This is a genomic window from Candidatus Villigracilis proximus (genome assembly GCF_016717045.1).
In the GTDB taxonomy this organism is placed as follows: Bacteria; Chloroflexota; Anaerolineae; order Anaerolineales; family Villigracilaceae; genus Villigracilis; species Villigracilis proximus.
In genome coordinates this window covers 57,672-103,878 of record NZ_JADJUO010000019.1, presented here as the reverse complement: position 1 = coordinate 103,878, position 46,207 = coordinate 57,672, and the positions used below count along the sequence as shown (strand labels likewise).

The 46,207-nt window shown below is 47.8% G+C and carries 56 protein-coding genes, 2 pseudogenes and 1 riboswitch (1 of these 59 running past the window's edge); of the genes and pseudogenes, 24 read left to right on the top strand and 34 right to left on the bottom strand.

Annotated features, from left to right (window positions below):
- The 10 genes and pseudogenes from IPL71_RS19185 to IPL71_RS19145 all read left to right on the top strand — a co-directional run.
- On the top strand, positions 1-325 hold a 325-nt coding region (locus IPL71_RS19185), incomplete at its 5' end, for a hypothetical protein (RefSeq protein ID WP_514130816.1).
- Between the two features lie 129 nt (positions 326-454).
- Positions 455-580, top strand: a pseudogene (locus IPL71_RS26145) (hypothetical protein); the annotation flags it as partial.
- Entirely contained in the window at positions 538-645 is a 108-nt protein-coding gene (locus IPL71_RS19180; RefSeq protein ID WP_514130818.1) for a hypothetical protein, read from the top strand. The pseudogene IPL71_RS26145 and the gene IPL71_RS19180, both read left to right, overlap by 43 nt.
- 66 nt (positions 646-711) lie before the next feature.
- Positions 712-1,311, top strand: a complete 600-nt coding sequence (locus IPL71_RS19175) for a hypothetical protein (RefSeq protein ID WP_345324402.1) — start codon at positions 712-714, stop codon at positions 1,309-1,311.
- Positions 1,308-1,877 (top strand): S-layer homology domain-containing protein, encoded by a 570-nt coding sequence (locus tag IPL71_RS19170; RefSeq protein WP_345324400.1) that lies wholly within the window; start codon positions 1,308-1,310, stop codon positions 1,875-1,877. Before IPL71_RS19175 ends, IPL71_RS19170 begins: the two co-directional genes overlap by 4 nt.
- Before the next feature lie 826 nt (positions 1,878-2,703).
- Positions 2,704-3,027, top strand: a complete 324-nt coding sequence (locus IPL71_RS19165) for a hypothetical protein (RefSeq protein ID WP_345324398.1) — start codon at positions 2,704-2,706, stop codon at positions 3,025-3,027.
- Positions 2,997-3,578, top strand: coding sequence for an HAD hydrolase-like protein (locus tag IPL71_RS19160; RefSeq protein WP_345324396.1), 582 nt, complete (start codon positions 2,997-2,999; stop codon positions 3,576-3,578). The genes IPL71_RS19165 and IPL71_RS19160 overlap by 31 nt, the downstream gene beginning before the upstream one ends.
- Complete coding sequence (locus IPL71_RS19155) at positions 3,521-3,883, top strand: FAD-binding oxidoreductase/lyase (protein ID WP_345324394.1); 363 nt, start codon at positions 3,521-3,523, stop codon at positions 3,881-3,883. Before IPL71_RS19160 ends, IPL71_RS19155 begins: the two co-directional genes overlap by 58 nt.
- Positions 3,884-4,099: 216 nt before the next feature.
- The gene (locus IPL71_RS19150) at positions 4,100-4,264 is read left to right on the top strand and encodes a hypothetical protein (protein ID WP_345324393.1); all 165 of its coding nucleotides are present in this window, start codon (positions 4,100-4,102) and stop codon (positions 4,262-4,264) included.
- 134 nt (positions 4,265-4,398) lie between these two features.
- Positions 4,399-4,671, top strand: a complete 273-nt coding sequence (locus IPL71_RS19145) for a hypothetical protein (RefSeq protein WP_345324391.1) — start codon at positions 4,399-4,401, stop codon at positions 4,669-4,671.
- 226 nt (positions 4,672-4,897) lie between these two features.
- On the opposite strand, the gene IPL71_RS19140 is transcribed toward IPL71_RS19145, so the two are convergent.
- Complete coding sequence (locus IPL71_RS19140; protein WP_345324416.1) at positions 4,898-5,251, bottom strand: FmdE family protein; 354 nt, start codon at positions 5,249-5,251, stop codon at positions 4,898-4,900.
- A gap of 195 nt (positions 5,252-5,446) precedes the next feature.
- Positions 5,447-5,581, bottom strand: a riboswitch (molybdenum cofactor riboswitch).
- Between the two features lie 129 nt (positions 5,582-5,710).
- On the opposite strand from IPL71_RS19140, the gene IPL71_RS19135 reads away from it, so the two are divergent.
- The 8 genes from IPL71_RS19135 to typA all read left to right on the top strand — a co-directional run bounded on the left by IPL71_RS19135 (position 5,711) and on the right by typA (position 12,500).
- Positions 5,711-6,085 carry an ArsR/SmtB family transcription factor gene (locus tag IPL71_RS19135; RefSeq protein WP_345324390.1) on the top strand — a complete coding sequence of 125 codons (375 nt, stop codon included), beginning with the start codon at positions 5,711-5,713 and terminating at the stop codon, positions 6,083-6,085.
- A 22-nt stretch (positions 6,086-6,107) separates the two neighbouring features.
- Positions 6,108-6,359: a thioredoxin family protein gene (locus IPL71_RS19130; RefSeq protein WP_345324388.1), complete on the top strand. Its 252-nt coding sequence runs from the start codon at positions 6,108-6,110 to the stop codon at positions 6,357-6,359.
- A 176-nt stretch (positions 6,360-6,535) separates the two neighbouring features.
- Positions 6,536-6,934: an arsenate reductase ArsC gene (locus IPL71_RS19125; protein WP_345324386.1), complete on the top strand. Its 399-nt coding sequence runs from the start codon at positions 6,536-6,538 to the stop codon at positions 6,932-6,934.
- Between the two features lie 23 nt (positions 6,935-6,957).
- On the top strand, positions 6,958-8,094 hold the full coding sequence (gene arsB / locus IPL71_RS19120; RefSeq protein WP_345324384.1) for an ACR3 family arsenite efflux transporter: 1,137 nt from the start codon (positions 6,958-6,960) through the stop codon (positions 8,092-8,094).
- Positions 8,095-8,234: 140 nt separating this feature from the next.
- Positions 8,235-8,597: an ArsR/SmtB family transcription factor gene (locus IPL71_RS19115; protein ID WP_345324382.1), complete on the top strand. Its 363-nt coding sequence runs from the start codon at positions 8,235-8,237 to the stop codon at positions 8,595-8,597.
- A gap of 58 nt (positions 8,598-8,655) precedes the next feature.
- Positions 8,656-9,672: a permease gene (locus IPL71_RS19110; RefSeq protein WP_345324381.1), complete on the top strand. Its 1,017-nt coding sequence runs from the start codon at positions 8,656-8,658 to the stop codon at positions 9,670-9,672.
- A 59-nt stretch (positions 9,673-9,731) separates the two neighbouring features.
- Entirely contained in the window at positions 9,732-9,977 is a 246-nt protein-coding gene (locus IPL71_RS19105; RefSeq protein WP_345324379.1) for a thioredoxin family protein, read from the top strand.
- A 663-nt stretch (positions 9,978-10,640) separates the two neighbouring features.
- On the top strand, positions 10,641-12,500 hold the full coding sequence (gene typA / locus IPL71_RS19100; protein ID WP_345324378.1) for a translational GTPase TypA: 1,860 nt from the start codon (positions 10,641-10,643) through the stop codon (positions 12,498-12,500).
- Between the two features lie 141 nt (positions 12,501-12,641).
- On the opposite strand, the gene IPL71_RS19095 is transcribed toward typA, so the two are convergent.
- From IPL71_RS19095 to IPL71_RS19040, 12 genes and pseudogenes are all read right to left on the bottom strand, one after another.
- Positions 12,642-13,376, bottom strand: coding sequence for an SH3 domain-containing protein (locus IPL71_RS19095; protein ID WP_345324376.1), 735 nt, complete (start codon positions 13,374-13,376; stop codon positions 12,642-12,644).
- A 2-nt stretch (positions 13,377-13,378) separates the two neighbouring features.
- Positions 13,379-14,005: a flavin reductase family protein gene (locus IPL71_RS19090; protein WP_345324374.1), complete on the bottom strand. Its 627-nt coding sequence runs from the start codon at positions 14,003-14,005 to the stop codon at positions 13,379-13,381.
- Position 14,006: 1 nt separating this feature from the next.
- Complete coding sequence (locus IPL71_RS19085; protein WP_345324372.1) at positions 14,007-15,374, bottom strand: serine hydrolase domain-containing protein; 1,368 nt, start codon at positions 15,372-15,374, stop codon at positions 14,007-14,009.
- Positions 15,375-15,381: 7 nt separating this feature from the next.
- A pseudogene (locus tag IPL71_RS19080) lies at positions 15,382-16,544 on the bottom strand (homogentisate 1,2-dioxygenase).
- A 24-nt stretch (positions 16,545-16,568) separates the two neighbouring features.
- Positions 16,569-17,051 carry a GGDEF domain-containing protein gene (locus IPL71_RS19075; protein ID WP_345324370.1) on the bottom strand — a complete coding sequence of 161 codons (483 nt, stop codon included), beginning with the start codon at positions 17,049-17,051 and terminating at the stop codon, positions 16,569-16,571.
- Positions 17,052-17,125: 74 nt separating this feature from the next.
- On the bottom strand, positions 17,126-17,971 hold the full coding sequence (locus tag IPL71_RS19070; RefSeq protein WP_345324369.1) for a hypothetical protein: 846 nt from the start codon (positions 17,969-17,971) through the stop codon (positions 17,126-17,128).
- Positions 17,968-18,852 carry a fumarylacetoacetate hydrolase family protein gene (locus IPL71_RS19065; protein WP_345324367.1) on the bottom strand — a complete coding sequence of 295 codons (885 nt, stop codon included), beginning with the start codon at positions 18,850-18,852 and terminating at the stop codon, positions 17,968-17,970. Before IPL71_RS19065 ends, IPL71_RS19070 begins: the two co-directional genes overlap by 4 nt.
- Before the next feature lie 70 nt (positions 18,853-18,922).
- The gene (gene hppD / locus IPL71_RS19060) at positions 18,923-20,053 is read right to left on the bottom strand and encodes a 4-hydroxyphenylpyruvate dioxygenase (protein ID WP_345324365.1); all 1,131 of its coding nucleotides are present in this window, start codon (positions 20,051-20,053) and stop codon (positions 18,923-18,925) included.
- Between the two features lie 78 nt (positions 20,054-20,131).
- Positions 20,132-20,902, bottom strand: coding sequence for a hypothetical protein (locus IPL71_RS19055; RefSeq protein WP_345324363.1), 771 nt, complete (start codon positions 20,900-20,902; stop codon positions 20,132-20,134).
- A 43-nt stretch (positions 20,903-20,945) separates the two neighbouring features.
- A complete protein-coding gene (locus IPL71_RS19050) occupies positions 20,946-21,701 on the bottom strand; it encodes a YwaF family protein (protein ID WP_345324362.1) in 756 nt (251 codons plus the stop codon).
- Positions 21,702-21,968: 267 nt separating this feature from the next.
- Entirely contained in the window at positions 21,969-22,418 is a 450-nt protein-coding gene (locus tag IPL71_RS19045) for a protein tyrosine phosphatase family protein (protein ID WP_345324360.1), read from the bottom strand.
- Positions 22,418-22,894 carry a YbaK/EbsC family protein gene (locus IPL71_RS19040; protein ID WP_345324359.1) on the bottom strand — a complete coding sequence of 159 codons (477 nt, stop codon included), beginning with the start codon at positions 22,892-22,894 and terminating at the stop codon, positions 22,418-22,420. Before IPL71_RS19040 ends, IPL71_RS19045 begins: the two co-directional genes overlap by 1 nt.
- Before the next feature lie 21 nt (positions 22,895-22,915).
- Between IPL71_RS19040 and IPL71_RS19035 the strand changes: the two genes are divergently transcribed.
- Positions 22,916-23,608: a class I SAM-dependent methyltransferase gene (locus IPL71_RS19035; protein ID WP_345324358.1), complete on the top strand. Its 693-nt coding sequence runs from the start codon at positions 22,916-22,918 to the stop codon at positions 23,606-23,608.
- Positions 23,609-23,666: 58 nt separating this feature from the next.
- On the opposite strand, the gene IPL71_RS19030 is transcribed toward IPL71_RS19035, so the two are convergent.
- The 3 genes from IPL71_RS19030 to IPL71_RS19020 form a co-directional block, all read right to left on the bottom strand.
- Positions 23,667-24,227, bottom strand: coding sequence for a hypothetical protein (locus tag IPL71_RS19030; RefSeq protein ID WP_345324356.1), 561 nt, complete (start codon positions 24,225-24,227; stop codon positions 23,667-23,669).
- Between the two features lie 84 nt (positions 24,228-24,311).
- Complete coding sequence (locus IPL71_RS19025) at positions 24,312-24,515, bottom strand: NUDIX hydrolase (RefSeq protein ID WP_345324354.1); 204 nt, start codon at positions 24,513-24,515, stop codon at positions 24,312-24,314.
- On the bottom strand, positions 24,512-24,775 hold the full coding sequence (locus IPL71_RS19020) for an NUDIX domain-containing protein (protein WP_345324352.1): 264 nt from the start codon (positions 24,773-24,775) through the stop codon (positions 24,512-24,514). Before IPL71_RS19020 ends, IPL71_RS19025 begins: the two co-directional genes overlap by 4 nt.
- Positions 24,776-24,893: 118 nt before the next feature.
- Here IPL71_RS19020 and IPL71_RS19015 point away from each other — a divergent pair, with 118 nt between their 5' ends.
- A complete protein-coding gene (locus tag IPL71_RS19015) occupies positions 24,894-25,595 on the top strand; it encodes a 3-keto-alpha-glucoside-1,2-lyase-like domain-containing protein (protein ID WP_345324350.1) in 702 nt (233 codons plus the stop codon).
- Positions 25,596-25,697: 102 nt separating this feature from the next.
- Here IPL71_RS19015 and IPL71_RS19010 read toward each other — a convergent pair whose 3' ends face one another.
- The 7 genes from IPL71_RS19010 to IPL71_RS18980 all read right to left on the bottom strand — a co-directional run bounded on the left by IPL71_RS19010 (position 25,698) and on the right by IPL71_RS18980 (position 32,112).
- Positions 25,698-26,036: a pirin-like C-terminal cupin domain-containing protein gene (locus IPL71_RS19010; protein ID WP_345324348.1), complete on the bottom strand. Its 339-nt coding sequence runs from the start codon at positions 26,034-26,036 to the stop codon at positions 25,698-25,700.
- A gap of 82 nt (positions 26,037-26,118) precedes the next feature.
- Entirely contained in the window at positions 26,119-26,538 is a 420-nt protein-coding gene (locus tag IPL71_RS19005) for a pirin family protein (RefSeq protein WP_345324347.1), read from the bottom strand.
- A gap of 48 nt (positions 26,539-26,586) precedes the next feature.
- A complete protein-coding gene (locus IPL71_RS19000) occupies positions 26,587-27,789 on the bottom strand; it encodes an ABC transporter permease (protein ID WP_345324346.1) in 1,203 nt (400 codons plus the stop codon).
- A gap of 19 nt (positions 27,790-27,808) precedes the next feature.
- Positions 27,809-29,113, bottom strand: coding sequence for an ABC transporter permease (locus IPL71_RS18995; RefSeq protein WP_345324345.1), 1,305 nt, complete (start codon positions 29,111-29,113; stop codon positions 27,809-27,811).
- Positions 29,114-29,124: 11 nt separating this feature from the next.
- On the bottom strand, positions 29,125-30,069 hold the full coding sequence (locus tag IPL71_RS18990) for an ABC transporter ATP-binding protein (protein ID WP_345324343.1): 945 nt from the start codon (positions 30,067-30,069) through the stop codon (positions 29,125-29,127).
- 76 nt (positions 30,070-30,145) lie between these two features.
- The gene (locus tag IPL71_RS18985) at positions 30,146-30,736 is read right to left on the bottom strand and encodes a deoxynucleoside kinase (RefSeq protein WP_345324342.1); all 591 of its coding nucleotides are present in this window, start codon (positions 30,734-30,736) and stop codon (positions 30,146-30,148) included.
- 26 nt (positions 30,737-30,762) lie between these two features.
- The gene (locus IPL71_RS18980) at positions 30,763-32,112 is read right to left on the bottom strand and encodes a matrixin family metalloprotease (protein WP_345324341.1); all 1,350 of its coding nucleotides are present in this window, start codon (positions 32,110-32,112) and stop codon (positions 30,763-30,765) included.
- A gap of 110 nt (positions 32,113-32,222) precedes the next feature.
- On the opposite strand from IPL71_RS18980, the gene IPL71_RS18975 reads away from it, so the two are divergent.
- A complete protein-coding gene (locus IPL71_RS18975; RefSeq protein ID WP_345324339.1) occupies positions 32,223-32,693 on the top strand; it encodes a hypothetical protein in 471 nt (156 codons plus the stop codon).
- Between the two features lie 30 nt (positions 32,694-32,723).
- Here the strand turns inward: IPL71_RS18975 and IPL71_RS18970 are convergent, their stop codons facing one another.
- The 9 genes from IPL71_RS18970 to IPL71_RS18930 all read right to left on the bottom strand — a co-directional run bounded on the left by IPL71_RS18970 (position 32,724) and on the right by IPL71_RS18930 (position 41,921).
- Positions 32,724-33,116 (bottom strand): hypothetical protein, encoded by a 393-nt coding sequence (locus IPL71_RS18970; RefSeq protein WP_345324337.1) that lies wholly within the window; start codon positions 33,114-33,116, stop codon positions 32,724-32,726.
- Between the two features lie 74 nt (positions 33,117-33,190).
- Positions 33,191-35,110 carry a TRAFs-binding domain-containing protein gene (locus tag IPL71_RS18965; protein WP_345324335.1) on the bottom strand — a complete coding sequence of 640 codons (1,920 nt, stop codon included), beginning with the start codon at positions 35,108-35,110 and terminating at the stop codon, positions 33,191-33,193.
- Positions 35,111-35,130: 20 nt separating this feature from the next.
- Positions 35,131-35,475: a hypothetical protein gene (locus tag IPL71_RS18960; protein ID WP_345324333.1), complete on the bottom strand. Its 345-nt coding sequence runs from the start codon at positions 35,473-35,475 to the stop codon at positions 35,131-35,133.
- A gap of 48 nt (positions 35,476-35,523) precedes the next feature.
- Complete coding sequence (locus IPL71_RS18955) at positions 35,524-35,835, bottom strand: hypothetical protein (RefSeq protein WP_345324414.1); 312 nt, start codon at positions 35,833-35,835, stop codon at positions 35,524-35,526.
- A gap of 59 nt (positions 35,836-35,894) precedes the next feature.
- On the bottom strand, positions 35,895-36,257 hold the full coding sequence (locus IPL71_RS18950) for a hypothetical protein (protein ID WP_345324331.1): 363 nt from the start codon (positions 36,255-36,257) through the stop codon (positions 35,895-35,897).
- 220 nt (positions 36,258-36,477) lie between these two features.
- The gene (locus tag IPL71_RS18945) at positions 36,478-39,498 is read right to left on the bottom strand and encodes a TIR domain-containing protein (protein ID WP_345324330.1); all 3,021 of its coding nucleotides are present in this window, start codon (positions 39,496-39,498) and stop codon (positions 36,478-36,480) included.
- A 3-nt stretch (positions 39,499-39,501) separates the two neighbouring features.
- Positions 39,502-40,851: a C39 family peptidase gene (locus IPL71_RS18940; RefSeq protein ID WP_345324328.1), complete on the bottom strand. Its 1,350-nt coding sequence runs from the start codon at positions 40,849-40,851 to the stop codon at positions 39,502-39,504.
- 337 nt (positions 40,852-41,188) lie between these two features.
- Positions 41,189-41,764, bottom strand: a complete 576-nt coding sequence (locus IPL71_RS18935) for a metallophosphoesterase family protein (RefSeq protein WP_345324326.1) — start codon at positions 41,762-41,764, stop codon at positions 41,189-41,191.
- Positions 41,733-41,921 carry a metallophosphoesterase family protein gene (locus tag IPL71_RS18930; protein WP_345324324.1) on the bottom strand — a complete coding sequence of 63 codons (189 nt, stop codon included), beginning with the start codon at positions 41,919-41,921 and terminating at the stop codon, positions 41,733-41,735. The genes IPL71_RS18935 and IPL71_RS18930 overlap by 32 nt, the downstream gene beginning before the upstream one ends.
- A 232-nt stretch (positions 41,922-42,153) precedes the next feature.
- On the opposite strand from IPL71_RS18930, the gene IPL71_RS18925 reads away from it, so the two are divergent.
- Genes IPL71_RS18925 through IPL71_RS18915 form a run of 3 tightly spaced genes read left to right on the top strand, consistent with a single transcriptional unit; the run spans position 42,154 to position 43,692 of the window.
- A complete protein-coding gene (locus IPL71_RS18925; RefSeq protein WP_345324322.1) occupies positions 42,154-42,711 on the top strand; it encodes a hypothetical protein in 558 nt (185 codons plus the stop codon).
- Positions 42,666-42,998 carry a hypothetical protein gene (locus tag IPL71_RS18920; protein ID WP_345324321.1) on the top strand — a complete coding sequence of 111 codons (333 nt, stop codon included), beginning with the start codon at positions 42,666-42,668 and terminating at the stop codon, positions 42,996-42,998. Before IPL71_RS18925 ends, IPL71_RS18920 begins: the two co-directional genes overlap by 46 nt.
- Positions 42,999-43,005: 7 nt before the next feature.
- On the top strand, positions 43,006-43,692 hold the full coding sequence (locus IPL71_RS18915) for a hypothetical protein (RefSeq protein ID WP_345324320.1): 687 nt from the start codon (positions 43,006-43,008) through the stop codon (positions 43,690-43,692).
- Positions 43,693-44,006: 314 nt separating this feature from the next.
- Here IPL71_RS18915 and IPL71_RS18910 read toward each other — a convergent pair whose 3' ends face one another.
- Together IPL71_RS18910 and IPL71_RS18905 are read right to left on the bottom strand one after the other, a co-directional pair.
- Positions 44,007-45,377, bottom strand: coding sequence for a glycosyltransferase family 87 protein (locus IPL71_RS18910; RefSeq protein ID WP_345324319.1), 1,371 nt, complete (start codon positions 45,375-45,377; stop codon positions 44,007-44,009).
- Positions 45,378-45,593: 216 nt separating this feature from the next.
- Positions 45,594-46,207, bottom strand: the 3' portion of a protein-coding gene (locus tag IPL71_RS18905) for a hypothetical protein (RefSeq protein ID WP_345324318.1). Its footprint extends 124 nt past the window's final position; the window shows 614 of its 738 coding nt (coding positions 125-738); its start codon lies off the right edge, out of view; its stop codon occupies positions 45,594-45,596.

Below are 46,207 nucleotides of genomic sequence, written 5' to 3'. Positions count from 1 at the left end.
AGGCGGTGGCATTACAAACAATGCTGGTACCGTGGTTATGAATAACAGCCTGGTAAGTGGAAATTCCGCACTTCAAAACGGTAGTGGAATAGATACCAGTGGCGCCAGCAGCTTCATACTCAACAACAGTACAGTCACTGGAAACACAAATTCACAGGCGATTAGTGCTTCAGGCCCTCTTGTCAACATGGAGATCAACAATGGCACCATCACCAACAATGCAAAAGCAGGTATTTCATCATATGGCGCCCGTCTTGTTATAAAAAACAGTATCCTGGCTAATAATGCTCCTGATTGTCAGGGCGCTGACAAGCCATGGCTATAACCTAATCGGCGTTATAGATGGATGCGCGCCTCAATCTCACGGGCGATCTGATTGGCACGAGTACCAATCCAATGAGCCCGGGCCTGGGCGTCTCTTCAGGATAACGGCGGGCCGACTCTCACATATGCGCTTATGGCTGGCAGTCCGGCAATCGATGCTGGTAATCCCGTGGGCAATGACGACGCTTCTGTCTTGCAACCGACCAGCGGGGTATATCCCGTCCTGTGGGTATTGCCTGTGATATTGGCGCTTTGAAGGTCAAGTGCCTGCGATACACATCAATATTACCGGTAATGCCGGCATTCCTGGCGCCACCCTGAGTTATACCGAAGGCGCACTTATCAGGGCCCGTTACCGCAGATGGCAGTGGCAATTACTCAATTCCAGTGTGGCTGGGCTGGTCTGGCGCAGTCACACCGTCTAAGCCGGGCTACGGTTTCACACCAGCAAAACGAATCTATAGTAATTTGGCCGCAGACCAAACTGATCAGAATTACACTGTATCATTTTCCACCTTTAAAGATTCCAGCTTTGAGTTTCATTCTTCCAGCCCTTTCTGGTCGGAATATTCCGTAAACTTTGGGGTGCCTTGGTGCATCGCTACCAATTGCGGAAATGGCGGAGGAACGGCTGGGCCGAGATCATATAATGGTTGGATCTGGTTTGGTGGCACTCCAAATATTGAGACGGGTTATGTTTCGCAGATCATCACCCTTCCCAATGGCTTTCCCAATCTCAAACTCCAGTTTTACCTTTGGATTGGCTATGCAGCACCCGGAAGTGATGCGGCAGATGCCTTTTTGGCCAAGGTGGATGGCGTGACTGTATTTTCAGCCAATGCAACCCAGCAGTACTTATACCCAACATACACTCCAGTTTTAGTGGATATCAGTTCCTTTGCCAATAATGGTCCCCACACAATAACTTTTTCCACGGTAACAGCTGGGCAGGTAGTCACCTTTAACCTGGATGATGTAAACTGGTGAATGTAACCTTCCTTGATGTTCCTTCAGATTACTGGGCTTTGCAATTCATAGACCGCTTGTACAGTGCCGGCATCACTGGCGGATGCTCGGTCACTCTGCTAAAATATTGCCCCGATAGCACCGTGACCCGCGCGCAGATGGCGGTCTTCTTATTGAAAGGCATGCATGGCTCAAGCTATACGCCACCTGCCATTAGCGGCAATACCGGCTTTGCTGATGTCGCTGTCGATCACTGGGCAGCAGCGTGGATCAAGCAACTTGCCGCCGAAGGGATCACCAGCGGCTGTGGTGCTGGAAACTATTGTCCCGACAGCACAGTTACCCGCGCGCAGATGGCAATCTTCCTTTTGAAAGCCAAAAACGGCTCCAGTTATGCTCCGCCTGCGGTGGGGGGCAGCACCGGCTTCAGTGACATGGCAGTCAATTATTGGGCAGCTCCATTCATCAAGCAACTGGTGGCCGATGGCATCACTGCCGGATGCGGCGGTGGTAATTACTGCCCCGATAGCTCAGTTACCCGCGCGCAGATGGCGGTCTTCCTCGTGAAGACATTTAATCTGCCGTAAGCGTAAATTTATACAACAAAAAATATGCACACCCCGAATTTAATAAATAAGGGGTAAAAAAAGATAGACCTCTGATATAAGCCAAGCTTTTGAAAAACGAAGCTTAATTGGAGGTATATCATGTTAAAAGATAAACGAAAGGCGTGGGAAAGGCAAGCGACCTTGGAAAAAACATGGCGCAGCTGGAAATTCATCTCGTAAGTTTTAATTCGCCGCACTTTCTATTTCCATTTGTTTTACCTGTAATCTAGAGTGGATGAACGAAGTAGTCAGCACACTAAGTGTAGTATTCATCAATCACTAGCGCCCTATAAATTGAAGCTACATCGAAATCCAAGCTGTACTGTCTTCTTATTGAAAATGGAGAGAGTGAGACCGTTATAGGGCGGGAAAAGCCAAACCTGCAAGTTCTCAGCATGATACGTTCCTAAGTTGGTCAGTGATAACTGGAGCAACGAGTTTGCTTATTCAACAGGTAACACGCCCTCAATATTCTCAATCGCATTGAAAATTATAAGAAATAAAAGGATAAATCTGTTTAACAGATGGTTATGCTTGGGTTATTGTGCATTAAATAGACCATCCATATTGCAAATGACAATCCTTGACGTACTTATCCTGGTTTCCTGAAACGGTCTTGTGCCTGTGTTTTCGCATCGGCCACATCGGGCGGCTTGGGCTTGCAGATGTAAAAGCGTTACTTTCAGCCATTGCCAAAACGCTAGTTGAAATGAACATACATATCTCTGAAAAGAATGAGGAATAAAAAAATGGACTTTGTTTATCAACGCTCCTACCATGGACTCTTAAAAGCCGTCATTTTGGATTGGGCTGGCACTGCTGTGGATTACGGTTCATTCGCCCGACAGCTGTTTTTCTGCGTCTGTTTGAGGATCAAAACGTAAAGATCACCCCTGAAGATGCGCGTTCTGGCATGGGATTGATGAAGAAGGATCATCTTCGCACCATTCTCGCCCGCCCTCAGGTAGCCGAAGCATGGATTGCCGCACACGGCAAGCCCGCTTCAGAAGACGATATTGACACACTCTTCAATAACTTTGTGCCATTACAAATTTCGGTCTTAAAGGAATTTGAGAACCAATTCCCGGATTTTTGGATGTGGTGCAGGAACTGCGTGACCGTGATATGAAGATCGGCACCACTACTGGTTACCTCCGCTCAATGATGGATATCCTTGCGCCGAAAGCCAAAGAAAATGGCTACGAACCCGATTGCATCGTTTGCCCCGATGAAGTCCCTGCCGGGCGGCCTTATCCGTGGATGTGCTATCAGAATGCAATTCAATTGGGCGTTTTCCCGATGCAGGCCATCGTAAAAGTTGGTGATACATTGGTCGACATTGAAGAAGGCTTGAATGCCGGCATGTGGACCGTTGGCTTATCCTTGACCGGAAATTTACTTGGCTTGAAGGAAGCAGAAGTTAACGCACTCTCAGAGGAAGATAAAGAAAGCGCGCTCGAAAAAATTGAAGCACAGTTCTATCAGACTGACGCTCATTATGTGATCGAAGGTATTTGGGATCTTCCAGATGTATTGGATGATATTGAATTTCGTCTCGCGCAGGTGGAGTGCTTGGGGTGCTGTCGCTTTACCTGGCAAAACAGAAAGCCGGGCGTGTACTTTTGCTCGAACGTGATTCAGTTGCGCAGGGAAACTCCAGCCTTGCGGCCGGCTTATTAACTCGCGGCCGCTTTAAATCTGACCATATCTCAATGGTGATCGAAACCTATAAAGCAATGGCAGAGATCGAAACACTCACCGGCCAATCTCTGGGTATGCACCAAACCGGATGTGTATACGCTGCCGTTTCACCCGATCATCAAAATGGAATCCGTCAACTGGCTGAAATATCTTCACAGATCAGCCTTTCGTTATTCTTCCAGATGCGCGCGCATATGCCCATCCTGAATCAAATCGTTTATTGTTTGGCTTTCGTGAAACACAATCGCTTAGCGTTGACCCCCGTCAATTGCCGCAAAGTATGAATGGGTATTTTTTTGATCAAGACTCAAACGGCTGGGAATCCTTAATGGAAGGAATGCCGGCTTTTGAAAATTTTTACCTCTGGCGAATAACATAAAAATTTCAAATTACATCAAAGGCCTTTCCAGCTACACACCCGATGGAAATTTTGTTTTAGGTGCTTTTCCAGATTTGGATGGATTCATCGCGGCCACAGGCTGCGCCGGAGCCGGCATTGCATGTCTGGCGGAATCGGACGCTTCATTTCTGAACTGGTAGTTGGTCTTGCTCCATTTATCGACTCAGCGCTTCATCGGATTGATCGCTTCGGCGAAATTGACCCGATGAGCTGTGAGTTCATTCAATCCTGTGCCGATGCCAGAGCAGGCAAGGTAACGGGTTAGGTTTCTTGTAATACGTAGAATGGGCAATTTATACTCAGGTGACAAGTTTTGTTAACGTTTTAAAAATACATTTGGAATCAATGTACAATACCTTTGGAATCACAATAAAATATCAGCACTAAAAGGATTAATTCATGACTACAACACTTGACCATTTTCGACATCTTAATAAAGGGGATCAAATTTCCCTTGTACTTGCAGGAATCATTGTAGACGGAACTTTTGAAGAGTTGGAGGGTGATTGCGTTGTATTGGTAGACGCAAAATCCCCTATTATCAAAAAGAAGAACTACACTTTAAATATCCCTGTTGAGAGTATTTACGCATGGGGAGAAAAACAAAAAAAAGAAAAGAAAAAAGAAAAGGAAAAGAAGAAGGAAAAGGAACAGAAGGAACAGCCTGAATAGCTGTTTTAGCGATGCGGCTTATTGCCAGTCACGATTGTTCGATATTAAGAAATTTTTGGTACTGGCTGCTGTTTAACCAATAGAAATTAAAAACCTGCACATCTGATCAGATGTGCAGGTTTTTATGAAGTAATTCATATATGGAAAGTGAAACGGAAAGTTGATAATACGCATGTCCTGTGCATGCTCGACGGAGCATATCGTGCCGTTTTGACGAACTTCACGCTCATTCATGATCTCTTCGCCGCACATCACAATTGACTCGCATGCCTGGGCGTGAGACGATGGCTTCGATGGGTGTCTTCAACTGTACCTCAGTGACAGTAAACATCACACCATCAGGCATGACCTGATACGCCTGCATTTGGGCAAAATAATGGCGGGGTTCATCCGGTGCAAATTGGTACGCCTGTTCGCGAATATCCAAAGCTGGCGCAACACGGATTGTCAGCCCGGTCTGGGTATCCACGAAGGTTGCTGCCGCCTTGCCATAGTCCTCCACGCGCAAGGTACGATGCCCAACCGTGCAATCCGTTGCCGCAGTCAGGCCATCGGCAAAACAGCCGTCCGTTTCGGTGATGACTAACAGGCGTTGCTACCCTGATTTGCGGATAAACCCAATGCCTTGAGCCCACATAAGCCCATGCGCACGCTGAGGATCTGGCGCGGGCAGAGATGGGAATGGTCACGGAGGATTTTTCAAGCAGGGGTTGAATATTCATTCTGGAACTCCAAAAAACAAAAAGGCTGCCTTATGGAAAGGAACAGCCTCAAATGAGTCGAGGGTTAGTCTCCTTTCCAAATGGGGGGAAGGCAATGTTTCCGTTGCCTCCTGAATCACAAGTGTGATCTGCCCTGTTCCCATGCCATGATTGGTGTAGGGAAACAGGCTTCGGAGAGAATTGGGGAAAGTTTGACTGTTTTTTGTAAATTGCAGGGGAAACCCTTGCACGAGCAGTAACTTGCGACATTCCCAAGCCTGGCACACTACATATTCATATTTGAGAATGTGTAATACAATGTATTCATGGAGCTGAATATGAAGCAAGATTCTCTACAACCCATTGTTTCCCTGCTTGAATCTATCTCGCCCCTGGCGCGGCTGAAACTTCTCCTGCTGATCGGTGCGGGTGAAGCTTGTGTTTGCCATCTCGAAACACAGCTTGGGTATCGTCAGGCTTATATTTCGCAGCACCTTATGGCTTTACGACAAGCGGGTTTACTGGATTCACGACGCGAAGGAAAATATATTTTTTATCGGCTGGCAAAACCCGAGGTTTTATCGCTCATCCAGCAAGCGGCGCAAATGATGGGCGTGGAACTGCCTCACATGGAAACAGTGGGTCCTGAAGAACAGTGCGGCTGTCCTACTTGCGTTCCGACCCATGATCTTGTTTCTCTCAATCAAACCTAATCCTCACATATAAGGAGTTCACATGCTAACTATTAAAGTTCTCGGTTCAGGCTGCGCCAACTGTAAAAAGCTGGAGGCCATTACCCGCCAGGTTATAGACCAGATGGATGTGCAAGCCGATGTCATCAAAGTGACTGAATATCCCGATATCATGGCGTACAACGTCATGTCTACGCCAGGGTTGGTTATCAATGAAAAAGTTGTTTCAATGGGACGTATTCCATCAGCTGCCGAAATCACAACTTGGCTGGCTAATGCGGTTGAAGCTGCATAGTCTATTTGAATTTTTAGATAAGGAAAAATTATTCCTGCCCATGTGCTGCCTATCCCAACCCCGCGGTGAGTCTTGTGCTTGAATGGGCAAACTTTTGAGGGGCGCGGCCCCCCAAAACCCCCCCGCACCCGAACACGTTGTGATACAACTTTGCCCAAAAAACAGGAGGTAACACCATGAGAAAAGTTTTATTTCTATGCACAGGAAATTCCTGCCGTTCACAAATGGCAGAGGCAATTGTCAATGCGCGGATGGGGGATACCTGGGAAGCTGTCAGCGCAGGAACGAAGCCTACGGGGTATGTCCACCCTAAGGCGTTGGAGGCTCTGTCAGAAATCGGGATCCAACACACGGGTAGGTCGAAGCGCGCAGACGAATTTCAAGGCGTTGACTTTGATCTCGTCGTGACGGTTTGTGATTCAGCCGCTGAAGAATGTCCCATCTGGCTTGGAAAAGGAAAGCGCACTCATCATAGTTTTCCCGACCCTGCCATTGCTGATACCATGGATGACTTTCGCAAGGTGCGCGATGACATTGAAATTGAAATCACCAAATTGCTGACGCAGTTTGGATAATATTTTGAATTTGGAGGTTATTTATGTCTGAAGTTGCTGCAACACAAAGCCTGAGCAAAAAGCTCTCGTTCCTTGATCGTTATCTGACGCTTTGGATTTTCCTGGCGATGGCTGTGGGTGTGGGAATTGGATTCTTGTTTCCTGATGGAGTCCAGAGTTTCAATACGGCGGTCTCTGTTGGAACAACCAACATCCCGATTGCGATTGGGCTGGTCTTGATGATGTACCCGCCCTTTACCAAAGTAAAGTACGAAGAATTAGGGGATGTGTTCCGCAATAAGAAAGTACTGACGCTCTCTCTTATTCAAAACTGGGTCATTGGTCCCGTGCTGATGTTTGTGCTTGCCATCATTTTCCTGCGCGGTTACCCCGACTATATCGCTGGACTGATCATGATCGGTCTGGCGCGCTGTATCGCGATGGTGATCGTCTGGAATGAACTGGCGAAAGGCGATACTGAATATGCTGCTGGACTGGTGGCGTTCAATAGTGTCTTTCAAGTATTGTTCTATAGCGTGTATGCCTATGTATTCCTGACGGTTTTGCCGACATGGTTTGGATTGGATGGCGTGAGAGTAAACATCACGATGGGACAGATTGCCGAGAGCGTCTTCATTTACCTGGGCATTCCGTTCCTTGCTGGTTTCCTGACCCGTTTTGTATTGGTACGAATGAAAGGCAAGGAGTGGTATCAAAAGGAATTCATTCCCAGAGTCAGCCCGTTGACTTTGATCGCCCTGCTCTTCACCATTGTGGTCATGTTCTCACTCAAAGGCAACCTGATCGTGCAGATCCCAATGGATGTGGTGCGAATCGCCATCCCGCTCCTGATCTATTTTGTGGTCATGTTCCTGGTTTCATTCTGGATGGGACATCGTCTGGGCGCGAATTATGCACAGACCACCACGCTTTCCTTTACAGCCGCCAGCAACAATTTTGAACTGGCGATTGCCGTGGCTGTTGCAGTCTTTGGTATCAACAGCGGCGCGGCGTTCGCAGCAGTCATTGGTCCGCTGATGGAAGTGCCTGTGATGATCGGGTTGGTCAATGTGGCGTTCTTCTTCCAGAAAAAATATTACGGTGGTGCAGTCTCGTCCAATCCGGCGATGGTCACGGCAGCGGCAGAGGCTTGCCCTCCTGATCAGAGATTGGTGAAGTAATCTTACACAAAACGTCCCGAAGGTTCAAAAACCTTCGGGACGTTTGATTACACCGTCACCCAAAATCCATGACAAAGCACATCATTGACACGTCGTTGGATAGGCTTATACTTATTCAAAAGATTGAATATAGGTGAAAGATGGAAATCTACGAACAGGAAACTAAACTTTATAAATCGCTAATGCATCCCGCCCGCCTTGCCATCCTTGATCTGTTGCGGGAAGGTGAGGCTTGTGTCTGTCACATGGAAGCGACTTTCGGATATCGTCAGGCTTACATCTCCCAGCAGTTAATGGTCTTGCGTGACGCTGGTCTGGTGGAAGATCGCCGCGATGGATTGAATATCTACTATCGTGTCATCCGTCCTGAAATCTTTGATGTACTGGACGCCATGCGCAAGGTGACCGGGATCCGCACAAAAGCGGCAAAACCGAAGCGTAATGCCTGCACCTGCCCGAATTGTGCAGATGAGGCAGTCAAGACGCAATTGATTCAAATTTAATATATTTTTTACCAAACTACATTCAGTTTTACGAATAAAGCACCCAGGAGATTTATAAATGCAAACAGAACTAACCAAGCAAGAAAAAATGCCTTTCTCCAATGCCGACCTGCGTTCGTGGGCAGTGGTGGCACTGGCAGCCATAGTCTGGTTCATTCTCTACAATGTGATTGAGCCTTTCGCCAATTGGCTGGCATATGGCTTGCTCGCACTGCCGCAGGATTCCCAATTGGGACAGTCGCTGGCCTTCTTCTTCTATGATGTGCCAAAACTTCTTTTACTGTTGAGCGGCATGATCTTTGTAATTTCATTGGTGCAGACTTTCATTGACGTGCAAAAAGTACGTGCAATTGTCGAGAAACGCGGCGAAGGCGTGGGAAATCTCTTGGCGGCGTTTTTTGGCGCAGTCACCCCGTTTTGTTCCTGCTCATCCGTGCCGCTCTTTATCGGCTTTGTGCAGGCGGGCATTCCTTTGGGCATTACCCTGACGTTTCTCATCACGTCTCCGTTGATAAGTGAGGTCGCTTTTGTTATGTTGATCGGTATGTTCGGCTGGAAGATCGCGCTGCTGTACCTGATTTCTGGCACTACCATCGGTATGATCAGCGGATTTATCCTGGGGCGCATGAAACTGGAACGCTATGTGGAAGGTTTTGTGTATGACATCAAACCACGAAGCGGTGTACAAATGGCGTTGGAAGAAAAACTAACCTGGGAGGAACGTATCAATCGCTCCGCAGGCAGCACTCGTGAGATTGTAAGCAAGGTCTGGTTATATGTCATAGTAGGCATTGCCATCGGCGCGGGCATTCACGGCTTTGTGCCGGAAAACGCACTGACTGGCATCATGGGCAAAGATGCCTGGTGGTCTGTGCCCGTTTCAGTCCTTATCGGCATTCCACTATACTCCAACCCCGCCGGAATTATCCCGATTGTCAGTGCATTGCTGGATAAAGGCGCATCGCTTGGCACGGTGCTGGCATTCATGATGTCGGTGATCGCTTTGAGCCTGCCCGAAATGATTATCCTGCGTCGTGTGCTGAAGCCGCAGTTGATTGCCATTTTATCGGCGTAAGTGCTGCGGCAATTATCATCACTGGTTATTTATTCAACATTTTGATCTAGGAGATTCTCATGACAATAATAAAAGTTCTCGGTACTGGCTGTGTCACTTGTAAGCGCTTGCTGGCGGATGTCAACGCGATGGTCGTAAGGAATAACTGGCAGGCGCAGGTGGAGTATATAACCGACCTGCCCACGATTATGTCTTATGGCATGATGGCTACGCCTGTTCTAGTGGTCAACGAAAAAGTGTTGATGACGGGTCACCCTGGCGCAGCGAAAGTTGAACAGGCGTTGAAGCAAGAAGTAATGGCATAAAACAATAGGGCGAGATCACGGTCTCGCCCTGTTGTTTTACTGAACCTCGTTCAGTTTAATTTTTTGAATTGGTCAACTACCGGGTTGGCAATGCCGGCACCTGGGGAGTTCGATTTATTAGTGGCTGCAAAAGCGCATCCAGAAAGCCTGGAAAAGGTTTTTTCGTGTAACACCTGCACTTTCCTCGTTTCACTTCGGGGACTGTAGTGGCATGCGGCGCACACTTGCCCTGGCGGGCAGTGCCAGGGCAAGTGTGCGCGTTAAGATTTTCCTGACCCTGGAATAGCCATGAACATGATGTTATGGTTATTCCAAGGTCCGTTGACAGACTCTTGGTTTTATGGGGTAGGCTCAACGCGAAAAGTGCGAATTGAGCAAGTTTTCGTGGAACTCAATAAAAGATTCTCGTCATTCGCTTTTTCGCGAAATTCTCGTTTAGGTTTTTTCGACTTTGCTACAGCCATGAACATGATGTCGAAATCCCTTCCCAAATCACACGCTCTCTGATAATATACAACTGCACGCCGAACAATTGACTATAAGCCCTCGGCCTTCCCCGTCGGGGGTTTTTGTGTGTTTTGCTTCTGGACAATGGAAAGCGTTTTTTTCACCGTCTATTGTTTCCAATATCGAATAAACCTAATTAACAATAAAGAGAATCCTATGCAAATTGAACGTACCGACCTTCGCAATATTGCCATTATCGCCCACGTTGATCATGGCAAAACCACCCTGGTGGATGAATTATTAGGACAGTCACACACCTTCCGTGAAAATCAACACGTGGAAGAACGCGTGATGGACTCAAACGATCTTGAGCGTGAACGCGGCATCACCATCCTTGCAAAGAACACCGCCATCACACTGGTTGACCCTGTCAGCAATTTACCGATCAAGATCAACATCGTCGACACTCCCGGACATGCCGACTTCGGCGGCGAGGTCGAACGTGTAATGAACATGGTCGACGGCGTACTGCTGCTGGTCGATGCGGCTGAAGGTCCCATGCCGCAAACCCGCTTTGTATTGAAGAAAGCCCTCTCCATGGGGCACAAAGCAATTGTGGTCATTAATAAAGTTGATCGCAAGGATGCAGAACCCGCGCGCGTGCTCAACGAAACATTTGACCTTTTCATCGAACTGGGCGCCTCTGAAGAACAGGCAGACTTCCCCGTTGTATATGCTCAGGCCACTGCCGGAAAAGCGGGTCTTACCGCGGACCTTAGTCCTGATCTGCAGCCCATGTTTGATACCATCCTCAAGCATATCCCCGCTCCCAAAGTGGACCCTGATGCCCCATTGCAGATGCTCATCACAGCCCTTGGCTACGATGATTATCGCGGCGTGACCGCCATTGGACGTGTCTTTGCTGGCACGATCAAAGCCGGACAAAAATTGACCCGCATGAAATTGGACGGTACCAACTCTCCTGAAACTGCGCGCTATCTTTACACCTTCAAAGGCTTGAACAAGGTGGAAGTGACTGAAGTCAAAGCGGGCGATATCGTTTCATTGGCCGGCCTTGAAGGCATCGCCATTGGCGAAACCCTGGCCGATCCGCTCAACCCTGTGGCCCTGCCCACCATTAAAGTGGAAGAACCCACAGTTCGCATGACCTTTGGTGTGAATACATCCCCGTTCACCGGCAAGGAAGGCACATGGGGCACTTCACGAAAATTACGCGAACGTTTATTTGAAGAACTTCGCACCAACGTTTCCCTGCGTGTTGAAGAAACCGACTCGGCTGAAAACTTCTTGGTCTCCGGCCGCGGTGAATTGCATTTGGGAATTTTGATCGAAACCATGCGCCGCGAAGGCTATGAGTTCCAGGTTTCCCGCCCCGAAGTAATTTATCACAAGGCTGATGACGGCGCATTGCTTGAACCGTTTGAAGAAGTCCACATCGAGACCAGCGCTGAAACTGTCGGCGTTGTCGTGGAAATGCTTGGAAGTAGACGCGGCAAAATGACCGAGATGCATGATGCAGGTCAGGGTATGACGCGCATTGTGTACGTCGTCCCGACCCGCGGCTTGCTCGGCTTCCGCTATCAGTTCCTCACATCCACCCGCGGCGAAGGCGTGATGCATACCATCTTCCGCGGCTATGATGAAATGGCCGGCCCGATGGCTTCACGTCCGCGCGGCTCCATTGTCGCCTGGGAAGCTGGTACAACCACGGCTTACTCGCTTAAGAGTGCTGAAGAACGCGGTGTGTTGTTCGTTGGCCCCGGCGTAAACGTTTATGAAGGCATGGTGGTCGGCGAAAATGCACGCGGACAGGACATCCCGATCAACGTCTGCAAGAAGAAGCATTTGACCAATATGCGCGCATCCGGCGGCGATATGGAAATCCGCCTGACCCCTCCACGCTCCATGAGTTTGGACGAAGCGATTGAATATCTTTCAGATGATGAATTGTTGGAAATAACTCCTGAAAATTATCGCATTCGCAAGCGCATTCTTGCAACCGATGAGCGCGGCAAGAATACCAAAAAAGTAAAAGAGCAGATGGGCGAAGAATAAAAGAAATCTGCATTTTGTAAAACATAAAAAATCCGCACCCGTTACTGGGCGCGGATTTTTTCTTCATAATGTCAGTATGGACAGGAAATTCTTTGAAAGAATTCTCACCCCTTTCATCTGTCTTGATTTGTGGTTTAAAAACTACGGGCAGGTAATATTGGCAGGTGAACTATTGGTTTCGCCGATTTCGTTATAGGCCTGAATTTGATAACTTACACTTTGCCCTGAAAGCAGCGAGATTGTTTCTGCAAAATAACTGGAATTGGCTGGCAGTTCCGAGATCGTTTCCCCATTTCTGATAACACGATAACCCGTTTCAGTATTCGCGTTGTCTTTCCACGAAAGGGTAATATCCGCTGACCCCGGGCCATAGCAGAAATATGTCCAGCCGTTTTTTGGGAATGTGGCGGCTTCAGGTGCTCCGCCTGCCGGGGTAGGCGGAGCGGTGACCGTCGGCACTGCCGCAAAACTTCCAACAGGGGTTGTAAATTCTCCAGAGAGCCAGCACTCGCCGTCCTTCGTAGAAACGATCCAGTAATTTGGCGAATAGAATCCAATGATTTTCACCTGGTCAGCCGGGAAAATTTGAGCAACGCGTTCATAATTTGTGCCGGGACCTGTACGGCAGTTGGTGACTTCGCCCACGCTTGCCATGGGTTGGGAATAAGTTGGCGTACTCGATTCTGTTGTTTGTGTGGCCGTGTTGACTTGTGCGCTGCCCGTAGTGGGGCTGGCAAGCGGCGTGACATTGATCGCAGCTTGCACGGTCAATGCGGCGGCAGTGGCAATTTGCGTGTCCGGCACTCCCGCGGCAGGCATGTTACAAGACGACATAAATATCCCAATCATAAACAATATCCCCACGATTTTCTTCATAATTATCCTCCAATGATATTTTTTGGACGTTCCAACTTGATAATATCTGTCACGCGACAATACCCGCTTCCCATCAATCGACCGATGGGCCTGAGAGCCATCAAGTTGATTTTATCCGGCCCGAGCATGACTCTCTCCTCCGCGTGGATGTGAGTCACGGTGCCGATCACAATGGAGCCGCCGCCCGGTGCATCATTAATATCCACGATCTGCTGCACCTTGCATTCAAAATGAATCGGACTTTCTTTTACACGCGGCGGTTTCACGCTGACAGAAGGCGTGAGGGTTAATCCTGCAAATTCAAACTCATTAAATTCCGGCGGACTCTCAATGGATGTGGCGTTCATCGCATTCAGCAATTCCTCGCTGACGATATTGACCACAAACTCATGCGTAGCACGCACATTGTTCAGTGTATCTTTTGTCTTTCCATCGCTTCCACGCATCAGCGGACAAAATAAAACCGTGGGTGGGTTGGAACACACCACATTGAAGAACGAAAACGGAGCCAGGTTGGGGCGGCCGTCCATATCAATGGAAGAGATCCAGCCGATCGGTCGGGGGAGAACCGAACCTGTTAATATCTTGTAGACCGACTGGTGAGAAAGAGTCTGCGGGTCAATTTCCATGTTATTTGATTTTCTTATGCGCGCGTCCGCCAATGCGGAAAAATTCCACGCGCCCTTTTTCATCGCGGATAAAATCGCCGAGCACATTTTTTAGCGGTTCATCCAGCCCGATGGTTTTATCTTTTTCATAGAAAGCAAGCCGCATGGGAGGCGCGGCCGGGCCGGGAGGGCTGTCTGGTGTGGGGAAGCCGCCCAGCGGAATATGGTGATACATCAGGCTGCCATTTTTGATCTTCAGATCAAAGGCTTCCGTGCCGATGCGATAGGAACCCGTAAACTCTTTTAATTCATTGACCGATATTTTGATAGACTGCGGCAGCGCCGACTTAATACCGCAATACATTTCAAGAGCAAGTGTCAACACGTTTGTGTTGAGAATACCGCCGTCATCGCTGTTGGTCAGAATCGAAATGGCGAAGTCGTTTTCAGGGATGAATAAAAAGATGGCCTGTTGACCGTTCGTCGCACCGCCATGACTATAGCGTGTGGGATTATTTGTCGGGCTGATAAACCAGGTGATGCCCATGTTACCGCGCCCGCCCATACTAATTTGTGGCACACGCATGGCTTCGAGTGTTTTGCGTTTGACGATGCGGCTGCCGTTGCCCATGTGGAAGCGTGCGTACGCGAGCAGATCTTTCACGGTGCTGACCACGCCGCCCACGCCATTCCCTGCGCGGCCAATCGCCCACGGACGTGATACATGCGTTTTTTTATTTTTGTTGTAATGCCCTGAAACAAAACGATGCGTAATAAGAATATCGCTCGGAAAGAAAAACGACATCTTTAGTCCCAGCGGATCAAGCAGCATTTCCTGCGCGGCGCGTTCGTAGGTTTTGCCAGTGATCACTTCGATCATACGTGATGCGATATTGAAACCCACGTTGTTATAAGACCAGATCTTTCCCAACGGCTGCACCTGCGGAAGTTTTTCAATGTCCTTGACCATTTTATTGAGCGCATCGTCGCCATCGCCGAAGTCGTTAAAATAATCTCCGACCCAGCCGCCGGTATGAGTCAACAAATGGCGGGTGGTGACTCGCTTCGCTACGCTTTCATCTTTTAGTTTCAAATCTTTGAGTATCTTGCGCACCGGCGCATCGAGATCGAGTTTGCCCTGCTCGGCCAATTGCATCAGCATGGTGCCGGTGAAGGTTTTGCTGATCGAGCCGACTTGAAAAAGTGTATCAGACGTGACCGGCAGCGGATGCTCGACACTGGTCACGCCGAATCCCGCTGTATATTCCCGTCCCTTGTGCCAGACGCCAACTGCCACGCCCGGAATCGACAGACGTTTCATTTCTGAAACGATCTTTTGCGATAGCTTTTTAAATTTTGCATCTTTGATGTGAGTAGTGGATAGATTCATTGTTTGTTTATTCTCCATCGCCTTCGAGCCATGTATCCATGTACTCAGGCTTTTCCATTTCAGGTGGCTGCTTTGTGAGGTTAAGTGGATAAAATGTATCCACCATCACAGCCAGTTCTTTTGTTTCAGTTTTGCCGATGCTGGCTTGTGTCATGCCGGGCTGCGGACCGTGTGCCAGTCCGAATGGATGCAGGCTGATGTCGCTCCGGTCAATACCTTTGCGGCTCATGAAGTTGCCTTCGGCATAATACAACACTTCGTCAGATTGAATGTTTGAGTGATTATAGGGCGCGGGGATGCCTTCCGGGTGATAGTCAAATAAGCGCGGCACGAAGGAGCAGACCACAAAATTATGACCATCAAATGTTTGATGAATAGGCGGCGGCATGTGCAGGCGGCCGGTGATCGGTTCAAAATCTTCGATGTTAAATATCCATGGATAGAGATACCCGTCCCAGCCGATCACATCGTGCGGATGATAATCCAGAATATGGCGGGACAGCCGATCGCGCACCTTCACGCGGACCTCGAACTCGCCCCGCTCCGTATGTGTTTCCAGCGCCGACGGAACCCGGATGTCGCGTTCGCAATAGGGCGCATGTTCAAGCAATTGACCGTATCCATTGCGATAACGTTTGGGCGGCTCGATCTGACTTGGGTTTTCGATCGTGAAGAATTTGCATTCTTCATTGAGTTGCATTTGCCATGTCACCCCAAAAGGGATCACAATGTAATCGCCTTTGTGAAACGGCAGATTTCCAAACTGGCTTTTAAGATACCGCTGCCATCATGGACCCACCAGGTTTCGTAGGCTTGTGAGTTGCGATAGAAATAGTCCATGCTGTGTTGGGAGCGGGAAACGCCGAGGATCACGTCGTTGTTGCCGAGGAGTGGAATCCGCGCGGTGACAGGATCAGGCCCGGGCGGAGTCTGATGCGTTTTGAAGGCGCGATGACGGATCGGGCCGAAGTCCACATAGTCAGGTTTGGCAGATCCCAGATCCTCGGTCCGCTTAACACGCGGCGGCAGGAAGTGATGATAAAGGATCGATTGAATGGAAGAGAAGCCTTCCAGTCCCATCACTTCTTCGCGGTATAGTTTGCCGTCCGGTTTTTTAAATTGAGTGTGACGTTTGTGAGGAACACTGCCGAGTGTCTGATAAAAGGGCATGCGATTGTCTCCTGCCAGTAAGGTTTACGGTATAAGAACAAATGTATTTGGGCCTTTTGATTTTGATTCTTTGAGCGCTTTTTCTGTTTTTTGAAGCAGTTCATCGCCAGAGATGTCAGAACCTCCACCATGTGCAGCAGCGCCGATTTGAAGTGAAAACGCGACGGAGCCCCCGCTTTGCGTATCAAATTTGTTTTTGAAAACAGATAACAGCCGGTCACAAACCGCGTGCGCGCCGTGTTCGTCTGATGCTGGCAGTAATAACATAAAAGTATTTCCGGTTTTGGATGCAATATCCACCGAGCGAAGATGGGCATTAAGTGCCGACGCGAAAATTGAAGCGGTATTGTCTTCTGTATTTTCGTTCGATGTGGAGGAGGTCATTTCGATTTGGAGTAGGGCCAGCGGTGTTGGATATCGTTTACAACGTGCAATTTCATATTCAAAGAGGATGTTAAATACATCACTGCTGTACATTTCTTCACCACGCGGCATTATTTTTTTCATATCCTTCTCCAGTTTTATTCGGACTTTATGATGAATCGCAGATCACAGCACTTGGCAGATAGGTCCCGTTGAAATTAAAATCCAGTCACTTGCATTGATTCGATCAGCGCATCCAGATATTCCAGATAGGGTATAAAGGAAAAAGTGTCTGTGCTGTTTAGTTGTTGCGTAACGGTCTCAAGATAACCTGGGAAATCATTCGTGTTGAATGGGATTCCATCCGCAGGCAGCGGGCCGTTCGGGTCACCATCCACTGCAAGAAAGGGTGCGTTGATGGGCAAAATGGCCTGAACATAATACTTGTCGTCATCAGTCATTCCCTGATAATAATAAAAAAGTTCTTCGTTGTTCACAGCCTGAAAGTTCATGAATACTTGTGTCAGATAACGTACGCCGCTTCCGTTTTTGAAATTAACCGCGTGGATCTGTGTAATAAAATCACTGCCCAGTTTTTCAGACAGCGGTTGACCGTCTACATATTGCAGTGATTGCATCTCGCTGATAATAGCTGCGGTATTTCCAGTATATTGCGCGTATTCCTCAGAACGAAAAATCATAATGTGCGGCTGGAGTTGTGTTCCGCTCAAAGCATAAAGATTCAACGTGAGTTTTACATGCCTCGGCATGGCTCCGTTCGATGGGTTGACATATGGGAATTCAACTTCCGTGCCAGTAACCGATGTCGCATCGTTGGCGATCCCATTTGGAATTAGGAACGAAATTTCCGCCGTGTTCACTGGGGTGCCGTCTGGTGTGATTTGTTCAGCTTCCATTGTTGGGGGAGCGCTGGCTGTCAATGCCGAAAATGTTGCCGCCACAATCGTTTCAACATTGGGCTGGGCTGGTGTCATGGGAGCGATTGATCCACAAGCCACTGTCACGAACAAGATTATCAACAATCCCAGAACCATCTTTTTCATTTTTTCTTTTCTCCGATGATATTTTTCAAGATCCCAATTCTTTCAATTTCTAATTCCACAATATCGCCTGCGTTCAGCCACGGGCCCTGGGTCCTGGTCAATTCCAATAAACATCCTGTGCCAACTGTTCCCGACCCGATCACATCGCCTGCTTGTAATTGACATGTGTCCGATGCCCGCGCAATGATTTCGCCGAATGACCAGAATATATCTTTAAAATTCCCTCTGGACATTTCAACACCGTTGACCTTTGCCGTCAAATTGAGATCGTACACGCCCGATCTGTTTACTGTCCGATCGGCAAGCGCTTCGCTCGTCACGATGGTTGGTCCCAAAGACGATGCAAAGTCTTTCCCTTTGGCAGGGCCAAGTCCCACTTTCATTTCGGCGCGCTGCACATCCCGCGCTGACCAGTCATTGAATATCGTGTAGCCAAAGATGTATTCGTGTGCATCTTCGGGTTTTATGTTTATACCCGATTTACCGATGACCATTGCGATCTCAAGTTCAAAGTCCAGGGCGTTTGTATAATGCGGATATGGAATTTCATCGTCCGGCCCAAAAATGCTGTGCGGATTGGTGTAATAGAAAACAGGGAATTGATACCACTCTTCGGGTACGTCCCGTCCGCGATTTTGGTTGGCGGTCTTTACATGCTGTTCGAAGGCGTAGGCATCTCGCAGGGTGGTAGGGGCGAGCGGCGCATGGAATTTCACTTCGTCCACGGCAAATGATTCTTTTGATGCGCTGCGGGCGGCTTCACTTTTGCCAACGCGAATCACCTCGCGCATGTCGGCAAAGGGTAACGGGTAGACTCTGCCGTTCGAGACAAGGGCAGGCTGCGGTTGAGTATGAGGCGTGCTGATGGTTGCGAAATTCATAGGGATGAGTCGGCATCAAAGGTCGAAAGTCAAGAGTCAAAGACCTTCGACCTTTGACTCTTGATGGTCTTTATAAGTTGCCGCGTCGTTCCTGCTCAAGTTCGAGTGATTCGAATAAGGCTTTGAAATTGCCTTTACCAAAGCCCTGTGCGCCGTGTCTTTGAATGATCTCAATGAACATGGTCGGGCGGTCTTGAATGGGTTTGGTGAAGATCTGCAAAAGATAGCCTTCATCATCCTTGTCGACCAGGATGCCGAGTTCCTGAATGGCCTTGTAATCTTCCTTGATCTGGCCGATACGCTCCGGCAGGGATTCGTAATAGGTATCGGGCACCCGCAGAAATTCAACACCATTTGCGCGGAGTTTTTCAATTGTGTCGAGAATGTCGCCGGTGATGATGGCAAGATGCTGCGCACCGGGCGTCAGATAGTAATCAAGATATTCTTCGATCTGACTCTTGCGCTTGCCCTCAGCTGGTTCGTTGATCGGAAACTTGACGCGCCCGTTCCCGTTTTGCATGACTTTCGACATCAGCGCCGAATATTCAGTGGAAATATCCTTGTCATCAAAATGCATCAATTGACGGAAGCCCATCACCTGATGATAAAAATTGACCCACTGATTCATTTTACCAAGCTGTACATTGCCAACAATGTGATCCACCGCCGCCAGCCCAGTGGACTGCGCTTCCTTGTCTTTGATGGCGCGGTAGGTGGGCGCAAAGACGCCCTTGTAATCGGTGCGATCCACGAAGACATGCAGGGTTTCACCGTAGGTGTAAATCGCGGAAGTGCGATAAATTCCATGATCGTCTTTTTCTTCGCGCGGAGTCCATGCGGATTTTCCGCCGCGTGAGGTGGTAGCCTGCCACGCTTTTTCCACATCGTCCACTTCCAGCGCGATGACCTTTACCCCGTCACCATGAACCATATGATGTGAAGCCAGCGGACTGGACGGGCTGTACGGCGCAGAAACCACAAAACGCGCGTTCCCTGATTCAAGCACGTACGACGCAAATTCACGATTGCCTGTTTCGAGCCCTGAATACGCAACAGGTTTGAAACCAAAAGCCTTCCACCAATAATACATTGCCTGTTTTGCATTGCCCACATAAAAATGCACATGGTCAATGGATTTGATCTGTAGAAAATCTGCTTCTTCTGTCATCGGGCGTTCGTTGTGTTTGGGTTTTGCTGCCATTTTCTCCTATAAAGTGGTGAGCTGTTCTGAGATACATGCCTGCATGCAGCGTGCTGATTGCAAGGGCGGTGGCGATTGTTAAGATATGCCAAAAAGCGTCAGAATTAAAAGTAGCAGGCAGGTTGGAATTAAGAAACTACCTGCGTTTGCAGCCAGACTTAAGATTATAGCCTGAGGTTTGGTGAGGCCGTCTTTTTGCAAGGCGTACATATAAAAAATGGCTTCTGCTGTGAAGGCGAATAATTCACCAAGCCCAACGACAAGTATTAAATTGGAAAAGAATGGAAAGATAAACCAGACGAAAGGCAGCGTGATCAGATTGATGAATAAGATCAAAAACCATCTGCGCGGTATATTCCATTTTTTTAAGAGAAAACCTGCCACTGGAAGTTCGATTCCCAAAGTAAAGATCAACGCTGCCAGGAAGCCACTAAATTGTAAAGCTGGTAAATAAGGCAGACCTATGTTGGTTTGTTCAATGTATAGTGAATTGTCATTGATCTCCACCTTAAAGTTTGATATAAAGCCGCGTTTTTGGAAGATGTTGCTTTCACGTGTTGTGTCATTGAAGGTGATCGAAAGTTTATAAAAACCCTGTCCGCCGTACCCGTAATAGCAGGAACTGTCATTGCAGTGAAAAGGTCCCATTACCGCTTGAGGGGCGGCGCATAGCTCATCTTCGCAATAATATAGTTTTGAATCCACCACAGCAACAGATGGGATGTTGTACACAAGTTCAAAATTCATTGCGGGTTTGGGGCCGGTATCCGCGCGGACAAATTGGGTGGGAGTTGCTGCCGCAACGAAGAGAATTAAGGCGGCGAATATGAGGAATATTTTTTTATGCATGTTTGGAAGCGTCCCTTTAGAGTCAGCTTGGGGGAGAGAATGCTTATTGCGGCTGGGCAGGTTGACGGTCAGCTTGAGGCGATTGCTTCCAGTCTTTGATCAGGAAGGGAATATAAAGTATGAAAAAAATTGAGAAGGCAATCGCTTCTATCTCAAAAATGTACCAGGGCCAGGGCGCGAGCATATCTAGCAAAGTGGGGAAATCCGGTTTGCCAGCCACAAAAAGATAGTTGCTGCCGATTGCGAGATTAAGGAAGAATACAGGAATCATATAGATGTTTGTCCAAATAAAGACGCGTTTGAAAGATTGCAAGGTGGGACGGAATCCTTCCACGACGGTCATGTAGATGGCAATGTTGATCAACAGCCCGTGTGCGATGAAGGTTTGCATGATGCGAAAATGCGGGAAGTTGTAAGCGGCGGCGTCGGCGGGTGTAAGTACGGCTTGCATGGCTCCACCAAGTCCCATGAAATAAACAAATTCATAAATTGAATAGTTTTTTGTAATAAGCATGTATGAGGATAACCAAATGAGTACGGCGCACATGTGCAGTGGCAGCATGGTTTGAATATTCCAAATTCCCCAATACGCCGACCAGATATGCAAAGCGGATTCATTGACTATGATGGCAATGGCAAATATCCAGCGGATCGTTCTTCTTTCCTTTTCACTCCACACATTACGGAAGTATAAATAGGAAAAACAACAGAGCGTAATGATGGCAAGCGCAAGCAGGTGCGCTCTGCCAAAGAGTTCAAAAGTTGGGCCGTTATAAACCAGATCAAAATATTGTCTCATGGGAATCACTCCTTGTTTTTGATTTTATATACGCCACTTTTTACCATACATTTTGTTTTGATTATTAGACTTTATCGGTAATAAGCGAAACCAATAACAGGACGCGGACGAGCACGGATTTACGTGGAAATGACCTTTTAAAAACCCGTGTTTTCAGCGCGCAAAGCGATCCGCGTTCAAATTTTATTTCTGATAATGTCTATTTTATGGTTTGGTCGATATGTTTTTGGGTGGCCAGTTGGGCCGCCCCGCGAAGCGGACAGAATATCATTGCTTAGCCGGCAGATTCTCTTCGATGAATTTTTCCCAGGCGGGATAATCGGCTGGGTTCCAGATTCTTTTTAAATCTTGAAAGGCATCTTCTCTGTCCCAGCCCAGATGCTTGATCCGATATAACGTAATAAAACCTGTGGCGCGGTAATTCGCCTTGCAATGCACGAGTATCTTTTCCCCTTTATGCTGATCCATGATCTGTGTGAAGTCACGCAGATTTTCAGTGGTTGGATTTTCCCAGTCCACCGGAATGTTGTAGTAATGAATATTGTACGCTTCCACCAATTCCTTTTCATTTGGAAGCGCACCTTCAGATGCCGACGTTGCAAGATTGATCACAACCTGCACGCCATTTTCAGCAATGACCGGAATTTGTTCCAGGGCGGGCATTCCGCTGCAAGACAGATCGTCACTTAACTTAAGATAGTTGTAAATGCGTTCCATTACTTCACCTGCACTATTTTTCCAGCCGTCATTTTTTGCAGGTCTTCTGTTTGTAATTCAAAGATTGCATTGGGTGTGCCTGCCGCAGCCCAGATGGTTTGATAAGGCAGGAAGTCTTCATCAAGATAGGTTTCCATTTTTTCGTGATGACCGATGGGAGGCACGCCTCCGATGGCGAAGCCGGTAACTGTGCGCACGAAATCGGCATCTGCCCGGCTGATGGATTCTCCCGCATACCCGCTGATGCGTTTTTCATCCACGCGGTTTGCGCCGCTGGTTAAAACCAGGATCGGTTTGCCGCTGGTCTTGCCGCGAAAAATCAGTGACTTCACGATCTGTCCCAATTCACAGCCTGCGCGGTCTGCTGCTTCCTGCGCTGTGCGAGTCGACTCGGCGTGTTCAATGACTGTGTATTTGTACCCGAGCGAGTTTAATAAATTCTGTATCTTTTGTGCAGATGGGGTCAGTTGATTCATGTCTCATATTATAATGGTTACATGCCTACACAAGAAGAAATCTATCAGACAGAAGGGGATAAGTACGAGGCGTTGATCGCGCGCGAAGATTATCAAGGGAATATTCTGAAATCGCTGCGTGAGATCACTACTCTGGAAGATCGTATCGTTCTGGACCTGGGAGCTGGTACTGGACGACTGGCCTGTTTACTCGCTCCGTATGTATCCCGCATCCGCGCTTTCGATATTTCAGAGGAAATGCTGCGGGTCTGCCGTGAGAAACTCAGCGCCAGCGGACTTGTCAACTGGCAGGTGGATGTGGCCGATCACCGCCAGCTGCCAGTTGACGATGCATCCGCTGATCTCGTCGTCTCCGGTTGGAGCGTGGCGTATCTTGCAGTCTGGAATCCTGATACGGCGCGGGTGGAGTTGGAAAAATGGCTGGGCGAGATGAAACGCATCTTAAGACCGAACAGCTATATCGTTTTGTTTGAATCGCTGGGCACAGGCAATGAGTCGCCGATTAAGTTGGAGCATCTCAAGGACTATTATCCCTGGTTGGACGAAGCCGGATTCCAAAATAAATGGATCCGCACTGACTATAAATTTGAGTCTCTTGAAGAAGCAGAATATTTATCGCGCTTTTTCTTTGGAGATGAATTAGGAAATAAGGTAAGAGACAATCACTGGGTGATCTTGCCTGAGTGTACGGGCGTGTGGTGGAAACAGATATAAGGATGAATGATGAATGATGAAAAAAACCGTCTTGCAAGACGGTTTTTTTCATTGAAATTTAACTTTGTTTTTTGAAGCCGTTTTTGATCGCCATGATTAGACCAATTAGAATTAATAAAATGCTGGCTCCAGCAAAAGCCCATTTGATCGTATTGAGCAAGATAAAGACCCACGCAAGCGCTGCGGATTGAGTTGGGTAGAGCGAGAGCAGGGCCACGATGGAAATATTCTCAAGCAGGTCGAAGAACCATGCGCCGAGCGGCACGATATTGTATTTTCTCATCGTGCTGGTGGATGAAAATCCGCGTTGAAAGAGCCACGAGATCAACAAGCCAAAGAAAAATAAATATACGATGGGATAAACAATATCGACGGTTAATTCCACGTTGCGGTAAAAGATAAGATTGAATTCGCCGTATCTGGCGATCATAGCGTAGATCTTTTGCGGGGTTGTGAAGATCATCAGATCAAGCGGAAGCACGCCGCCTGTTCCGTCCTGCATGATGCCTTGAACAAGCGGGAGCAGGAACCCGGCAAAGAAAGCATCGAGCAGGAACAGGATAAAGATCAACCAGCCTTTATTCCATTGATAAAAACGTTCCGAAATATTTTTGAGCATACAGTCTCCACGAATAAGGTTTTTAATAGAAACCCGCCGCTGTATATTTGGTGACGTGGTTTTCCCATTACTTAAGATGGGTTTTTATTTTATCAGCGCTTCGCCGCCTGGCAGGGCATCTTCCACGCGCTGTTTGTGTTGACCATGCATTGGCATGAATTCCATTTCTTGCAGGGAGTAATATCCAAAAGCGGTTGTTTCATCGCTTAGTTGCAATTCACCTTCGAGAATCTCCGCTTCAAAACTCAGGACAACAAAGAAGGCTTTGTTTCCATCGGCATAGATCACCAACTGGTCGGGTTACTGTAAACGCCGATCAAGCGCGTCACACGGACTTTTAAACCGGTTTCCTCCCATACCTCGCGTTCACAGGCTTCTGCCGCGCTTTCGCCTGATTCCATGCCGCCGCCCGGCAGACACCAGCGTCCGTTGTCGGTGCGTTGAGTGAGCAGTACTTTCTCGCGTTTTGCGTCAAAGATCGCGGCGCTGCACCCCACGCGGATTTTTCCTTCCCTGCCAAGCCGCGGGCCATATAAAGTTTGGGTCATATAAATTACTCCTTGTTGTGTTCTTTTTGCCAGTACAAATGTATGGCGTGAAATTTTCTTTTCAATTAAACTGCATACAGTATAATCTCCGAATTCAAATTTATTTACAGGAGCAAAAATGAAAAACATCAAGGTCATTTCTTTTTCTGCGCTGTTGTTGGTGACCATGCTGGCATGTTCCGCAGTTTCCAGTTTGGTAGCGACACCTACGCCCGTCCCAACCAATACACCGCTGCCATCACCCACGCCATTACCATCTCCTACACAAAATTCCGTGCTTTTTGAAGACAGCGATTTCACGAACTCATGCACCACTGAGTCCACGGCAGATGTGGAGCGCTTTGTGGAAAAAGGGCAGTTCAATATGCGTGTTATTACCCCGTCCTATGTTTCCTGGTCGGAGTGTACCAAGGTTGAATATGACGATTTTATTTTGGATGTGGACGCGACACAGGTTGGCGGACCCAACAACAACACATACGGCGTGATTTTCCGTTATGGATTAAACGCGGATGATTTTTACACTTTTTCGATCAGCGGCGATGGGTTTTATGTCCTTGCCATTGATGGCGCCAAACGTACAGAACCTGAAATGATCGTTGACTGGACGCAGTCCACGGCGATCAAACAGGGTGCGCAAACCAACCATCTCAAGGTGATCGCAGTTGGCAGCAGTATTCAATACTTTGTGAACGATCAGTTGCTGGGTGAAGTGCAGGACAGCCGTTTGTCTACCGGTACGATCGGATTTTTCGCGGGCGCACTGGATGAAGGCGGCGCGCATGTTTCTTTTGATAATCTAAAGATATCACAACCGTAATTTAATCAAGGCTTAAACAAAAAGAAGGATGCAGTTTTTATTGCATCCTTCTTTTTGTTTGTTTTAATTTAAATTACCTTGCGCAAATTCTTTGACTGGCAATTATTTGATGAATGTACCGTTACGCAGATCTGCAATGGTTTGTTGAATTTCTTCCGCTGTGTTCATAACGAATGGCCCATAGGGGACAATGGGTTCTTTGAACGGTGCGCCTGCGATCAACATAAAGCGCACACCCGAGTCACTCTTAACTTCGAGCTGGTCGCCGTCACGATTGAAAACCACCATGCTGACAGATTCCACGACCTCGTTGGCAAATTCTCCAGCGCCTTCGAAAACATAGGCTAGCGCTGTGTGTCTGCTTGGGATGGGGTAAATGAATTTCGAACCGGGTGCCAGCTTCACGTCCAGATAAAGAGGCGAGGCGGCGATCTCTGTCACAGGGCCGCGAATCCCATCCAGTTCACCGGCTACGAGTCGAATTGTTGCGCCGTCTTTTCGATGGTGGGGATGGTGGAGGAGTTCACTTCCTGATAGCGGGGCTGTCCCATTTTTGAGCGGCGGGTAGATTAACCCAAAGTTGGAATCCGTAAATATTTCCGCTTTCGCCGCGGCGGGGCATTTCTTCATGCAGAATGCCGCGTCCGCTGGTCATCCATTGCACATCGCCGGGCCCGATCACGCCGGCATTGCCGAGGCTGTCACGGTGATTGACAGTGCCGTCCAAAATATAGGTGACGGTTTCAATGCCGCGATGTGGATGCATCGGGAAGCCGCGCAATGGGCCTTCAAGCGGATTGTTGAAGGCGAAATGGTCAAAGAGCAAAAAGGGATCGTGTTCGTTGCTTGCACGCGGAGAAACGGAACGCCTAAGCAAAACGCCTGCGCCTTCCACGACGAGCTGCGGTTCAATGATATGGGAAATAGTTTTAAAGTTAGTCATATAGATTTGATGCGGCGAGTCGGGCAGGTATTACGAAAAGAGCGGAATTTATTTTTCTTCGGAGGCGCTTAATCTCCACATGGCTAACAGGAAAAACAATACCGCGTACCCGGCCAAGGCTGCGGAAGGAATCAGAACTGATTCAAAACCAAGTCCGCGCGCGCAAATATTTTCAAATCCATCCATGCCCCATGCCACAGGCGAGAGGTGGCCAATGGCCTGAAAAGTTTTGCCGGTGAATTCAAGCGGAACCCAAGCACCGCCGAGTCCGGCAAATACGAACATTGGAATTAGTGAAAATGTAATGGCTTGTTCTTCGGTTTTGGCCAGGATTCCGATCAGCAGGCCGAGGGCTGAGATGCATAATGCCGCGCTGAATGCCACCAGCATGGTCGCGCCTGGCAGACGTAAATAATCCACTTTCAATACGTACTGACCGAAAATGATCAGGATCGTAAATTGCGTAAAGATCAGCAGGAAGATCGCCAGAAAATGACCAAGCAAAACGTGGATGCGGCGCGTGGCTGTGGTCAGCAGACGCTGGAGTGTGCGTGATGTCCGCTCGGTGACAATGACCTGAGCCGCGGTCAGTAGACCGGCGATCGCAAATTGCAGCATCATACCCGGTGATGTATGCGCCAGCGCATTGCCCTCGTCACTTGTTTGTTTGATGGCCAGACTGGATGTTTCGTTGATCGAGATCGGCGGTTCATCCCATGCTGAGAGTGTTTGTTCGAAAGCATAATCGAATGGAACGCCTTCCAATTCCATTTGCTCCATGATGGTTGCCGTGCGGGCTGCGCCGTCTATGCGGCTGGCGGCTGTGAGAACTTCCGCTTCAATGGTGGTCCAGGACTGGGTTCCTGCATCTGCAATTACAGCTAGACGAACAGTTTTATTTTTCAAGACAGCGCGGCCATACCCTTCAGGGACGATGATGGCGGCTGCCAGGTCTCCATTTGCAACCAACTCCTCAAGGTCAAATGAAGTCAGGAATGGATTTTCTTCCAAACGAATAACATCTGACTCTGCCAATAGATCGTGAAGCTCGGTTGTGATCCAATGGTCATCCTGCGAGAGGTACCCAACCGGCAGCCGTGAGTCAGAATCGTCGTTGCCGCCAAATCCGCCAAAAGCAAAACCGAAGAGGAACGTGAATAGGATCGGCATGATAAGCAAAAACATGAAGGTCTTGAAATCACGTGATAATTGCAATAGGTCTTTGAGGGCGATGTCGAAAATACGGATCATAATTAATTTACTCCCGTCTCTATGTGTAACGTTTATTAAAGCGCCACACGCCGACAGCGAAAAAGACCGCACTCCACAAAAGAGAAGCGAGCATGGTGATTAATATCTCATTGATCGGCTCACTATTCATCGCCTGCATTAATCCGCGGATCGCCCAGCCCTGGGGAACCAGCAGTGAGATGGTATCTCCCATTTTTGCTGCGATGGGGGAATTCATGGCAAAGATTTTGATCATGCCGATCATGCCGGTTACGGTTAGTACTCCGCCAAATAATACGCCGCCCTGCTTGGTGTTTTTAAGAAATGAGTTGACGAAAATTCCGAACGACGAAGCGCTGAAGATAATTCCCGCCGACATCAAGATCACCGATAAATAATCGCCCCATTGAATTTTAAAGAGAAAGTGTGCGCTAACAAGCAGCACAAAAACCTGTACGCCAACAGTCATGAATACAGACAGGAATTTTCCAGCCAAAATAGTTGTCTGGGATGTAGGAGTCGTGAACAGGCGCGGGAGGGTTCGCTCTTCTTCTTCCCTGAGGATGCTTTGTGCTGTGGATGTCCCGGTGAAGTAGGCGTAGAAAACCATCATTCCGCCCATGATCGGACCGATGATATTGAGCAAAATGTTTTGAGTTTCGGCTGCTTCATCTTTTTTGCCACCGGATGGCGCGCGTACATCCAATAACTCTTCTTCCACATTTTCGTTTTCTGATAACGAAACTTTTAAATATTGCTGAACAACCTGTCCGGTTAACATAACTTCACTTGAATCGGCTTCATCTAGAAAAACATTTACTGCTATCTTGACCCCCGCCATTCCATCCATGAAGCGGTTTAGAATGGAACGCATGATGGCCGGCCCGAGGGTGAGCGTAGGGTCCTGATAAAACTCGATCACGGCTTTTCCATCCACATCGGCAAATTGATGTGAAAAATCTGACGGGATGATGATCGCCACCTGATTGATTTGGTTATTAACAGAAGAGCGGGCTGTTTCTGCATCTGGCATAAGTGTGACCTCGATCAGGTCTGCCATATCCTCGCTTTGCAGAATATTGACGATCAAATCGCCCATTGTATCGGCTTTTTTTCCGCCGGGAATATTCTTTGGGTTGACTTGAAATTTAGGCCCGCCTTCATCTAAATTGGCGATCACAACTTTGGTCTTTGGCAGCATAAATTCGCCGTCGCTGGCGATATTGCCAAACATGAAATAGAACATTCCTGTTACGAGCAGGGGAACACCGAACATGAAGACTACCGCGAATGCACTGCGGAAGGAACGGGTTAAATCTTTAAACGCGATGTCGAATGCTTTCATATTGCCTTCTTTTAATCACGTAAGGCGCGCCCAGTCAGATGCAGGAATAAAGCTTCAAGATTTGGCTCGCGGATATCCACCGAAGTAATTCTGATGGAGAGCTGCGCCGCGGCCTCAAATAGATGCGGCAATATCTGATTGCTATCTTTTACCAATACACTGACCAGCCCGTCCTCTGAAGAGACACGTGATACTCCGTCAATATTTTTCCATGCGCCCATTACATTTTCGCTGTCACCATTCAAGGTCAGATCAATACGCGTTTGCTGTCCCACCAGTTTTACCAATTCTTCATGCGTACCACAGGCAATTAATTTACCATGATCCATGATAGCAACATGATCAGAGAGTTCCTGCGCCTCTTCCATATAGTGTGTCGTGTAGAGTACGGTCATGCCCTCATTTTTCAAGGCCACAACACTATCAAGGATATTGCGTCGTGATTGCGGATCGATGCCGACCGTTGGCTCGTCCATATAAATAACTTTAGGTTTGTGTAAAAGCGCTACGCCAATATTGACACGCCGTTTCATTCCGCCCGAATATTTACTCACACGTTCGTTGGCGCGGTCGCGCAGTCCGATCACTTCCAATACTTCATCCACCCGTAGTTTAAGTTTTGATCCGCGCAGGCCGTACATTTTTCCCCAAAAGGATAAGTTTTCACGCGCAGTTAGATCTTCATAAAGAGCCAGATCCTGCGGCACCACGCCCAGCACAGATTTGACACCCGTGGGGTCGGAACGAATGGAATGCCCCATTACATGAGCGTCGCCTTCATCAGGACGCAGCAAACAAGACAATATTGAAATTGTCGTTGTTTTGCCCGCTCCATTTGGCCCCAGAAGACTAAAAATTTCACCCTGCTTTACTTCAAAATTAACGCCTTGAACGGCTTGATTTCCCCCAAAAGATTTATGTAATCCCAGAACTGCGATTGCAGGTACATTAATCATTTAACATACTCCATTTACGCAAGACTTGTTACTGGTGCATCATACTACTATACGTAGATTTGGTCTTAATGTTTCGTTATCTTTTTATTTTTTCAAGGATCACAGGCACACTTTGGGCATAATCCAAATTTTCACGGGAGACGTTTAACTTAATCACATTTGACTTAGGGATGGATGCCAGCCATTCATTGACATATTCCTCGACCAGAAACGTATCTTCACTCGACGCGATATTGATCCTGTTTCGAGCGGCCAATCTTGTGCTGATGGTTTGTGAGTCCGCGCTCAAAGAGATGATCAAGTCTGGAGGGGGGAGCAGGCTGCGGGTTAAGAAATAGAAGCGGCGGCATAATTCATATTCGGCTTCGGTCAAAAATCCGCGCATGTGGAAGAGTCGGGTGAATCCATGAAAATCCAGATCGAGGCCGCCGTCCATTAATGCGGGTCTTTCACCCTTGCGTAGTTCATGTTCCTGCTCTGCGCGAAAAAGCAGGTAGTCGAGTTGATTTGCAAGTGCGTATTTTGAATCCTGTTTGAATAGCGCCTGAAAGGGCCGCTCATTATGCTGTTCGTAAGCGATTGCGAAATCGTGTTCTTCACATAATGCGTGTGCGAGTGTGGTTTTGCCAACTCCGCTGGGACCGACAATGACGATGAGTTTGTTCATAAAACTAGTTTCCTTTCTGCGCGGCATTAGTTTTGACAAAAAGAGGGCGCATTGAAAAAATTGACTTCGGTAATAAACCAGTTCTGTTCCAGTTTTTGAATGCTGATGGTTTGCGGCAAAAGGCGCGGGTCAGTGCTTTGAATTAATGCGCCATCAGAGCGGCGGTATGTGGTCGTGCTCCAGACTTCGCAGGTATCCACTTCGATCTTTGTGCTGCTGACCACGCGGATGTCGTTGATATAGCTTTGGTAGAAATCAATTTCAGAGATTTGGACAATGCCTTGTTGATTTAGGGAGGCGATCTCGTTTTCAAGCGCGGCGAAGATGTCGCCGGCCATGATGGATGCGGCGATGTTTGCGTTGCCTTTACGATAGGCTTCGATTTGAAGTTGAATGGCTCTGGTGATAAAGTCGCTTACTTCTTTATTTAATTCAGGAGATATGTCTGCGGTTTGATCCGGGAAGAAGGGGTCGCTGCCTTGCGCCACTTCCTGTCCGTCGTTCAGTCCGTCGTTATCCATATCGGCATCGAGCGGATTCATGCGGTAGGCGACTTCCACGCCATCGTTTATTCCGTCGCCGTCGGTGTCGGCGTTGTTTGGGTCTGTGCCTGTGCGTAAAATTTCGTCCTGGTCTGATATGCCGTCATTGTCGCTGTCTTGATTCGCACTGGGCGGAGGCGTGGCGCCTTGTGGTGGTGCTTCAGGTGATTCAGCAGGTTGTGCGGCGAGGCCGTACAGAGATTGCACGCCTGCGACATCATCCTGTCCGAGGAAACGATGCGGCCCGGAATATGACGGATACATCAGGGCGTTTGGGTCGCTGCTGTGATCCAGACCGAGGTTGTGTCCGATCTCGTGCGCTGCTACGGTCAACAGGTCTACGTTTTGAGTTTCACTGTTAACCCATTTTTCTGAGTCGTCGAAATGAAGAAAGACTTGTCTGTTTTGATATGGGTTTGGATAGGAGGCATGGGCGAGAACGTCACCGGGGCCGTCGAAGGGGTCGCCGTCGCCATGTTCACCTTCTGCCCACCCGATGAGAATGTCTGCTTGAGCAGAATCAGATACTTCGTTAAACGTGAGCGGGGTTTCATTCGCCCATAGTGTGAAGGCGGCACGAATCAAATCACGCTCGGCGCTGCCGTTAATTTTTCCTGTTCCGTTGATGAAGTAATACGTGATGTTGGTTTTTCCCCATTGTGAAATGGCTTGAAATTTGGCAATGGTTTCACCTTCTTCGCCCGCGTTGGGGAGGCTGTCGTAGCGGTAGCTTGTTTGGGGCGCGGCGGACGGCGTGAGCGATGAGCAAGCCAGGGAGATAAAAAGTAGAATTGCAAAAAATGCGGTGATATGTTTTGAAAATGAAGAATGCATGAGGTCTCCGTTTTGATGGTTGATTTCTTGCGGCACAGGGAAACAAGGCATTGCCATAATTAATGCAGGAACATTATAATACAGTTTATATTCGTTATTTGGAGTGAGCAATGAATGAGCCCGTGGTGTTGATGTCTGACGACCCTTTAATCAATTCTTTAAATTTTCAACCTTATCGTAATATGGTCGCCCGTCTTGTTGTGCCTTTTGTGCCTGGAGCTGATGAGCCTCAGACGGTGGAGATTACCACTCCATGGGGGGCAAAATTGAAAGCCAAAAAAGGCGATTTGCTGGTGAGTGAGTTGGATAAACCGGATGATCGGTGGCCGATTGATGCGCATATTTTTGATGAGACCTATCTGGTTACAACACCCGGTTTTTGTATCAAGCGCGCGATCACGTTACTTGTGCCGCTGACGGATGTAACCCATGGCGATGAAAATCAGATGGTGACTGTGCATACGCTTGAAGGGGTTGAAACAGTGCGGGCAGGTGATTTTTTGCTTGCCAAAGGGGTGAGGGGTGAAATATGGCCTTATCCAAAAGAGAAGGCGGCAAAAATAATGAAACCCGCCGTTTAACGGCGGGTTTTATTATTAATTCTCAAGAGTCTATTTTTTCTTTTTAACTATTTTGGGCGCGTCTTTCGTTGTAATTTTTACAGGTTTGGGCGTTCCTTCACTGATGAGACGGTCAAGCATATTATTAATAACGTTGTGTAAATATTTTGAAGAACTGATCTGTTCGATGGAGCCGCCTGTTTCACGCATGAGTTCGATCATGTGGTGGACGAGGCGTGCATCACGGTCTTTTGGTCTGTCTCCATGCGGATTCCATAATGCGATGAGGGTTACCTTGTCTACGCCGCGTCCCAGTGCTGAATAGAGCGCCCAGCGGTTGTTACGTTCATAGGGATCATCTCCGGCTTTGGGTTGTCCCACGCTTTCAATTTGATAAAACTCCTCGACCAGCGGGTGATTGCGGATGCTGTAAAAACGGTCCACCCATGAATCTCCGCCGGGCGAAACAAACTGGCGAATGTAGGCTGATTCGGGTAACGGCAGATAGGCTCTTACTTTTATGCCTTTTTCTGCGCAAATTTCTGCAAAGAGAATCTCACTTCCGGCAGACAGACCGGCAACGTAGGCCCGGTCATCAGGGTTGATGTGCAGGCTGTCCAGTTTATTGAGGATTTCCTTGCGAATTTCATTTTCCTTATCGGCTGGGAATGTTTTCTTGTCCTTGCTGGGGGAATCGACCATATATCCGGTAAAGAGAAATGCCCTGCCGTTTTTTGAGGTTTTTTTCGAATTTCTCTTTTTGCTGAATCCTGTAGATTCTCTTCCGTGCTGGTGCGCGCAATCTCTTCCTGAATTGTATTGATGGCAACCTGTACGAACTCGTCACGCAAACCAAGCGCCTTAAGAATTTCCAACTGTGCCAGTGAAGAGTTTAGGAAGAAAATATTACGGCGTGATGCGGTAAGTGCTTTGCGATAGGCGCGCACCACGCTGGATGGATTCTCTGCGGTGAGTACTCTCAACTCAGCCAATGAGATCAGAGTCCAGTAATCTGCCTTGTCGTTGTCTGTTTGGGTTTCGAGCCCAAAGATCAGCGTGCCGCGTAGAGCAGGTAAGCCTTCACGGATGCGGGCGATATCGGGATCGGGGTCTTTTTTATCATCAAATTTATCGGCCAGGTGCAGGACTATTGTGGAAAGGGTAAGCGCATTGACACCGGGGTAATAATTATTCAGGTCAATTTGAAAACCCTTCATGTAGATATCCACTGCTTTTATCAGCCAGTGATACGAGTCGAACGCGCTCTTCATGCGTTTGGCTTTATCGCTAATTTGCTTCCATGATTCCGTCCACATTTCCTTGTAGATCCTGCCAAGGTATGAGATCGCCTCACTGTCATTTGGGAAGTCGGTGAGCAGGTTCTCGATCTTGATGATGGCTTCATCCACGCGGTTGAGGCGGTTTAAGTGAAAAGCCTCTTCGCGGCGGAATGAGAGATTGCCGGCGTTTACTTCCAGTCCTTTGCGGTATTGGGCAAGCGCAAGTTCGTTGCGTCCCATACTGGCGAGCGCTTTACCGGCTTCTCCAATCGCCTCTTCCTTGATGAGGGGATTTTGGATCTCTTCTGTCAGGAGCAAAATATCACCAATGCGTTTCTGGCGTTGGGCTACGGTTACTCTTTCCTTCCATTCATTGTATTCACGCCAGAAGCCTGTTGCCAGCGGGGTGCGCAGCGCTCTCCGCTCGGGTTCCTTCAGCCCTGAAAGCAGGTTGAAGATCGGGCTGTGGACCGCATCGCGGTCTGATGCCCACGTATCTCTGGTCATGCGTGCGATGGCTTGAATATCCGTTTTGATGAAGGCTGGGTCTGGCACACCTTCAGGTGTGATGTGATATGGCAAGGTACGGACGTTGAAAATGTCAAAGGGCATATAAGCACGCCCCGCCTGAATATGTACTACACCGCGTTTGCGGAATGCGTGGCGGATGCCGAGCTCATAATAAACGTTGGCGTTATCAATACTTAAATCGCATAAACAAAGGTCTGCCAGCAGTAGTTCCTGAAACATATCCGTCAGGATATCGCCCGATGTCGTTTCTTCGTCAGCGCGAAACGGTTCAAAGCCTGCTTCTTCAAGTGCGGGCATGATCAGTGTTTTGTAGATGGCATTGAAATCATAAAGCGAGCCGTCTCCGCCTTTCTTTTTTCCAAACGGCATCACAACAAATGCATGTGGACGAATTTCCGGCCGAATTGGACGGGCAGGGGAGGGGGATGAATCGTTCGACTCTGATCTGGGCGCAGGCAGAACGGGTTTTGTGACATTTGCCTGCTTCTCAGCCGTACCAGTCACCGCTGGAACCTGGGTCGGTTTCGGTGTATTCGCCACAGGGTTGGCCTGAGGGAGAGATGGATCGACAGGTTTATTGGCATCTGCTGCAGTTTCTTTTGGAGCGGTTACGTTTGGATCGGTCATGGTTTCTCCTTAGGGGTGAATTATCCCTTTGCGTCAGATGTTTTTGGATAACGGGACATGAGATCATTAAGCACGCTCATCGGAGTGCTGCTGCTAATATCCACGCCTTCAAACTCTTCTTCAATCGCCTTTAATTTTGAAGATATTCCAAGGTGTTCAGAAATATCTTCCATCACATCCTGTATCGCATCGCGCATGGCGGCTAGTTCAGCCTGTACCAATTCTGAGGATAAGCTTCCTGAGAGCGAGCCAAGAGTGGCTTTGAAGGTTTCCGTCAGCTTTTCTTCGGTTTCGAGCATACTCTCCCGTGTATAGTCCACGATCGCATCTTCCCTTGCCTTGTTTGAGGCGGCGATCGGAATCACGTTGTTCCTGGACTAACACGATGAATTAGGCTTGCTTCTTCTTCAAGATCAGAATTCCTTGAGTGCCTCTTGCATGGATTTGATATATTCCACGTTTTGGCTCCACAGGATTTCTTCTGTGCCATTTACCATTTTATAAAACTCGGTTTGCGTGCGTTCGTCTTCTTCCAGATTTAACCAATGACTGGCGAGAATATCTAATTCCATAATCAACTTGCTGTAGTTTCGTACTACAAGGTCAAGGTTGCGTAATTCCTGCCAGCCAATTAAAGTTGTTGTTAGAGAAGCTGCAAGGGCTACCCATAGAGTGAAACCGCTGCCGAGTGCTGCAAACAATGCGCCTGCTACACCTGAAAACAGAATAAGTAACTAAAGACGGTTCTTTCCTTTTGTCTTCTGACCACCTTTTTGATGCCAGGTTAATTGGTCGTCAAGCGATATTTATAATATTCTTCGCCAGTCAGGTCGTGAAGACCAGTATCGGAGTTGGGATCATTGGGATTGAAGCGTGAAGGCGGGGGAACCGCACCTTTGTAAGCTTCCATTACCAATTCGCCATTCATTCCGCGAAATACCGAACGTTGAATTTCCTTTAACTTTTCCTCCAGCCATATACGACGGGTTGGAGTATTTATTAAAATGGTTCTATATTTATATATCTCTTTTAATACTTCTTCTGCACCGGCGCGGGTAATCAGCCAATCGCCTGTAGAGAAGGCTTTGCTGGTATATGCTGCAAGCAAAGATGCCATAATGGGTGAAACTATAAGCAGCAGCTGCAAGATAAACTTGCCAATCGCCGGAAAATTTCAGGATATAGTTTGTTAAGAATGGCAAATAAAGTCGATAAAACGCCAAAAGCGCGATCCATCGTCTTATTTTGTCAGATAGCTTGCGCGTTTTGTTGATACTTCGTCCAGTTGACCAAAGTTTGCCCATGCGACTTTTAAAATAGGTGCTATTTGTTGAGGTTGATTTTCCATGTTGATTTCTCCGGTCGTTCTAGTTTTCACCTGCGGGCAGGTTCGGGCAAATCAGGCGATATTCTTCTTCAAAGAACAAGGTATTCCATCTCACTTCATCAAAATTACGGATCAAGTGTGAGCAGGCAGTTTCCACCAGAGTGTCACGCGTTAACAAGGGAATGGACGGTACATCCCATATGGATACGGTCTTGCGTGAAACGGCAGCAAGCTGCTGACCGTCTGGTGAGAACGAGACACCGGATACCTTGTCCACGTGTGCGAGGCGGGCAACTTCCTGTTTGAGTTCAAGGTCGAAAAGATAAACATAGCCGGTAGCATCACCAACGGACAAATATCTATTATTCGGGCTGAAGTCCATGGACAAAACAGCGCCGCTTGTTAATAGTTTATTCTCAATGAGATCAAATGAGCCGTCCTCTGCATTCCATAAATATATTGTGCCTTCAGAACTGCCCGTGGCAATGAATTTTCCATCGGTGCTGAATTGGGCTGCTCCTTCCCTGCCGACTTGGCTGAGCACTGCCACCTGATTCAGTGTGGAAAGAGACCACACAATACTGCGGTTGCCTTCTTCAATACCCGCGACAAGATATTTCCCGTCGGGGGATATGGTCAGAGAAAGGGCGATGCCGTCAACATTAAAACTGGATAGTAATCCTCTGGTGTTGACATCCCAGATGTTGATCAATCCGTTTTGATCGGAGGTAATGATCTTTTTGTTATCGGGCGTGAATGCTACTGTTTCGATGGTTTGTCCGCCGTGAGAGAGGGAGTGTTTTTGCTGGCCGTCAATACTGACCAGAACAACACGGTTATGTTCTGCAATATTGCTATCGTATTCCACAGCAGCGACCCATTTGGAATCTGAGCTGATGACCATGTCGTAGGTTAGGCCGTTGACGGAGGCTATTTTCTTGCGGCCATCCTCCTTTTCGCCTGCTTTGTCAGCCGGAATCGCCCATATGCTCTGGTCGTCTGAATTAACAACCAGCCATTGACCGTCTGGGCTGAAAATCGCTTTATGCGAAAATTGAGGAATCTGGACAAATGCCTTGTGGGCCTTCAATTTTGAAATATCCCAGATGCTGATGTTTCCATCGTAATCACCAACGACCAGACGTGTGGCTGTCTTGTTAAATCGAATGGAGGAGCCAACACCGTCAATAGGGATTTGCATCACTTCCGCGCCGGTGACAGAATCCCAGATTCGTACTGTTTTATCGTAGCCTGTTGTGGCGATCCACTGATCGTCACTGCTAACACGCACCTTTTGTACGAAGTTGGCGTGGGTCATACGCAGTCTTTCCTGACCGGTGGCTGTTTCGATCACACGCACAGTATTGTCGTCTGATACGGTTACGAACCAACTGCCGTCATTTGAAAACGTAACATCTTCCACCCAGTCGCCATGTAGAATGGAATATTTCTGCCCGCCGGAGGTGATCAGCACACCGCGTGCCACGCTGTCTGCGCCGACACTTACCATCCATTTGCCGTCTGGACTGAACGCAACATCTATGACTTCACTATTATGTTTTGGTCCCGGGATGGTTTGTCCGGCCATGAACTTCCATATTGATGCAGTCCCCGTGGATGTACCAATACCCATGTATTGTCCGGTTTCATCGTAATCAATGACCTTAACTTCTCCATTTTGCGTGAAGAAAAACTCTTCATTCAAAGTTTTCATGTTAATAATGCTGACAGCCCCGCTTCGTGCTATGCCCAGAAATTCACCGTCAGGGTGCATGTTGAGATCCCAAATAACGCCATCGAATTTCAGTGCCTTGATCGCTTCTCCGGTATTTGCATCCCAAAAGGATACCAACCCTTTTTCTGTGCCTGTAACCAGAATACTTCCATCCTTGCTGAAGGCCGAGTCATACACGATACCTTCATGTTGTATACAGAAAAATAGTGAACCATCTTCCATGCTCCAGGCGCAGGCCTTACCTGCCGAATCAACGGTAACAAATTTTAAATAATCCGGGCTGGGTTGAATTGTCCAGATACGGGCATTCACCGTATTTTGGCTGATCGGTGTTGGGAGCAGGTGGATGTTGTGCCGTAAGATATTTTCTGCATCATCCAGTTCAGGCAAATTTTGATATGCATCCACAGCCAGGAGAGTACTGGCGTACAACTCGCCCACTTTTTCCTGATAAATTTTAGCTTCGGCTGCACTGCGTTGGGCTTTTGCCACTTGAGCGTTCGCATCAGCAATTATCTTTTGCTCCTCTGCGACAGCTTGCTGCGTGGCGCGTGCCATTTCTTTTTCCTCTGCATTTCTTTGGCTGATCTCTGCTCTGTCTCTGCTTTGCTGCGCTTCAATACTTTGACGAAATGCATAAAAACCCAGGATGATACTAAATGCCAAAGCCACGCCGACACCAAAGGTCAGATTTCTTTGACGTTTTACTGCGTCTTTGCGGCTGGTGTTGATATATTCCGCCTGCAAGGGAACCACGGAACGCGTTTCATCCTTGGTGGATTCGATCATCCAGCTTTCGCCCTCGCTCAGGTCTGAGCCTTGCAGCAGATAACTTCTATTGCGGCTTTTCTGTTCCCATTCACTGGCACGTTGCAGCAGACGGGTATGCTGATGAACCCAACTCAGATCGGTTTGGACGCTTTCCACAAGTTTTGGAACCGTGCCTTTGAAATCATCCTTCTTGGTGCGCATGTACACCCAATTGGTCGAAGCCAGTTTCGGGTGCATCTTCTGTCTTTTTTCAGGATCAACATACAGAACAGGAACGATCTTCTTGTTGTATTGGATGCCCAATTCCAATTCATCCATGCAGACTTTGGATTTGAGCGAATCCGGGCTGATGATAAAGACGAAGGCATCACAAGCTTTGATGGCGGCCGTAATCTCCGCCATCCAATCGGCACTGAGTGGAATGCCTTCCCAGTCGACCCAGGCTTCAATATTGCTGTCGTCGAAGGCTTTGTTTAACTTGCGTGCAAAGAGTTTGTTTTTTCGCGAATATGAAATAAAGACCCTGGTTTTGCGCGATGCAGTTTTATCTGACATACCTTATTCCCAATTAACGTGAGACAAACCAGGCTGCAACATACCCTCATGTGTTGCATCTTTTACTTTGATCCATTTGTCGTTGGCGCCGATCTTTGCTTCACCGCCCGCTTCAGTAATGGTGAATTCATAATTGATCGGTACGCGTTTGATTAAGGAGGCGTCACTTACAACAGGCTGGTTTCGCAGGGAAACCATCTCAACTGTGGTTTTTACTTTTCCCGTGGCGCTTGTTGCGACAGACGTGGTTGCCGTGGAGCCGCCCGCATATTTTGCATACCAAGCCGCAACGTAACCTTCCTTTTTCGCAGCATCACGGACTTTGATCCATTGATTTTGCACACCCACTTTTGCAATCGCCTGATTGGCAGGTTCAAGGCTGATCAGTTGCTCTGAAACCGGCACACGGCGAATCAAAGTCTCCGGGGAAATAACAGGCTGGGAGCGGAACGATAATTCTTCAGTTGGGTAGAGCGCCAGTGCGCCCGCAGGAACAGGCGCGGGAGCAGAGACAGGCGTTGAGGTAGAGGAAGAAGCGTTTTTTTTCTTTTGTTCAGAAACATACCACGCAGCCACATATCCCTGATCGCCCTTGGGATCCTGAATTTGAATCCACTGACCTTGTACACCGATCTTTGATTTGGCTTGCGCCTTGGGTTCAAGACAGATCAACTCCGTCCCGTTTATCATACGTTTCCACAAATACCCGCTCACAGAAGGCTCGGCGCGTAGAGAAAGATCATCTTCACTGGCATAAATAATAAATTTTTCAGCGGGCACAGGTACTTTTGTTACTTTGGGAGGCTCAGGCGCAACAAGGCTGTATGAGTCGAACCATAACACTGCACTGATCTCAGATGCTAATTTTGCCCCATTGTATTTATAGCGTTTGGTAAGCAATACATCCACACCGGGGCCGTCGCCGCCATATTTATAAGGATCATAAAGCGAGTAATCATCCGCCTTCTTTTCCTTTATTAAAACAAAATGGGTTTGAATTCCAACCTGCTTGTTCCAATCCACTTGCAGGATCACCGGTTTACCGGCTGCCACCGCCGCATCGATCACCGAGATCGGCGCAGGTGAAGTTTCACAAGGCTGCATATCACGATAGGCGCAATTCGGCCAAATATACGGCAACACGCTCGGAATAAAAAACGCCCCTTGAAAACCGCCAGCCTTTTTCATTTTTTCGTTGACGGTTACAGGGGTCTCGCTATAGCCAATTCCATTCAGCATCATCGTGACAGAAGTCAGCAGACAACCCCACCCGCCAATGGTCTCGCTTGAATTTCCCAGAGGAGTTTGTTTCCAGGTTTCATCGTTTTGATAAAGGTTCTTTGTGACGAACATCGCCTTACCTCCTGCTTTCTTTCACAATTATTTTTGGATTCTCTATAATACGACAGATTTTACCCCATTTCATTTATAAGCGAGCCGCAACTTTACATCTTTTTTTGGATGAAAGACCCGTTTCACGCTGACCTCAAGCCTGCCCGCCATTAATCAGCAGATTCTCCCTTTTGCCTTTCCCGCCTTACAAAAACACGATTAATCCCGAATTTAATCCAGGCCGCAGATAAAAGCAAAAAACAGCATCCTCTGTGTGCCAATCGATCTGCGTTCATTTTTTCCATTAAAAACAAACTCACCCTTGAAATCTTAATTTTGGGGTGAGTTATGTTTTGGATTATTTTGAATACTGCCTTAGCCACCAATCAGCGCCGGGCAAACTGCTCTCCCTGACTTTTTGAAGCAGCGTATCCGTATCGAAATAAACGCGACGCGAGTCCATGCTGATCGAATTTTCAGACTGGCTGACGATCATATATTCCGCCCACGGCAGCAAGCTTGGAACTGTCCCCGGAGTGTAAACGAATTTAAAAACATTGCCGACACTGCCTGAATTTAAAATAAACTTATCTCCATAACGGCGCTGCATTTGAATGTGCGAATGGCCGCCGATAAAAATATCAGCAGTTTCCTTCTCGAAATAAACATCCAGAGTTTCAACCGGCGTCGTGGACTGAATGATATCAATTGGTGAAAGGGGAGAGCCGTGAAAAGCCAGAATATTAACCCCGTTTGGTAATTGAATTTCCTGTGTGGGTTTGAACGAATCAATGAATTTTAGGTCGTCTGACGATAATTGATCTCTGCACCAGTGCAGATCAGGGATCAAATAGTGCGTGATCTCATATTGACCGGCGATCTCAGGATTTAAAACCGCCGCGTCATGATTCCTCTTGATAAACAAACAATCCATGTTTTAATTTGTTCAACACTTCAACAGGTTGCGGTCCCATGGTTACCACATCACCGAGGCATACAATCTGATCGACGTGTTGCGAATTAATATCCGCAAGTACCGCCTGGAATGCAGTGAAATTACCGTGAATGTCAGAAATAAAAGCGATACGCATGGGTTGCCTTTTGATTAGCAACCATTGTACACGAACAAATCAAATTATTAACAAATTGTTGTCGAAATAGAACTTTTGGGTGATAAGTATTGTGACCCGTATCTTTTTTCCCGTTTCAGCGACTATTCTCATATCCTGTACGCTGCAAATGACTGACAGGTACAATGAGATTGAATGGCTCAGAAAATTGCCAGCCAGCATTCTCAACCACCCCCAAAATTGGAATTGCCCTTTGAAAACCTCCACAAAAAAAACAATTCTTTCTTCCCTTCTCGTTTTGACCTTATTCTCCATCTTTGTTGCGGGCATGGCCTATGCTCAATTTGTTGTGCGGGACCTGCCCGATAACGATGGCTTTTATCACATCAAACTCGCCTGGATTATGCGCACCGAAGGCCTCAAGCCTGATTTCCCCTGGCTGCCGTTGAGCATTCTTGATGCCGAAAAATTTTACGATCACCACTTTTTATTTCATGTAGCACTGATCCCTTTTACTTTTGGTGATCTGCGTGAAGGCGCAAAGTGGGCATCGGTTATTTTTTCAAGTCTCGCTTTTCTAGCGATCTGGTATCTGTTCCATCGTCAGCGGGTGCCGTGGGCCTGGCTCTGGGCTGTTGGCTTGCTGGGAATCTCAGATGCTTTTTTGTATCGCATGAGCATCCCGCGCGCGCAGTCACTTTCCTTGGCGTCCTGGCGCTTGGTTATTTGTGGCTTCTCGAAGGCAAACACTGGCGGCTGGCAATTTTGGCCTTTGTCTACGTCTGGATGTACGATGCTTTTCCGCTTCTGATCGCTCTCGGCGTTTTACATGCCGCCGCAGTCCTTTTTACAGAACGCCGCCTTGAATATCGTCCGCTGATTTTTATTGGTGTAGGCATTTTTCTGGGCATGGTCATCAACCCGTATTTCCCGGTCAACATCACCTTTTCCATTCAACACATGCTGCCCAAACTGGCCGATGCAACCTCCGTCAGCGTGGGAAATGAATGGTATCCCTACGATACGGGCCAGTTGTTGAAAAATTCCCTGCCCGCATTGGTCGCATTTGCGAGCGGCATTCTGGCCTCGGACCTCTGACCACAAAATGGATGTCCGCACGGCGCTGGGATTATTCACTGCTCTTTTATTTGGATTAATGCTTTTTCAAGCGCGCCGCTTTGTGGAATATTTTCCACCCTTCGCCTTGATCTTCGCCGCATTCGCCTGGGCACCCTTGATATTCGACTCTTCGACAAACACGCTCGGACTTAACTCTCAGCCTGATTCAAAACAACAGGCATCCTCTCCGCTGGGATATATCCGCGCAAACTTTGCAGGGATCATCTTGCTGATTGCCGTGCTGGCCGGCATGATTAAGAGTCTTCCGGCTGTGCGCGCCAGTATTGCCAAATCAAAATCTGCCGGATTGTATGCAGATGCGTCCAAGTGGCTGGCGCAAAATACACCCGAAGGCGCGCGCGTTTTCCAAACCGATTGGGACGATTTTCCGCGTTTGTTTTTCTACAACACACACAATACCTATCTGATCGGACTCGACCCAACCTACATGCAGTTATATGATGCAAAGATGTACGACACCTGGGTTGAGATCACCCGCGGCGATATGGAAAATCCATCGCAAACAATTTTAAATATGTTTGACGCGCGTTATATCCACACAGATTTAAATCATGGTGACTTTTTAGATCAAGCTGAGAATGACCCCGGCCTGCGCGAAGTGTATCGTGATACTGATTCAGTTATTTTTGAAGTGATTTCAAGTAATAACTAAAACCCCCACCACAGCGCACGCAGAGTTTTACTGCTTTTCCCAGTGCTTTGTAGTAAAAAAATGGCACTACCGTTTTTAACAGTATTCTTTCCATGTACCACAAAGGAGCACGAAGGAAAAAATGCAAAAACTCCTATGTGTACCTTAGTGACCCTTCGTGGTAAAGATTTTCCCGCCAGAAACGGGAGACTTAAAAAAATGAAAACCCCGTAAGGGGTGTCATGATTATAGAATATGGAAAATAGATTGTTATTCAATCCCGAAGGGATGACATGGTTTTTACAGCGCCATGCCATCCCTTTTAATTTAACGGCCTAGTAAAGATTCGTCAGCCAGAGATTGGCTTTCTCGAAGGTAGGAGCAGGCTTCGGGTCAGCTGCGATGCGATATATCAGCCAGAGAATCAGCAGCGGGGCAGAGAGTCGCAGCAGCGTGGACCAGGGATAGTAGTCGAAAGTCGGCATTAAGAATTGGGCGGTGTAGGCGAGTGCGAAGATCAGCCAATCGGATGTTGTGTTAAGTTTCTTAAGTAAAATTAGGAAAGGCAGAGTCAGAAAAATTCCGTGATGTTCCCAAACGAGGGGCGATGCGAGGTTGAGCATCAGCAGTACAACGGGCATGGCGTTTAGCGCGATCTCGCCTGCGCCTGTGTAAAAAGTTTTACTGCGGACGTTGCGATACATGGTGAAGAAGGCCAGCCCCATGATGATGAGCTTGACTGTGTATGTAGCGATACGAGCCGCGATGAGCGGAATAAAATTTAAGTTGTAGAGTGCAAGGAATACCGCGTCGATCGAGCCTTCGCGGAAGTTGATATCACGCACACCGATCACTTCCTGGCTGTTGCGCAGGAAATCATAATAGGGGGTGAGGCCGTCGGTGAAAACAGGGATCGCGCCAACCAACCCGAGGCCGATGCCGAAATAAATGATCCAGCGCCAGTCGCGCTCAAGTAGAAATACAAAAGCGATGATGATCGGCGAGACTTTGAGATGCACAGCCACGGCCAGCGCCAACGCAGAGAGAAATCTCTGGCGCGGATACAACACAAGCGCCAACAAAACAAAGTTGACCATGTGCAGGTTGACCTGCCCGTAATACAAAGTTCGCAAGGCGGGGACGTTTACAACAGAGAATAAAACAGTAATGACGACGGCCAGACGTTCTGAGAAGTTATAACGTTTTAAAGTTGCGATCAATAGGAAGTAGAACGCCATGATCGAAGCCACGTTCATAACCCATGATGCAAGTGTGACTCCGAATTTTCCGAACTTCACAAATGGCTCAAGCACCACCGCCCAAAAAGGAAGATATAAATATCCGGCTGGCAGCGGACGGTCTTTGAAGAGTTGGGTGGCGGCATCGAGATAATATTCAAGGTCGCCGTATTCGGTGCGCTCACGTAATAAGTTGATGTATAAAAGGGAGACGAGCAGAAAGCCCGAATAGGTGAGGATATTTTTTTTGTTAATTTTTTCTGTGTGGATAAGGAGAAGAGTGACTCCAAACAAGCTCCAGATGATCGATGCCGCCATTAAGTTTTGCCCTAAAATGGAGTGCGGGCCTGTGCGAACAAAAGCATCGAAGATGTTTTTGCTGTTCAACCAGAGTGAACTGGCAAGAATAATTAATGTCGCGGCTGACCAGAGGACGAGTGCTTTGAAGGTTGGTTTTTGAAATTGCATTTCTCCATTATAAGGGGATTTTTTACCACGGGTAGATAGAGATGCATGGCTGTAGCAAAGTCAACAAACCTTAATGCGAATTTTTATTGAATTTCGAGAAAATTTTCCAAATTTGCGCTTTTCGCGTTAAGAACCTGGGACGTTTTTTATGCGGTAGAGGACAACAAAAAGGAATGCGGATTTCAAATCCGCATTCCTTTTTGTTTGTTGCTTGACCTATCCCAAACTTTTTCTCTTTACCCAAACTCCCAACTGGCCTGCAAAGGAAGTCATGAATTCATCAAATGCATATTCCTGTCTCTTGTTCGGGAAGGGATTGTAAATTTCAACCCAACCCTGACAGCCGTCGTTTTTACCATTCGTGGTGATCTTATCCACAACGACCCAGTGACCTGTTCCGCCGCCGCTTAATCTGCCGGTGAATTTGTCGGTGCTCTTGATGCGAACTCCAGCGATCAGATAATGTGTTTCAAGCATCTTTTGCATTTTACCGGCAGATGCGATTGTGCGTCTTGTGACCGGATCGATCAACGCTGGCCCAAAAAGGATTAAGTCTCCGGGTTCGGCGCTGTATGGAGCTACTCTGAACATGCTTTGAATTGAATCAATGCCTGTGCCCATGTCGGTGTTTCCGGCAACAGCCAGTTTGTAATACACAGCGGCTTTGGCTTTCCATTCAACCATGAAGGATTCAATATCCATGCAGGTGATGAAAGCCGCGCAGAGTTGTCCGCACATGTTGTTTTTGATTCCGTTCTCACCGGGCAGGAACATGTATTGGGGTGCGTCATCCTCTTCCGGGGTTGGATGCTGGATCACAACCTCGCGAT

Bases quoted from the DNA above. Each gene is read 5' to 3' on its own strand.
- IPL71_RS18995 (WP_345324345.1), bottom strand. From the start codon at position 29,113: ATGAAAGCATTCGACATCGCGTTTAAAGATTTAACCCGTTCCTTCCGC.
- IPL71_RS19015 (WP_345324350.1), top strand. From the start codon at position 24,894: ATGAAAAACATCAAGGTCATTTCTTTTTCTGCGCTGTTGTTGGTGACC.
- IPL71_RS19090 (WP_345324374.1), bottom strand. From the start codon at position 14,005: ATGGAAATTGACCCGCAGACTCTTTCTCACCAGTCGGTCTACAAGATA.
- IPL71_RS19050 (WP_345324362.1), bottom strand. From the start codon at position 21,701: ATGAGACAATATTTTGATCTGGTTTATAACGGCCCAACTTTTGAACTC.
- IPL71_RS18945 (WP_345324330.1), bottom strand. From the start codon at position 39,498: ATGTCAGATAAAACTGCATCGCGCAAAACCAGGGTCTTTATTTCATAT.
- arsB (WP_345324384.1), top strand. From the start codon at position 6,958: ATGTCTGAAGTTGCTGCAACACAAAGCCTGAGCAAAAAGCTCTCGTTC.
- IPL71_RS19150 (WP_345324393.1), top strand. From the start codon at position 4,100: ATGTCTGGCGGAATCGGACGCTTCATTTCTGAACTGGTAGTTGGTCTT.
- IPL71_RS18915 (WP_345324320.1), top strand. From the start codon at position 43,006: ATGGATGTCCGCACGGCGCTGGGATTATTCACTGCTCTTTTATTTGGA.
- IPL71_RS19005 (WP_345324347.1), bottom strand. From the start codon at position 26,538: ATGACTAACTTTAAAACTATTTCCCATATCATTGAACCGCAGCTCGTC.
- IPL71_RS19085 (WP_345324372.1), bottom strand. From the start codon at position 15,374: ATGAATCTATCCACTACTCACATCAAAGATGCAAAATTTAAAAAGCTA.
- IPL71_RS19135 (WP_345324390.1), top strand. From the start codon at position 5,711: ATGAAGCAAGATTCTCTACAACCCATTGTTTCCCTGCTTGAATCTATC.
- IPL71_RS18990 (WP_345324343.1), bottom strand. From the start codon at position 30,069: ATGATTAATGTACCTGCAATCGCAGTTCTGGGATTACATAAATCTTTT.
- IPL71_RS19055 (WP_345324363.1), bottom strand. From the start codon at position 20,902: ATGCATAAAAAAATATTCCTCATATTCGCCGCCTTAATTCTCTTCGTT.
- IPL71_RS19070 (WP_345324369.1), bottom strand. From the start codon at position 17,971: ATGAAAAAGATGGTTCTGGGATTGTTGATAATCTTGTTCGTGACAGTG.
- IPL71_RS19130 (WP_345324388.1), top strand. From the start codon at position 6,108: ATGCTAACTATTAAAGTTCTCGGTTCAGGCTGCGCCAACTGTAAAAAG.
- IPL71_RS19045 (WP_345324360.1), bottom strand. From the start codon at position 22,418: ATGGAACGCATTTACAACTATCTTAAGTTAAGTGACGATCTGTCTTGC.
- typA (WP_345324378.1), top strand. From the start codon at position 10,641: ATGCAAATTGAACGTACCGACCTTCGCAATATTGCCATTATCGCCCAC.
- IPL71_RS19020 (WP_345324352.1), bottom strand. From the start codon at position 24,775: ATGACCCAAACTTTATATGGCCCGCGGCTTGGCAGGGAAGGAAAAATC.
- IPL71_RS19110 (WP_345324381.1), top strand. From the start codon at position 8,656: ATGCAAACAGAACTAACCAAGCAAGAAAAAATGCCTTTCTCCAATGCC.
- IPL71_RS19065 (WP_345324367.1), bottom strand. From the start codon at position 18,852: ATGAATTTCGCAACCATCAGCACGCCTCATACTCAACCGCAGCCTGCC.
- IPL71_RS18940 (WP_345324328.1), bottom strand. From the start codon at position 40,851: ATGTTCGTCACAAAGAACCTTTATCAAAACGATGAAACCTGGAAACAA.
- IPL71_RS18965 (WP_345324335.1), bottom strand. From the start codon at position 35,110: ATGACCGATCCAAACGTAACCGCTCCAAAAGAAACTGCAGCAGATGCC.
- IPL71_RS19035 (WP_345324358.1), top strand. From the start codon at position 22,916: ATGCCTACACAAGAAGAAATCTATCAGACAGAAGGGGATAAGTACGAG.
- IPL71_RS19115 (WP_345324382.1), top strand. From the start codon at position 8,235: ATGGAAATCTACGAACAGGAAACTAAACTTTATAAATCGCTAATGCAT.
- IPL71_RS19030 (WP_345324356.1), bottom strand. From the start codon at position 24,227: ATGCTCAAAAATATTTCGGAACGTTTTTATCAATGGAATAAAGGCTGG.
- IPL71_RS19000 (WP_345324346.1), bottom strand. From the start codon at position 27,789: ATGATCCGTATTTTCGACATCGCCCTCAAAGACCTATTGCAATTATCA.
- IPL71_RS18985 (WP_345324342.1), bottom strand. From the start codon at position 30,736: ATGAACAAACTCATCGTCATTGTCGGTCCCAGCGGAGTTGGCAAAACC.
- IPL71_RS19095 (WP_345324376.1), bottom strand. From the start codon at position 13,376: ATGAAGAAAATCGTGGGGATATTGTTTATGATTGGGATATTTATGTCG.
- IPL71_RS18975 (WP_345324339.1), top strand. From the start codon at position 32,223: ATGAATGAGCCCGTGGTGTTGATGTCTGACGACCCTTTAATCAATTCT.
- IPL71_RS18910 (WP_345324319.1), bottom strand. From the start codon at position 45,377: ATGCAATTTCAAAAACCAACCTTCAAAGCACTCGTCCTCTGGTCAGCC.
- hppD (WP_345324365.1), bottom strand. From the start codon at position 20,053: ATGGCAGCAAAACCCAAACACAACGAACGCCCGATGACAGAAGAAGCA.
- IPL71_RS19105 (WP_345324379.1), top strand. From the start codon at position 9,732: ATGACAATAATAAAAGTTCTCGGTACTGGCTGTGTCACTTGTAAGCGC.
- IPL71_RS19125 (WP_345324386.1), top strand. From the start codon at position 6,536: ATGAGAAAAGTTTTATTTCTATGCACAGGAAATTCCTGCCGTTCACAA.
- IPL71_RS18935 (WP_345324326.1), bottom strand. From the start codon at position 41,764: ATGGATTGTTTGTTTATCAAGAGGAATCATGACGCGGCGGTTTTAAAT.
- IPL71_RS19075 (WP_345324370.1), bottom strand. From the start codon at position 17,051: ATGAAAAAAATAATGCCGCGTGGTGAAGAAATGTACAGCAGTGATGTA.
- IPL71_RS19145 (WP_345324391.1), top strand. From the start codon at position 4,399: ATGACTACAACACTTGACCATTTTCGACATCTTAATAAAGGGGATCAA.
- IPL71_RS19040 (WP_345324359.1), bottom strand. From the start codon at position 22,894: ATGAATCAACTGACCCCATCTGCACAAAAGATACAGAATTTATTAAAC.
- IPL71_RS18930 (WP_345324324.1), bottom strand. From the start codon at position 41,921: ATGCGTATCGCTTTTATTTCTGACATTCACGGTAATTTCACTGCATTC.
- IPL71_RS18980 (WP_345324341.1), bottom strand. From the start codon at position 32,112: ATGCATTCTTCATTTTCAAAACATATCACCGCATTTTTTGCAATTCTA.